Source organism: Synechocystis sp. FACHB-383, from assembly GCF_014698605.1.
In the GTDB taxonomy this organism is placed as follows: domain Bacteria; phylum Cyanobacteriota; class Cyanobacteriia; order Cyanobacteriales; family Microcystaceae; genus Synechocystis; species Synechocystis salina.
Genome location: NZ_JACJTJ010000047.1, coordinates 115,343 through 171,231, shown reverse-complemented (window position 1 = coordinate 171,231; position 55,889 = coordinate 115,343). Strand labels below are relative to the sequence as shown.

The 55,889-nt window shown below is 47.2% G+C and carries 58 protein-coding genes, 1 tRNA gene and 1 pseudogene (1 of these 60 cut by a window edge); 22 read left to right on the top strand and 38 right to left on the bottom strand.

Features of this window, described 5'->3' with window-relative positions; translation table 11 throughout:
* Window positions 1-72: 72 nt before the first annotated feature.
* The 8 genes from H6G45_RS15280 to H6G45_RS15245 all read right to left on the bottom strand — a co-directional run bounded on the left by H6G45_RS15280 (window position 73) and on the right by H6G45_RS15245 (window position 6,119).
* Window positions 73-249 (bottom strand): hypothetical protein, encoded by a 177-nt coding sequence (locus H6G45_RS15280; RefSeq protein WP_190599257.1) that lies wholly within the window; start codon window positions 247-249, stop codon window positions 73-75.
* A complete protein-coding gene (locus H6G45_RS15275) occupies window positions 227-514 on the bottom strand; it encodes a BrnT family toxin (RefSeq protein WP_190599256.1) in 288 nt (95 codons plus the stop codon). The genes H6G45_RS15280 and H6G45_RS15275 overlap by 23 nt, the downstream gene beginning before the upstream one ends.
* Window position 515: 1 nt before the next feature.
* Window positions 516-722, bottom strand: a complete 207-nt coding sequence (locus tag H6G45_RS15270) for an ATP-binding cassette domain-containing protein (protein WP_347338277.1) — start codon at window positions 720-722, stop codon at window positions 516-518.
* A gap of 214 nt (window positions 723-936) precedes the next feature.
* Window positions 937-1,665 carry a hypothetical protein gene (locus H6G45_RS15265; RefSeq protein WP_228016890.1) on the bottom strand — a complete coding sequence of 243 codons (729 nt, stop codon included), beginning with the start codon at window positions 1,663-1,665 and terminating at the stop codon, window positions 937-939.
* A gap of 167 nt (window positions 1,666-1,832) precedes the next feature.
* A complete protein-coding gene (locus H6G45_RS15260) occupies window positions 1,833-3,521 on the bottom strand; it encodes a DUF3352 domain-containing protein (protein ID WP_190599253.1) in 1,689 nt (562 codons plus the stop codon).
* Between the two features lie 266 nt (window positions 3,522-3,787).
* Window positions 3,788-4,279 carry an SMC-Scp complex subunit ScpB gene (scpB, locus tag H6G45_RS15255; protein ID WP_190599252.1) on the bottom strand — a complete coding sequence of 164 codons (492 nt, stop codon included), beginning with the start codon at window positions 4,277-4,279 and terminating at the stop codon, window positions 3,788-3,790.
* 33 nt (window positions 4,280-4,312) lie between these two features.
* Window positions 4,313-4,627 (bottom strand): hypothetical protein, encoded by a 315-nt coding sequence (locus H6G45_RS15250; protein WP_190599251.1) that lies wholly within the window; start codon window positions 4,625-4,627, stop codon window positions 4,313-4,315.
* Between the two features lie 52 nt (window positions 4,628-4,679).
* On the bottom strand, window positions 4,680-6,119 hold the full coding sequence (locus H6G45_RS15245) for a cyclic nucleotide-binding domain-containing protein (protein ID WP_190599250.1): 1,440 nt from the start codon (window positions 6,117-6,119) through the stop codon (window positions 4,680-4,682).
* A gap of 304 nt (window positions 6,120-6,423) precedes the next feature.
* On the opposite strand from H6G45_RS15245, the gene H6G45_RS15240 reads away from it, so the two are divergent.
* A complete protein-coding gene (locus tag H6G45_RS15240) occupies window positions 6,424-6,693 on the top strand; it encodes an extracellular matrix/biofilm biosynthesis regulator RemA family protein (RefSeq protein ID WP_010874197.1) in 270 nt (89 codons plus the stop codon).
* A gap of 185 nt (window positions 6,694-6,878) precedes the next feature.
* Here H6G45_RS15240 and pgeF read toward each other — a convergent pair whose 3' ends face one another.
* From pgeF to H6G45_RS15220, 4 genes are all read right to left on the bottom strand, one after another.
* Window positions 6,879-7,673 (bottom strand): peptidoglycan editing factor PgeF, encoded by a 795-nt coding sequence (gene pgeF / locus H6G45_RS15235; protein ID WP_190599249.1) that lies wholly within the window; start codon window positions 7,671-7,673, stop codon window positions 6,879-6,881.
* A 176-nt stretch (window positions 7,674-7,849) separates the two neighbouring features.
* Window positions 7,850-8,704, bottom strand: coding sequence for a TIGR00266 family protein (locus H6G45_RS15230; protein ID WP_190599248.1), 855 nt, complete (start codon window positions 8,702-8,704; stop codon window positions 7,850-7,852).
* A gap of 63 nt (window positions 8,705-8,767) precedes the next feature.
* The gene (locus tag H6G45_RS15225) at window positions 8,768-9,448 is read right to left on the bottom strand and encodes a TIGR00266 family protein (RefSeq protein ID WP_190599247.1); all 681 of its coding nucleotides are present in this window, start codon (window positions 9,446-9,448) and stop codon (window positions 8,768-8,770) included.
* Window positions 9,449-9,467: 19 nt separating this feature from the next.
* Window positions 9,468-10,127: a TIGR00266 family protein gene (locus H6G45_RS15220; protein WP_190599246.1), complete on the bottom strand. Its 660-nt coding sequence runs from the start codon at window positions 10,125-10,127 to the stop codon at window positions 9,468-9,470.
* A gap of 351 nt (window positions 10,128-10,478) precedes the next feature.
* Between H6G45_RS15220 and H6G45_RS15215 the strand changes: the two genes are divergently transcribed.
* On the top strand, window positions 10,479-11,144 hold the full coding sequence (locus H6G45_RS15215) for a M23 family metallopeptidase (protein WP_190599245.1): 666 nt from the start codon (window positions 10,479-10,481) through the stop codon (window positions 11,142-11,144).
* A gap of 51 nt (window positions 11,145-11,195) precedes the next feature.
* Window positions 11,196-11,993 carry a nickel pincer cofactor biosynthesis protein LarB gene (larB, locus tag H6G45_RS15210; protein WP_190599244.1) on the top strand — a complete coding sequence of 266 codons (798 nt, stop codon included), beginning with the start codon at window positions 11,196-11,198 and terminating at the stop codon, window positions 11,991-11,993.
* On the opposite strand, the gene H6G45_RS15205 is transcribed toward larB, so the two are convergent.
* Both H6G45_RS15205 and H6G45_RS15200 read right to left on the bottom strand, forming a co-directional pair.
* Window positions 11,961-12,371 (bottom strand): hypothetical protein, encoded by a 411-nt coding sequence (locus H6G45_RS15205; protein ID WP_190599243.1) that lies wholly within the window; start codon window positions 12,369-12,371, stop codon window positions 11,961-11,963. The two genes, larB and H6G45_RS15205, sit on opposite strands and share 33 nt — an antisense overlap.
* Before the next feature lie 162 nt (window positions 12,372-12,533).
* The gene (locus H6G45_RS15200) at window positions 12,534-14,831 is read right to left on the bottom strand and encodes a hypothetical protein (RefSeq protein ID WP_190599242.1); all 2,298 of its coding nucleotides are present in this window, start codon (window positions 14,829-14,831) and stop codon (window positions 12,534-12,536) included.
* A gap of 398 nt (window positions 14,832-15,229) precedes the next feature.
* Between H6G45_RS15200 and H6G45_RS15195 the strand changes: the two genes are divergently transcribed.
* On the top strand, window positions 15,230-16,276 hold the full coding sequence (locus tag H6G45_RS15195) for a WD40 repeat domain-containing protein (RefSeq protein ID WP_190599241.1): 1,047 nt from the start codon (window positions 15,230-15,232) through the stop codon (window positions 16,274-16,276).
* Window positions 16,277-16,385: 109 nt separating this feature from the next.
* Here H6G45_RS15195 and H6G45_RS15190 read toward each other — a convergent pair whose 3' ends face one another.
* The 9 genes from H6G45_RS15190 to H6G45_RS15150 all read right to left on the bottom strand — a co-directional run bounded on the left by H6G45_RS15190 (window position 16,386) and on the right by H6G45_RS15150 (window position 29,344).
* On the bottom strand, window positions 16,386-17,561 hold the full coding sequence (locus tag H6G45_RS15190) for a twitch domain-containing radical SAM protein (RefSeq protein ID WP_242018190.1): 1,176 nt from the start codon (window positions 17,559-17,561) through the stop codon (window positions 16,386-16,388).
* Window positions 17,562-18,081: 520 nt separating this feature from the next.
* Window positions 18,082-22,875, bottom strand: coding sequence for a twitch domain-containing radical SAM protein (locus H6G45_RS15185; protein WP_199309800.1), 4,794 nt, complete (start codon window positions 22,873-22,875; stop codon window positions 18,082-18,084).
* Window positions 22,876-23,080: 205 nt separating this feature from the next.
* Window positions 23,081-24,268, bottom strand: coding sequence for a glycosyltransferase (locus tag H6G45_RS15180; RefSeq protein ID WP_190599239.1), 1,188 nt, complete (start codon window positions 24,266-24,268; stop codon window positions 23,081-23,083).
* 8 nt (window positions 24,269-24,276) lie between these two features.
* On the bottom strand, window positions 24,277-24,618 hold the full coding sequence (locus H6G45_RS15175; protein WP_190599238.1) for an iron-sulfur cluster assembly accessory protein: 342 nt from the start codon (window positions 24,616-24,618) through the stop codon (window positions 24,277-24,279).
* Window positions 24,619-24,745: 127 nt separating this feature from the next.
* Window positions 24,746-25,522 carry an RNA polymerase sigma factor SigF gene (locus H6G45_RS15170; RefSeq protein WP_190599237.1) on the bottom strand — a complete coding sequence of 259 codons (777 nt, stop codon included), beginning with the start codon at window positions 25,520-25,522 and terminating at the stop codon, window positions 24,746-24,748.
* Between the two features lie 289 nt (window positions 25,523-25,811).
* Complete coding sequence (locus tag H6G45_RS15165) at window positions 25,812-26,699, bottom strand: fructosamine kinase family protein (protein WP_190599236.1); 888 nt, start codon at window positions 26,697-26,699, stop codon at window positions 25,812-25,814.
* Between the two features lie 30 nt (window positions 26,700-26,729).
* The gene (grxC, locus tag H6G45_RS15160) at window positions 26,730-27,056 is read right to left on the bottom strand and encodes a glutaredoxin 3 (protein WP_190599235.1); all 327 of its coding nucleotides are present in this window, start codon (window positions 27,054-27,056) and stop codon (window positions 26,730-26,732) included.
* A 77-nt stretch (window positions 27,057-27,133) separates the two neighbouring features.
* Window positions 27,134-28,354, bottom strand: coding sequence for an ATP phosphoribosyltransferase regulatory subunit (locus tag H6G45_RS15155; RefSeq protein ID WP_190599234.1), 1,221 nt, complete (start codon window positions 28,352-28,354; stop codon window positions 27,134-27,136).
* Window positions 28,355-28,471: 117 nt separating this feature from the next.
* On the bottom strand, window positions 28,472-29,344 hold the full coding sequence (locus H6G45_RS15150) for a shikimate dehydrogenase (protein WP_190599233.1): 873 nt from the start codon (window positions 29,342-29,344) through the stop codon (window positions 28,472-28,474).
* Between the two features lie 51 nt (window positions 29,345-29,395).
* On the opposite strand from H6G45_RS15150, the gene H6G45_RS15145 reads away from it, so the two are divergent.
* The 3 genes from H6G45_RS15145 to H6G45_RS15135 all read left to right on the top strand — a co-directional run bounded on the left by H6G45_RS15145 (window position 29,396) and on the right by H6G45_RS15135 (window position 33,508).
* Window positions 29,396-29,469: transfer RNA gene (locus H6G45_RS15145), tRNA-Val, on the top strand.
* A gap of 155 nt (window positions 29,470-29,624) precedes the next feature.
* Window positions 29,625-30,818 carry an L-2-hydroxyglutarate oxidase gene (gene lhgO, locus H6G45_RS15140; protein ID WP_190599232.1) on the top strand — a complete coding sequence of 398 codons (1,194 nt, stop codon included), beginning with the start codon at window positions 29,625-29,627 and terminating at the stop codon, window positions 30,816-30,818.
* Between the two features lie 158 nt (window positions 30,819-30,976).
* Window positions 30,977-33,508: a mannose-1-phosphate guanyltransferase gene (locus H6G45_RS15135; RefSeq protein WP_190599231.1), complete on the top strand. Its 2,532-nt coding sequence runs from the start codon at window positions 30,977-30,979 to the stop codon at window positions 33,506-33,508.
* Between the two features lie 68 nt (window positions 33,509-33,576).
* On the opposite strand, the gene H6G45_RS15130 is transcribed toward H6G45_RS15135, so the two are convergent.
* Window positions 33,577-34,692 carry a helix-turn-helix domain-containing protein gene (locus H6G45_RS15130; protein ID WP_190599230.1) on the bottom strand — a complete coding sequence of 372 codons (1,116 nt, stop codon included), beginning with the start codon at window positions 34,690-34,692 and terminating at the stop codon, window positions 33,577-33,579.
* Window positions 34,693-34,862: 170 nt separating this feature from the next.
* Here H6G45_RS15130 and carA point away from each other — a divergent pair, with 170 nt between their 5' ends.
* The gene (gene carA, locus H6G45_RS15125; RefSeq protein WP_190599229.1) at window positions 34,863-36,017 is read left to right on the top strand and encodes a glutamine-hydrolyzing carbamoyl-phosphate synthase small subunit; all 1,155 of its coding nucleotides are present in this window, start codon (window positions 34,863-34,865) and stop codon (window positions 36,015-36,017) included.
* On the opposite strand, the gene H6G45_RS15120 is transcribed toward carA, so the two are convergent.
* Window positions 36,014-36,346 (bottom strand): hypothetical protein, encoded by a 333-nt coding sequence (locus tag H6G45_RS15120; protein ID WP_190599228.1) that lies wholly within the window; start codon window positions 36,344-36,346, stop codon window positions 36,014-36,016. The genes carA and H6G45_RS15120 overlap by 4 nt on opposite strands.
* A gap of 209 nt (window positions 36,347-36,555) precedes the next feature.
* On the opposite strand from H6G45_RS15120, the gene H6G45_RS15115 reads away from it, so the two are divergent.
* From H6G45_RS15115 to H6G45_RS15105, 3 genes are read left to right on the top strand one after another with little or no spacing between them, the layout of a single operon-like run.
* A complete protein-coding gene (locus H6G45_RS15115; protein WP_190599227.1) occupies window positions 36,556-37,254 on the top strand; it encodes a hypothetical protein in 699 nt (232 codons plus the stop codon).
* A 9-nt stretch (window positions 37,255-37,263) separates the two neighbouring features.
* Window positions 37,264-37,479 (top strand): hypothetical protein, encoded by a 216-nt coding sequence (locus tag H6G45_RS15110; protein WP_190599226.1) that lies wholly within the window; start codon window positions 37,264-37,266, stop codon window positions 37,477-37,479.
* Window positions 37,476-37,853, top strand: a complete 378-nt coding sequence (locus H6G45_RS15105) for a hypothetical protein (protein ID WP_190599225.1) — start codon at window positions 37,476-37,478, stop codon at window positions 37,851-37,853. Before H6G45_RS15110 ends, H6G45_RS15105 begins: the two co-directional genes overlap by 4 nt.
* A gap of 76 nt (window positions 37,854-37,929) precedes the next feature.
* On the opposite strand, the gene H6G45_RS15100 is transcribed toward H6G45_RS15105, so the two are convergent.
* Both H6G45_RS15100 and H6G45_RS15095 read right to left on the bottom strand, forming a co-directional pair.
* On the bottom strand, window positions 37,930-38,271 hold the full coding sequence (locus H6G45_RS15100; protein ID WP_190599224.1) for a type II toxin-antitoxin system HicB family antitoxin: 342 nt from the start codon (window positions 38,269-38,271) through the stop codon (window positions 37,930-37,932).
* 356 nt (window positions 38,272-38,627) lie between these two features.
* Window positions 38,628-39,554, bottom strand: coding sequence for a shikimate dehydrogenase (locus H6G45_RS15095; RefSeq protein WP_242018189.1), 927 nt, complete (start codon window positions 39,552-39,554; stop codon window positions 38,628-38,630).
* 275 nt (window positions 39,555-39,829) lie between these two features.
* Here H6G45_RS15095 and H6G45_RS15090 point away from each other — a divergent pair, with 275 nt between their 5' ends.
* From H6G45_RS15090 to H6G45_RS15080, 3 genes are all read left to right on the top strand, one after another.
* A complete protein-coding gene (locus H6G45_RS15090; protein ID WP_190599223.1) occupies window positions 39,830-40,180 on the top strand; it encodes a hypothetical protein in 351 nt (116 codons plus the stop codon).
* A 61-nt stretch (window positions 40,181-40,241) separates the two neighbouring features.
* Window positions 40,242-40,916 (top strand): hypothetical protein, encoded by a 675-nt coding sequence (locus tag H6G45_RS15085; protein WP_190599222.1) that lies wholly within the window; start codon window positions 40,242-40,244, stop codon window positions 40,914-40,916.
* Window positions 40,917-40,966: 50 nt separating this feature from the next.
* Window positions 40,967-41,182 (top strand): hypothetical protein, encoded by a 216-nt coding sequence (locus H6G45_RS15080; protein WP_190599221.1) that lies wholly within the window; start codon window positions 40,967-40,969, stop codon window positions 41,180-41,182.
* Between the two features lie 30 nt (window positions 41,183-41,212).
* Here H6G45_RS15080 and H6G45_RS15075 read toward each other — a convergent pair whose 3' ends face one another.
* The 5 genes from H6G45_RS15075 to H6G45_RS15055 all read right to left on the bottom strand — a co-directional run bounded on the left by H6G45_RS15075 (window position 41,213) and on the right by H6G45_RS15055 (window position 46,690).
* A complete protein-coding gene (locus H6G45_RS15075) occupies window positions 41,213-41,791 on the bottom strand; it encodes a Uma2 family endonuclease (RefSeq protein WP_190599220.1) in 579 nt (192 codons plus the stop codon).
* A gap of 196 nt (window positions 41,792-41,987) precedes the next feature.
* Window positions 41,988-42,248 carry a type II toxin-antitoxin system RelE/ParE family toxin gene (locus tag H6G45_RS15070; RefSeq protein WP_190599219.1) on the bottom strand — a complete coding sequence of 87 codons (261 nt, stop codon included), beginning with the start codon at window positions 42,246-42,248 and terminating at the stop codon, window positions 41,988-41,990.
* 6 nt (window positions 42,249-42,254) lie between these two features.
* Window positions 42,255-42,476, bottom strand: coding sequence for a hypothetical protein (locus tag H6G45_RS15065; protein ID WP_190599218.1), 222 nt, complete (start codon window positions 42,474-42,476; stop codon window positions 42,255-42,257).
* Window positions 42,477-42,515: 39 nt separating this feature from the next.
* Window positions 42,516-45,842: a tetratricopeptide repeat protein gene (locus H6G45_RS15060; protein ID WP_190599217.1), complete on the bottom strand. Its 3,327-nt coding sequence runs from the start codon at window positions 45,840-45,842 to the stop codon at window positions 42,516-42,518.
* A gap of 62 nt (window positions 45,843-45,904) precedes the next feature.
* Complete coding sequence (locus tag H6G45_RS15055; RefSeq protein WP_190599216.1) at window positions 45,905-46,690, bottom strand: DUF928 domain-containing protein; 786 nt, start codon at window positions 46,688-46,690, stop codon at window positions 45,905-45,907.
* A 105-nt stretch (window positions 46,691-46,795) separates the two neighbouring features.
* Here H6G45_RS15055 and H6G45_RS15050 point away from each other — a divergent pair, with 105 nt between their 5' ends.
* From H6G45_RS15050 to H6G45_RS15025, 6 genes are read left to right on the top strand one after another with little or no spacing between them, the layout of a single operon-like run.
* Window positions 46,796-47,038 (top strand): type II toxin-antitoxin system Phd/YefM family antitoxin, encoded by a 243-nt coding sequence (locus H6G45_RS15050; RefSeq protein WP_190599215.1) that lies wholly within the window; start codon window positions 46,796-46,798, stop codon window positions 47,036-47,038.
* A complete protein-coding gene (locus H6G45_RS15045) occupies window positions 47,035-47,298 on the top strand; it encodes a Txe/YoeB family addiction module toxin (RefSeq protein ID WP_190599214.1) in 264 nt (87 codons plus the stop codon). Before H6G45_RS15050 ends, H6G45_RS15045 begins: the two co-directional genes overlap by 4 nt.
* Before the next feature lie 12 nt (window positions 47,299-47,310).
* The gene (locus H6G45_RS15040; RefSeq protein ID WP_190599213.1) at window positions 47,311-47,538 is read left to right on the top strand and encodes an AbrB/MazE/SpoVT family DNA-binding domain-containing protein; all 228 of its coding nucleotides are present in this window, start codon (window positions 47,311-47,313) and stop codon (window positions 47,536-47,538) included.
* A 39-nt stretch (window positions 47,539-47,577) separates the two neighbouring features.
* Window positions 47,578-47,814 carry a hypothetical protein gene (locus H6G45_RS15035; RefSeq protein WP_190599212.1) on the top strand — a complete coding sequence of 79 codons (237 nt, stop codon included), beginning with the start codon at window positions 47,578-47,580 and terminating at the stop codon, window positions 47,812-47,814.
* Between the two features lie 23 nt (window positions 47,815-47,837).
* Window positions 47,838-48,059: a hypothetical protein gene (locus tag H6G45_RS15030; RefSeq protein ID WP_190599211.1), complete on the top strand. Its 222-nt coding sequence runs from the start codon at window positions 47,838-47,840 to the stop codon at window positions 48,057-48,059.
* On the top strand, window positions 48,059-48,796 hold the full coding sequence (locus H6G45_RS15025) for a nucleotidyl transferase AbiEii/AbiGii toxin family protein (protein ID WP_190599210.1): 738 nt from the start codon (window positions 48,059-48,061) through the stop codon (window positions 48,794-48,796). The genes H6G45_RS15030 and H6G45_RS15025 overlap by 1 nt, the downstream gene beginning before the upstream one ends.
* Before the next feature lie 260 nt (window positions 48,797-49,056).
* On the opposite strand, the gene H6G45_RS15020 is transcribed toward H6G45_RS15025, so the two are convergent.
* Complete coding sequence (locus H6G45_RS15020; protein WP_190599209.1) at window positions 49,057-49,785, bottom strand: hypothetical protein; 729 nt, start codon at window positions 49,783-49,785, stop codon at window positions 49,057-49,059.
* On the opposite strand from H6G45_RS15020, the pseudogene H6G45_RS15015 reads away from it, so the two are divergent.
* Window positions 49,744-49,905, top strand: a pseudogene (locus tag H6G45_RS15015) (type II toxin-antitoxin system Phd/YefM family antitoxin); the annotation flags it as partial. The gene H6G45_RS15020 and the pseudogene H6G45_RS15015 sit on opposite strands and share 42 nt — an antisense overlap.
* A gap of 144 nt (window positions 49,906-50,049) precedes the next feature.
* Here H6G45_RS15015 and H6G45_RS15010 read toward each other — a convergent pair.
* The 5 genes from H6G45_RS15010 to H6G45_RS14990 all read right to left on the bottom strand — a co-directional run bounded on the left by H6G45_RS15010 (window position 50,050) and on the right by H6G45_RS14990 (window position 55,433).
* Window positions 50,050-50,277 (bottom strand): CopG family antitoxin, encoded by a 228-nt coding sequence (locus H6G45_RS15010; protein WP_199309797.1) that lies wholly within the window; start codon window positions 50,275-50,277, stop codon window positions 50,050-50,052.
* Window positions 50,267-50,578 (bottom strand): BrnT family toxin, encoded by a 312-nt coding sequence (locus H6G45_RS15005; RefSeq protein WP_190599207.1) that lies wholly within the window; start codon window positions 50,576-50,578, stop codon window positions 50,267-50,269. Before H6G45_RS15005 ends, H6G45_RS15010 begins: the two co-directional genes overlap by 11 nt.
* A gap of 74 nt (window positions 50,579-50,652) precedes the next feature.
* On the bottom strand, window positions 50,653-53,073 hold the full coding sequence (locus H6G45_RS15000; RefSeq protein ID WP_190599206.1) for a CHASE2 domain-containing protein: 2,421 nt from the start codon (window positions 53,071-53,073) through the stop codon (window positions 50,653-50,655).
* A 7-nt stretch (window positions 53,074-53,080) separates the two neighbouring features.
* Complete coding sequence (locus tag H6G45_RS14995) at window positions 53,081-54,256, bottom strand: DUF1822 family protein (protein WP_190599205.1); 1,176 nt, start codon at window positions 54,254-54,256, stop codon at window positions 53,081-53,083.
* A 73-nt stretch (window positions 54,257-54,329) separates the two neighbouring features.
* Complete coding sequence (locus tag H6G45_RS14990) at window positions 54,330-55,433, bottom strand: hypothetical protein (RefSeq protein ID WP_190599204.1); 1,104 nt, start codon at window positions 55,431-55,433, stop codon at window positions 54,330-54,332.
* Between the two features lie 332 nt (window positions 55,434-55,765).
* On the opposite strand from H6G45_RS14990, the gene gltB reads away from it, so the two are divergent.
* A protein-coding gene (gene gltB / locus H6G45_RS14985) for a glutamate synthase large subunit (RefSeq protein WP_190599265.1) crosses the window boundary here: on the top strand, window positions 55,766-55,889 show its beginning. Its footprint extends 4,547 nt past the window's final position; only the first 124 of its 4,671 coding nucleotides appear in the window; the start codon lies at window positions 55,766-55,768; its stop codon lies off the right edge, out of view.

Sequence of the window (55,889 nt, the reverse complement as noted above, 5' to 3'; positions counted from 1 at the left end):
CTGCTGAATTTCTTCTGGAGTCATAGATTTTTCCTGTTTTTCTTATTTTTACAGCAATTTTCTCTACTCACATCACCAAGCATTTATACTCAGGGCAAAAGTGGGATGCTCCCCTAAAACTACAGTTATTAACTCCTGTGATTTTTCAGTTGCGAAGCGATTAGGATGTGCTTTACTGTAGTTGAAATTATACTCAGAAAGTAGTTCATCTTGTTCTAGTACTGTTTTAAGATCTTTGATACTGCTCATAATCTTTTCTCTCCTTATTGGTAGCAAGACGGGCACTGACAATTCGGATTATCCGGTTACGTTCTGTAAAACTAACTACGAGAAGATAGCCCCGGCTATTGTGGCCAATAATAATCTCCCGCTGCTCGTCGGTAGAATGCCATTCGTCGTTAAAAATATAAGCTAGGAGATCATAAAATACCGTCTTTACGTCCTCAAAACTAACCTCATGTTTACGAGTGTTAAGTTCAGCCTTCTGAAAATCCCATTCAAATTGCAAATTCATTTTAACCCACCATCTGTCTCTTCGTCGGCTCCGTAATCCGGCTCAGGATTTTCAACAACGTCGATTTCCCCGCCCCACTGCGGCCAATAATGCCAACGCATTCCCCGCGCTTCAGCTCAAACGAGATATCCCGTAATGCCACATGACTAATCCCCCCTGACTGGTGAGTGACTATGTACTTTCTGTCCAAATTTGCCACCCAGAGCATCAAGTCCGACATAAAAATCTCAGTCGAAAACCGATACCCATTAGCTTACTCAACAAAACTCCAACGGCGATCGGCCTTAACAAACCGTTACTCCAACCCCGTCCAATAAAATTCTCAGATGCGACTCGCCTATTTGTATTTAAATAAAATAACAAAAACATCATCAACTAAGCTCGACTTTATCCATTCAGAGAGCATAGCAAAATAGATGAATCTAAGTATCAAACAATTGGGTGGAAATTTTTACTACATGGGTGTTTCGGGGGGATGTGGGAAAAGTCTGAAATCGCCACAACTGTCGCCGAACCAAGGCCAGAGCATCGACAAAAGTAGGGTACTGCTTGGAGTACCAGGCGGCTTGAGGAAAAATCCAGGGAGAGTCTGACTGAGAGTGGTGAGCAAAGACGGTCACAAGGTCAAACAACGCTAACAGAGCCGGAGTGGTGCAGAGTATGACTTTATCGGACCACTGCCTCTGAGTTTGAATGCCAAGATGTGCCCGAGCCTCCTCAAAAGTAACTTCCACCTGCCAGCGTTGTCGAAACCATTGGAGAATTTCTAAAGGGGTTATGTCTAAATCAGTGCAGAGTAGAGCTTGAGATTGATATTGTCCTTGAGGAGCCCGGACTAATACCCAGTGAATGGGAACAGGGGGCATGCCCGTTTTGTACCAGACAGCGGTGTTGGAGGTGAATTCGAGGGGGTAATCAGACTGACCATACCAATCAGCTAGTATTGCAGTCTCCCAGCAAGTATCTAGGTCGTCAAGAATAGACTTAAGACTGGCTTGGTGACTGGACCAGATGGCACGATTTAAGACCCGATGATAGCGTTGAAATTGTTTGTCTTGTGCCAAACCCATCACCCACAAAATTGATGTCACCGTCCGCTTTTCTGGGGCAAGGATAGCTTCTATCAGTAAGACTACGGCTGAGGACCACACTTGCCCAGAGAACAAGCATCGGAAAGCAAAAATCAGAGGTAAAAATGTCTGTGGTATCATTGCTTTCACGCCTCGATTCATTATTTAATCCGATCTTCCACCCATTTCTTTCCCCATGGATAAAGTCGAGCTTAGAGAAACCGAGGGACTTTAACCAGTGTTTCAGCCTAATCAACTCCCAAATTGAGATAAATAGTGCTGTTACTAATGGAGGTGGAGCCAGGCTCTTGATTAATGGTCAGGGATCGTAAATTTTTAAACAGGGGTTTGAGGGACAACTCTAATACCCTCAGCACCGGCAATTGTTGGCTAAAAAATGGTTCTCCCCTTTGCCAATCGAGGTAAACGTAACTGTCATCGGGCAGAGTGGACAATGCCTGTTGAAATTCCGGTTGATCGGCCAAGGAAGGACTGGTTTGGTCTAACACTTGGGACAAGGCTTCGAGGGAACTAGCCAAAATCACCCGATCGCCGACTCGGCAATGGACGCCCCTAACCTGAGTTTGTAGGCTGGTAATATTCCGCTTGGCTAGGGTTTGGAGACTAGTCCAAGCCAATATCCGTTGTCCCTGTAGATCCAAAGTTGATAATTGGTAACCAGCGGCGATCGCCAATTGATCTAAGTGTTCTAAAGCTAAGTCAGTGGCGGCGGCATCTCTGTCCCGGGCGGCAAAGACCCAATCACTTTGGCTGGGATTAGTTTTGGGCAAAAAGATTAATTGATAATCGCTCTGCACCCAAGGAAAAATATCAGTGGTTAAATCCAAACCTAGGGGCTGTTGCCAATCATTAACTAACTTGCTCAATGCCTGTTGGAGGGGACTATGGGGGGCTAAGCCAGTGGCCAACTGTTGCCATTGTTGAGCTAGGTTTTGCCCATTAATGACTAAGCTACTGCTGGGGGGAAGATTAACTAAATCAGTCGTGATGGAAGATTCCTTAGCTGTTTCCGGCTCCGCTCCCCCCCTTGGTACCCCCGTTAAAGCACTGTGGGCCACCAATCCCTGGGCTTGGAGAGACAAGGCCACCGTTAGGGTTTGCTCGATCGCCGTTTGGTCAGAATTTTTCTCTATGGCCGGTCGTTGGCCAAGCCAAGCAGAAAGAGCGGGAAAATTAGCATAAACTATGCCCAACTTTGGTTCGTTCAAACTAGCTAGGGCCTGTTGGTAAGTTTCGGTTTGGGCCAAGCTGAGGGAAGGGGCCTGCAAGCTATTCAATGCCTGGCGTAAAACCTGGGGATGATTGGCAAAGAGGACATAGTCTCCCACCACCGCACTGGCCAGTAAATTGCCGTTGGGCACCGGGCTAACGGGGTGTTTATAGGTAATCTTGACTCCCTGGTAACGGTCAAACACCAGATCCGTATCTCCGGCGATCGCCGCAGTGGCGTAGGACAGTTGCAAAAATTCCCGACTCAGTTCTGGATCTTGGCTGTGAACCACCAATAGATACCCTGGTTGAGCCCCATTGGCCCCATTGTGGTCGTAATCTAAATCCGTCACCGCCAGGGTAACTTCCTCCCCCAACCAGGGCTTCACTTCTTTGCGATAATCCAGTCCCGTTTTAGCCAGCAAACTCTGCTCCAAATCCGCCAACTCCCGATGGGATCGACGCCGCCGCCCAGGATTAACAGCCAATTGGGTAAAGGCCTCCAGGCGATCGGGATTGACCAGCAAAGACACCATAATTGGTGATTGGCCAGGAATTAACCCTGGGGCCATGGGGCCACGGTTCACCCCTCCCTGGGTCAAATTAAGGGGGCTATGGCCGAGCACCAGGGCAGTGCCCCAGCCGGCTAAAGTCAATAAGAAGATTGCAACGGCGGCCAGTAGAACGAAAAAAGAACGGGGTTTCACAACGGACTGATACCCTCTTGCGACAATTCCTTCCCATTATCGGGGCTGTCGGCGGCCTTGCCCGATCTTTTTAGCTGTTTGGGCGGGAAAAATCGCTAAATAAAACCGGTTGTAAAAACCTCTCCGAAGCCGGTTCAGCAAAGTTGGCTTCCTGTTTATGGCTTCCTGCCAGAGTTTCTGCCGCAGGGGTCTCCATTGGCAACTACGGGATCGTTCGATCAGGATCAGGCACAACACTGGTTTTTGGATATGGAATATTCACTTTTTTACTTATTTTGTTTTTTTTCGGCAAAATCCGCCGGTAAACGATCAATTTCAAAGTATTGGTGAAATTTGTCGGTGATCTCCAACCAATAGGATCGTCCTTCCGTTTGCTTTCTTTTACGGACAAAACCCGCTTCCACCAATTCCTGCACCTGTTGGTAGGCCCCACTGCCCCGTAGTTCAATCAATTCTGTTTGCAGTAGGGGGGATTTCATGGCGATCGCCGCCAGGGTACGGAGGCTAGCGGTGCTGAGGTCGGCGGGGACAAAATCTTGGATCAAATGTTGAAAGGCGGCCCGCAGTTGTAGGCTGTAACCCTGGTTTGTTTCGACAATTTCCAGGGCACTGTCCCGGTGGGCATAGTCCTCCATCAACTCCATCAGAGCATCCTCCACTAAAGGCCTTTCCTGGCCACTGATGCTGACCAAATCGGCGATCGCCACCGGTTTAGCCTGGAGATAAAGGATCGCTTCAATGGTGGTGGCAAGGCGCATTGGACAAGGAGAAGTATTTGGGGGAAGAGAACATCAGCGGCCAATGAGTTTCATGGCTTGGCCAGGACATTGCTTGATCACTTCGGGGCGCAACTTTTGGCGCACATTGTCGGCATTCAACAAATCTCTACTACCCACTTCCGTAATCAAATAGGCCCTAGCAGCATCCCTAGCCACATCGGGGGATTTCCCTTCACTGAGAGCTTGGCAGATTAGTCTGGCCGCCGTTTGTATCTGAGCTTGGGTTGGTTCCGCGGCCATGGCTGAAAAAGTGGGACTAAGGACAAGGGGAGCGACAACGGTTAAACCGAGGCACCTTAATATTCCAAAGTGAGATCGATTGCCCATAATAACCTCAGAAATAGTTGGGAAAACTCGTCCATCCGTGGCCATCAAGCCCCTAACCAAATAGCCGCTGGAGACGCTTACGCACCCAGTTCATAATATTACTATCTTCTTCCTCCAAAGCAAGGAGGCCCTTGGTGGCCAGTTCTTCTTTGCGGCGCATTAACTCCCCTTGGTGTTCCCCCAAAGCATTGATAATGGCTTCACGGAAATCAGGGTTAGTTTGTAGTAACTGTTCAAACTGGGGAAACCGCACCACAAACAAGAGGCATTTTTCCTTGGCTTTGACCGAGGCGGTGCGAGGAATACCCAACATCAAGGCTAACTCACCAAAGAAACTACCGGGGCCCAAGCTGGCCAGCACCCGGCCTAACTTGTCGGTGTACACTTCCACCAGCCCGGAAATGACAATGTAAAAACCGTCGGCGGGCTCCTGTTCCCGAAAGAGCACTTCCTCTGGTTTGAGGGATTGCAACTGCCCAATTTCCACCAACTGGCGAATTTCCAACTCGTTTAAACTACCAAAGTAATCGCTGGATTTTAAGACTTGACTGAGGGAAATTATTGGCTCTTGTTTCCCCTGGTCAGACGGAATTGGTAAATCTAAATCTGGCCGCAGATATTTGGCGATCGCCTCGGGATTTTTTAGCCACAGTTCCCGTTGGGGCCAGGGAATGCCAATGCCATTACGCTTAAAGTAAAAACAGATGGTGTAGCGCAGGGCACTGAGAATTTCCGGGTGCTGGCCCATGTATCTTTCCTCAATCCAAACCCAGAGCTCAAATTCCAAGGCATTATCGCCAAAATTCTGGAAAATAACCTGGGCTGGGGGAGTTTTGACCACGCAGGCTTGGCTATAGGCACACATCAACAGGGTTTCTGTCACCAATACCGGCTCCGTGCCGTAGGCTACCCCCACAGATACGGTCAAACGCACCGTTTCCGTTTCGTAGTGATAGTTAATCACCTGATTTTCGATCAGTAGGCTACTGGGCAAAATCACCTTGGAACCATCCTTGAGCCCCACCACCACCGCCCTGGTGGAGACTTCCCGCACATAACCCTGGATGTTTTGAAAGCGGATGTAATCACCAATTTTCACCTTCTGTTCTACTAGCAGGGTTACCCCACTGACAAAATTACGGGTGACATTTTGCAGGCCTAAACCAATCCCCAGCCCCAGGGTGCCCCCCACCACCGTGAGGGAAGATAGGTTAACGCCACTAGTTTGGAGCATGGCAATGAACAAAAAAGACCCCATGCCATAGCTCAACAGATTGGCCACAATGTAGCGGATGCCTTGCTCATAGATAAAACGCCGCAGAATAATGCCCCGCAGAACCCGGTTGAGGTAGTGGGTTAAAACGAATATGGCCAGGGCCGATAGGACTAACTGGAACAAGTCCAACAGGGAAAGTTGGGTGCGCCCAAAATTCAGAGTGGTGGCGTCGAGGGTATCAAAAATTTTGGAGAAAGCAATGGCAACAAAGGGCATGAAAATTCCATGAAAGTTGACAAAGGCAAGTTCCCGTGGGGACAGCCATAAATATTTGGCAAATTGACGACAAATCCGCTGGTTAGACCTAGTTTCCCCGATTAATCTATCTCTGGATAGACGCGGAAAAAGACCTGAAAGTCGAAAGTAAAGGAAGGCATGGGCTGAAATTCGCCATAATTTAACTTAGTTAGCTAAATTACGGAACTAACAGCTATTTCCTCTTGAAGGCTAACCATTGCTTCTAATAAATACCTAAGCGATCATCTCCCTTTCTCCTCTCCTTTCCCATCCACCCTACTCTATGGAAATTCAACTCATCAACATTGGCTTTGGCAATATCGTTTCTGGCAATCGGGTTGTTGCCATTGTCAGCCCGGAATCGGCCCCCATTAAAAGGATTATCAGCGATGCCAAAGAACGTAGTCAGTTAATTGATGCCACCTACGGCCGGCGCACTAGGGCTGTGATCATTATGGACTCTAATCAAGTAATTCTCTCGGCTATTCAACCAGAAACTGTGGCTAACCGTTTTGTGGTGGATAAGGATTTTAAAGAAAACGCGAAAAAGTAACCCGCTGATTTGCCGAACTCCTGCGGCAATTTTGACCAGCCCCCCAACTCCGTTTAAAAGGGGGTGATTCTATCGGAAAGGGGATCGAAATATTTATCGATCCTAGCTTGACGAATATCCCCTCCAAGCCCTGGCAAAAAAGGAAATTGAGATTGGGTGTTAGTCAACGCTATTTTGTCTCCACGTCAGCGGCTGACAATGCCCGACCATTGCACTTCTTTGGTGTGGGTACGGCGATAGGAGAAAAAAAGTTCTTCCATTTGGAAGGTGCAGTGGGGGGCCACCGCAATTTGTTCTGGGGACAAACCTAAATCCAACAGTTGCAACTCATTAATACGGCGCACATCGAGGCGACATTTTTCTGGTTGTCCATCGGGCAATACCGGCGGATTGGCCATGGTGGATAAATAATCCCATTGCTGTGCTTCTGTGGTTAATCTTTGCACCGCAGGCACACTCTGACCTACCTCCAAGGCCACCCAGGGGTCCACTTGGTAGACCTCTCCGGCGATCGCCGGGCCGAGGGCAATGCGTAAATCCCTTAAATCACTACCTAGGGCGAGAAATTTGTCGATGGTTTTGGGCACAATTCTGGCTTTGGTGCCCCGCCAGCCAGCATGAACCGCCGCCACCCGTTTGCTAGTCAAATCACCGATCAACACTGGAGTACAGTCCGCACTGGCCACCCAGACCCCCTGGTGGGGAGCGTCACTAATCACGCCATCGGCCGGAGGATGAACACTATCAGGGGCGGGGGGTGTTTGACTAATTTCCGTTGCCGTTAGGGCCACGTCCCCATGCACTTGTTTGACTCGCAACGCTTTTCCTTGGGAGTCAAGATAATTGATTAGTACTTCGGGTAGCTGGGGATAGAAGGCCCTAGTGAAAAAGCCATGGGACCAAGGAGCCAACAAAGCACAGGTGAGATAGGGTGAACCCTTGATGTTTTGCCATCCCCAGAGATTGTCCCCCATTGTCATCGGTCTAGCCAAAAAAGTTGTGATGTTTGAGTGGTTTTAATTTCGACGGCGGATCGGAAGTGGTGGAGGTTTCCGCCCTAATTTGTTGGCTCAAAAGCCTATTCTTAGTGCCCATAACCTAATTTCACCTGGTCATCCTAGCATGGCCTAAGTTTTCCGTAAATCCGTTGATCCCCCTAATTGAGTCGGGGGAAACGTAAATTGAGCAGAATTGATTGGATATAGTTCAAAAAGCTATTGGCCTGGCGGGCCTGGAGCCAAATTTTCCCCTGGCCGGTGAAGCGGCACAGTCGACCCTTACCGCCCCACACATCCCCTCGTAGGCGATCGGTAGCTAGCCCTTCCTGTTTGGTCATTTCGTAATCCAGGGTATCTTCAAATGCAACAATATAATCAGGGTTATAGGCCAGGTTGCCATCGATGGAAATCTCCACCAAACCACCGTAGAGGCTAAACCACAAATCCCCCTGTCCGACTAAACGCAACAAAAAACTCTCACTATCGTTATAAAAATGCTTCATACTGGCGAAATTAGTGTCAATTTTCACCGTGGGTTGGCAGGCAAGGAAGTTATCCGCCCGTAGATAAATACCCTTTTCTATGGTTAAAAAGTGATGACAAATATCCCCTGGTAAAGCCGGTGCTAATTGGAGGTGACCAACGTTTTGTTCCGCCGTAAATTGATTGAGAAATAGGGCGTCTGTACCGAGAGCTTTGCGTAGAATATCCAGTAGTCCCCCCCGTAATTTGTTAACGAAGAGAATATAACGGTCCATGGTGGTGACTACGTTGGCATCGACAAAGACAATTTGACCGGGCTTTATAGTCAGCTCCAGGGTAGCGTACAGGGCATGGCCATTAATACTGTAGGGAAGATTAAATTCATCATCCATGGGACGCCCTTGACTGTCCGCCCCTGCTTCCCGGGGATGGGCAAAGAGATGCTGGGTGTAATCCTCTTCCAAATCCTCTTCAGGATCAATCTGTTCCAGACTTTGTTCGAGCTTTTCTAGGGATTCTTCTTCCATCATGGCGGGACAGGTTTTAGTTACAGGGCAATGGCATTAGTGGTTCCGACTTGTGATTTTACTGATTTAGCGCAGTTTGAAGTTTTCTGGTTTGAGCTGGTGACCCACTTCCTGGGCAAAACTGCGGGGACCATGGGTTTGGCAAAAAATTGTACCTGTGCCACTAAATTCATAGAGAATTTCTTGCTTGGGCACTAGACGTTTGGGCCATGGACGCAACTCCTGATATTGCTTGATTTTGAGGCTATTATCAAAGGCCACCACATGGTCAGAGTTGACAATTTGTTTGCCATTCACTTCCAGGGAATACATGGCCCCAAAGGAACTGATTAACACATCTCCAACGCCCACCAAACTTAGCCAGGAATAGGGTTCTTTTTTGGCGGCGGATTTGTAGCCCATGAAAATGTCCACCTTACCATCGGATGCCAGGTAGGAGCTCTGGCGCACAATTAATTTCCTGCCCCCCAGTTGATAGTGCCCCAGGTTGCCCACCAGCGCAGGGGCTAAGTAAATTTCGCCGCCATTTTCGCCGGCTTGATAATTGTTTAAAAACATGGTTTTAATTTGATTGCCCCGGCTGGTCTGTTTCCCTCCCCCATCGCTGGTGCGCCGCACGGAACTTTGCACCGAGATATCTTGACTCATGGCAATTAAAGAGCCATTCTGGGCCGCTAATTCTTCGTTGGCCTCCAGGATTACCCTGGCGATCGCCGTTTGGGGGGAATTGAGAAGTTTAATTTTCATAGGGCAGGCTGGGGAAAAATCAGCGCAGTCGTAGCCGGATAAAACGACCTAAACTACTTAAACTGCGGGATTGCCAATAGATATTGCCGGTGCCCTGTAAACGGGAACTCAGCCCCCGACCGGACTGCAGATCACCGATAATTCCCCTGGGGAAATTAACTTTGAGCTTAAGCTTGGGTTGAAACGCCAGTAAATGGGAATGTTCCACCACAAAACTCTGGGGGCAGGATAACTGGTTGAGGGTGCCGTAACTACCAAGGAAGACGCGGCCCTTGCCCTGGAGTTTCAAACCGAATAAACCCTGCCCCGCCCACCAACTGGAGAAACCAAGCCAATGCATCCCCATATTGACACCGCTGGTATGGGCAACATGCACTCCAGGGTTGATGAATATGCCATTTTTGGGTAATTCTAAGCGAGTCAAATTTCCTGGTAGGGCTTTGCCTAAGGTAAAACTCAACGGTTGATCGGTGGGGTTATGGATGGCGTTGACCATTAAGTTTTCCTTGCCCAATAAAAACCTAGCCAGGGCCCTCAGCCAGCCTCCTCCACACAGCCGGCTAATTATCAGTCCCCCATCCATGCTAATTAGGGAACCGGGGTTAATGTAGAGCCGTTCCTTGGGTTTGAGGGTAACGGCCAACACCGAGTTGGGATAGTGGCGAATTTTGTAGAGCACGGCTCAGCAGGGGAAGAACAACAACGGAGCAACATTGATTCCATTTTGAACCAATTAGCCTCAATCTATACCAAACCAAGACTAATTTGACGGGGCTTAAAACTTAAAGTCAGTAGCCTAGGGGCGCGCTGTAAAAGTGCAATTCTCCACAGAAAAATCTCGTTGCAATCCTCCATTTACTGAAGAGACTTTTGCCAAATGCTTCCCCATCAGGGGCGGTGGAAGCATTAATGATCATTTTCGGGCTTTTTGAACATACCCGGCTATGTCTCCAGAGATAGGTTGACCGTCGCCAGGGGACAATTCTGGGCATACACTAGGGAGCAGTGTGAAACGTGTGAGGATTGTGCCATGAATTCTTTCTGGGGGACTTGTCGTCAAAAGCATTGGTTAAATGGAAATTTACCCAAATCCTTGGGCAAAAAACGTCGGCGACGGCCGTTCATAGTTCTCCTCGCTTTGATCCTAGCCAGTAGCGCCTTAACCATTGGTTTGGCTCCCAATAACCAGGCCACTGCCCAATATGCTCCGGTGGCGACCAGTTCCAGTAATCCCTGGCAGTACGCTTCTTTTCCAGTGGAAAATTTTCAGCAATATACTTCTGGGTTTGGTCCCCGCCGGGCCCCCACTGCTGGAGCTAGCACTTTCCACAATGGTTTGGACTTGGCCGCTCCCCTGGGAAGTTATATTCGCAATTGGTGGCATGGCACAGTGGTGGAAATGTCGGACCATACCGGTTGTGGAACTATGGTACGCATTCAATCCGGTGCTTGGCAGCATACTTACTGTCATTTAATGGGACGGGTGGAGGTCCACCAAGGCCAAAGGTATTTGGTCGATCGCCAGGGGGGCATTGTGCTTCAACAGGGGCAACAGGTGGTAGCAGGAATGCGCATTGGTCGGGTGGGGATGACGGGCCGCACGACGGGACCCCATCTGCACTGGGAACTGCGCCATAACGGAGTTTTAGTAGATCCGGCCCTAGTGCTACAGGCCATGTACGGCGGGGCAATCTAGCCCAAATAGGCCAGAATGGTCAATGGCCCTGTTTTTCAGTTTTCTGCACCGATGACCCCAGACTCCCTCCAACAATTACTCGCGGCGATCGCCAGCGGCCACACCAGTAGCCAAGAGGGTTTTGAGCAGCTTAAACATCTCAGCTTCCAGGCGATCGATGATTTTGCCAAAGTGGACCACCAACGGCAACTGCGGACGGGCTTTCCGGAGGTGGTGTGGGGCCCCGGTAAAACTCCAGAACAAGTTGAGCAAATTGTCCAAGCCTTAGCGGTGCACAATCCGGTGGTGATGGTGACTAGGGTGGAGCCGGCGGTGGCGGATATTTTAGGAGAGCGCATTCCCCTGTTGCACTACTACGCCCAGGCCAAAATCTGCGCATTACTGCAAACCCCTTTACAGGTTAAGCATCCCGGCACCATTGGGATACTCAGTGCGGGCACCGCAGACTTACCTGTGGCAGAGGAAGCGGCCACTACAGCGAGTCTGTGCGGTTTCAAAGTGGAAAAACTCTGGGATGTGGGGGTGGCAGGCCTGCACCGGTTATTAAGCCATCGGGCCTTAATTCAGTCCATGGATGTGTTGATTGTGGTGGCAGGTATGGAGGGGGCCTTGCCCAGTGTAGTGGCGGGGTTAGTGGACTGCCCTGTGATTGGAGTACCCACCAGCGTCGGCTATGGCACTAGTTTTGGCGGCGTGGCTCCCCTGTTAACCATGCTCAATTCCTGTGCGGTGGGGGTAGGGGTGGTCAACATTGATAACGGCTTTGGGGCGGCCATGTTGGCCGGACAAATCCTCCGCACCGGCGATCGCCTAAAATCAGCTTTGCCCCACGGTGGGCAGGGCCGCTAGGAGGGTTGTGACGCAATGGCGAGCTTTGTCGTCCAATTTAGTCCAATCCACCTCCCCTTGGTCATTGAACAATTGTTGGTCTATTTCCGCCGTGAAAACTTCATCCTCGTCCGGCAGCTGATCCCCAAAGGGCTGGGGCTGGTAATTGGCAAAACACACCTGAAAACATAAATCCCAAATGTTGACCCCATAGGTTTGCCCCTCATTTTCCAGAATTAACCGATGCCCCGGTATGGGTTCCTCCACCTCTTCGTAGCGACTACGCCAGGGACAGCTTTCCAAGCCTTGCCGCAGATGGTCAATGGTGCGGATCAGGGCTGGTTGCATGAGGCAATCCGCCTGTTCCCAGGCCTGGACTGTGGCAAATTCAGGTTTCATTAGTTCGATAGATTAAAATGCTTGGGACTAAACCCTTCCCTGCCATGGTACCAGTGGCCATATCCGGGGGGAATTACAACGGCGTTCAAGGGGATTTCGTCGGACAGAAAGCTCCGTTTTCGGGATAAACTTCCTGGGAAAAATCAACGGACTCCACAACGTCTAAAGCCGCAAGGTCAAACCCACATAGGGCCCATTTAAATTCAGGGAAAAGTCAAAACCATTGTTGCCATTACCCTGCCCGTATTTCAAACTATAAAATTGGTAGCCCAACTGGATAGCCACGTTTTCCCTTAAATAGTAATCTAGTCCTAAAATAGCTTTCCAGTTCCAATCCGCCTCCCCCGATAGGTCAAAGCCGGACACATCCCCCCGGAGCCAAAGGGCCAAGGTATCCGTTAACTGCACCCCCAATTTTCCCCCCACCAAGGGATTAATCCAGGTACGGCTAGCGGTTTCATTAATTTGGAATTGTCCCCCCAGGGAAATTAGAGAACTGTTGTAGTTGTAGTTAGTGGTCTGGTCCAAGGCGAGGCTGAGATTGATTAACCTGGCTCCGATGTAGGGTTCAAACCACCACTGGGGATAACTTCGGTTTTGGGACCCTGAACCGTAGACGGGACGGGCGTTGCCAAAATGGTAGCTAATGGCTAGATCAACAGTGGTTTCGCTAACGGATAAATCAGTGTTGGTATCAATGCTTAAATCCCGTTGCCCTGCCCCGTAAAGTTCAGCCTGAATGGCGGCAATTACCTCCTCTTCGTTGGCTAAAATTTGGTCTAATTCGGCTAAATCTTGTAATATATCAGCAAAATTTGCATTATTTTTGAGCGATTGCAGGGTAGTCAATGCGGTTTGTAGTTGCACTAGGTTTTCCTTGGCATTACTGTCTTGGAGGGTTTGGATAATTTCCCCTAGGTGGGAATCCTTAATTTCCTCGAGATTGGCGATCGCCTCCCGCACTTGACCCACCCTCTCCCTGGTTTCCGCCAATTTTTTCTGCAATGCTCCGAGATCTTCCCTGGAACGCAGATTAGCAATGCGGCTTTGAATTTCCGTCTGTAGGGTACGCACCGCCTCCAACTTATCCTGGGCTGTTTCGACCCGGTCAATAATATTTTCCAAAGTGGAACGGTCCCGATCGCCCTCAATTTGTTTTATTTTATCCAGTCCCCCCAGGGCAATTTTGGCCAAATCCCGGCGGTCAATTTCTTCTAGGGGTAATGTGGCCAGCAATTGTCTAGTCTCTTCCCGCAGGTTTTGCAACTGGGAAGCAAAGGTTTGGATTTCCGTCACCCGTTGTTGCACCCGGTCCTCTAGGCGATCAATGGAACCGATGGCACTGTCCCGAAAACCCTGGATGGTGCCCAAGGCGGTCTGGAGTTGGGTTAACTTTTGTTCGATTTCCCGCTCACCAAGATTCCCCTCCTCCACCATTTTTTTCAGTTCATTAATTTTTTCCGCCCAGGCTCCGATGGCCTGTCGGTCAACAGCATTACCTAGGGCTTGCAGCGTTTCAATTTTGGCCGAAGCTGAGGCGATCGCCGCCATCAACTCTTGGCGATCGGGAGCCGCATTACGCACCTGTTCAAACTCAGATTGAATTTGGGTGAGACTTTGGTTAATATCACTTTTCTTTTGCTGCAAAATGACCGACTGATCGGCAAGAATACCACTAATTCCATTCAAACGATTATTTATATCTGTGTTGAGTAAATAATTGATTGGGCTAAAAGATGCTAAACCGGGAAAATTGTCCCGCTGACCGGTGGATGCTCCTTTTAAATTGTAATAAAACCCATCTAAAATGATGCCCCAATTACCGTGCCAAGCTTCGACTCTGCCCCCAGCATAAACTGTTAATCTCTCCAATATGTCCGCAGTGGTAAGGTGATAATCACCCTGAACTCCCCTAATTCTGGCTGATCCATAGGCGTTAATAGGCAGGACTGCACCGGGGGTAATAAAAATTTGCCAACCGCTATTTTGGTCAGTGCTGGCTGTTGGGCTAGGGCTGGGCTGTTCACTATTCTCTCTGTCAGTCAACTGTTGGGTAATGCCCTCCGGATAGAAGCTATTTTCTGGATTTATTGCTGGTAAAAGAGTTTGTTCTTCCTTCTTTGTAGACTCGATTAACGCTTGGGCTGTAGGCTGTTTTAATTGTGACGGCTGGCTTTTTAAATCTTCGGCAATTGAGGCACTGGCATTCAGGTTATCTTTGGAATCGAGAGAGGTTTGCCCTGGTTCCTGGTTTAATTCAACAGTGCTCAAATCAGCAAGATTTTCTACTATAAAGGGCTCTAATTGAATTGAATTTTCTAATAGTAAGGCATCATTTAATTCCGCCGTAGCAGGGGTAAAGTTGGCAAAATCGAGAATTTCATTAGCTAAAACAGAGCAGGGAATTATTCCCGGCAAACTAAGCGTAGCGAAATAAAGTAGCCAGCGAAACACCTTCATATATTTTAATGATCCAAGATAAATCGAAAGGAATTAAAAATAGTCTAAATAAATTAACTAAATGTAAGATAATTTGTCAACTAATGACAAACTGTTTATCGGTTTTGTGGTCAAATATGGCTAGTGCGAATGTGACCAGTTTTATGTCTTTTAGTAGCATTTTTCAGCATGATAATTTTAATATAAATTGTCTGAAAGTCTATTCTAAAATGCAAAAAATGAGAATTAATTGTCCCTAGGCATCTTATTAAGAGAGAAGATTAACAAAAATTCCTCGCTGTTACTGGAGCTCCAGTGGGTCGGTTGAAAAGGCGGACTAAATGCTTATAAAAGATCTCGAAGTAACGCCTACTATAATTAAGTAAACACAGATTTTAGTAATTTAACTATTTTTTAAGATGGATAACTATTTCCCCCGATTGAAAAAACTTTTTGGCCCCGTTACATTTTTTTTGACTGTTGCCTGTTTAGTTTATCCAGGCGAGAGTGCCCGCGCCAACGGTAGCGTCCCTAACCCCTATGTGGTGGCTCAAACTGGGGCCAGTCCATCGGTAACAGTGGAGAATCTCAGCGGTTTTCAAGGAATCATTACCGCTCTCAATGTTACCCCCGACGGTGAATACTTAGCCGTGGCTACGGCCGACAACCAAATCACCCTGATCAATTTAGCTAACCAAGAGGTAGTTTATAGCCAAAGGAGTCCGGTCAATAATTTTGCTGATTTGGCTGTCAGTGCCGACGGCCAATGGTTGGCGATCGCCGCTGACAATAATGTTGATATACGCCGGGTGCGGGACGGCATGAGGGTGAAATCCCTGGCCGGGCATACAGAGAAGGTCAGTGGTGTGGCCTTTAGCCCCGATGGGGAAACCGTTGTGAGCGTTAGCGGTGGCGATCGTACCATTCGCATTTGGGAGCGGGAATCGGGCAATCTGGTACAAACCCTAGCGGATAACCTCGGCCCCACCACTAGTGTTGTTTTCACCCCCGACGGCGGTCAATTCATCACCGGGGCGATCGGCCAGGACCGCACCATTAAGTTTTGGGATGCCAACACTTTCCAATTATTGGGCACCTCTCCCAAGCAGCCTGGCTTCATTAACGGTTTAGCTGTGACCCCCGATGGGAGAAAACTGGTGGGGGCAGTGCGGAATTTTGTCAAAGCCTGGAACTTAGCCGATGCCAAAGAGTTATTCACCGTCAAAGGCCCCAGCTTAGAAATCAATACCATCGCCGTTTCCCCCAATAATCGCTGGGTAGCCACTGCCAATAAGGAAGGAACTATCATGATCTTCGATTTAGTCAACGGCAAACAGGTTACGACCCTGAGGGGACACCAAGGCTGGGTTCTTTCCCTGGCTTTTAGTCCCGACGGCAATACTCTCTACAGTGGTGCGGAGGATAAAACCGTGAAAATCTGGGACCTGAGCACCCTTGCCCGCTAACTTAGAGGTTGAAATTGAAAAATAATTAAGACCCCTGGGGATAAACCCGGCCTTTCCAGCCGCCCCCCGACCCCGCCAATGTTGCCAAGCGGAATCGAGGGTCATGAGGCTATATAACAGGGCAATTAACGGTAGGGTGGGGGGAGTTGGCAAAATAGGGCAGTTGGTCGTATAGACGAGGGCAAGCCACGGCCAACTGCTGGGAGCGAGAACTATCCAACGCCTTAGTAAAATCTATGAATTGACTCTGGAGTTCTGTTAATTGCTCAAGGGGTGATCGGGGACGTTTGAGAACTAAAATTACGGCCTCAATTTGTTGAATTAAAGCTCTATTCATGCCATTGTTCTGCTTGTAGTTTAATAAATTTTTTAAAGCTTCATTAACTACCACCTGTGGCAACATGTCTAGGGATAAAAACTGTGGTGACCAAAGTATATTTTCACAATAAAAAGGAAATTGATTTCTTTGGCACCAATCAGCTAAATCTAGTAATCCAAAAATATTGTAAGCTTGAGGGGTAACACGGATGGAGACCCTTATACCTGCTCGATAATAGGCGATTATGTTCTTCTCAACCAACTTCCACTGGGAAGGATAACGAATATATTCTTGCAATGCTCCGTAACCATCAAGACTAAAAGCTAATTCCACAACCCTAAATTCTTTTAACATTGTCGGAAGCTTCTTAGCATAAACCATGCCATTGGTCGAAATATATAGTTCAATTTGAGAAGCATGACCTCCTTCAATTAATCTTTCTAAAACTTCATAAAAACGATGCTGTAATAATGGTTCTCCGCCGGAAAATTGCAAAAGTCTTAACTCTTGAGGAGAGCGAAAGAGCTCTTCTAAAACTTCTTCGTTGCTGCTCCAGGAATTCGGGTAAGGGAGCAGACTGCAAAATGGCTCATATTCTCCGTTTTGACCATAGCTTTGCCGAGTGATTGTCAGATTATCAACCTCCACCCAACAACCCTCTTCCCTTAGGGATAGAACTAATTCAACATTGTCCTTGTTGAGCTTTGGCTCCAAATTCCAGTGGACTTGCCAGGGCCCAGAAGGCAAGGCTCTTTCAGACAAATCACCAGACTTATTTTGCAACGATAAAGTGAGAGTTTCCTGCCCATAATTCCAGCCCTGAAGATTTAAACCAATCGTAGCCCCTCCTTGATCTGGAAAACTTATTCCAGCGGTGCCACTCGCAAGTTTTCTCGTCCATTGACTTCCCTTTAGTTGACAGTCTCCCCAACCCCAGTAGTAAACACCTCTGCGATAATGAGGCAACAACTGCTCAGACTGGGCCAGTCCACCAGACCATTGGTGATGAACAGGATCAAGGGCAATTTGGGAACTAAAGTGGGGAGAACACATCCGACATTTTAGATTGCATCGATTCCCTAGCCAGAGGTGTAAAGCCCTTGGAGGCAATATTCGATTATCGGAACTAGCCATAGTTTTGACCATTGCTAACAGGTCATCCTGATTAGCTAACCCTAAAGATTGCAGATGTAAAGAATCATTCATTAACTGACGCAGACTAGTACCGCCCTCCTCCTCAACGGTGTCGCATAGTCGGCAAGCAGGCACAATTTGTCCCGCCAGCATCTGGTCTCGAATCTCTCGATAGATAGGAGAGTTCCAAATTTCCTCCAGAGTGTGATGATGGATCGACAAGGAGTTTCCCTGAACTTGAAGATCCTGGTAGCTACGACAACACAAGCGAGCCCGGCCATCGTTGAGCAACATGGCTTGAGTAAATGGCAATACGCAAAATGTAGATGAAAGCATTGAAAATAAAGTAGCGTCAGGTAATCGGGAGCCCTAGTTTTCGTTTTAGCCGAAACCATTGGGTTCGAAGACGCCAAAATTTGCTGGTTTGCATAGCTTCAATTTCCGCTCTGGCCTCAGTCAAATTTTGAAGAGCTTGTTGAAATTGACTGTCTAACTCTCGGGCCAATTCCTGTTTCTCTGTTAGGGTTTTGTGCAAAGTATATTGGGAATTTTTCCACTGCTCATTGAGAGCTTTAATAGTTTGCTCGGATTGTTTTAATTGGTCTTGGAGCGTCTCAACCTTCTGCCCCAAAATTTCTGTTCGCTTTCGATCCCAATTTTGGGGTGCCTGCCATAAGGAAGCAAGAATTTCCAAACCCTTCTGTAGGCCAATGACTACTTGATCTAAGTCCTTTTGAGTGTGGGCATAGCAAAGATTAAAAATTCCGTAGGTGCATACTCCTTGAGTACTTAGTTCGCGGATCAAAAGATTTTTGCAAAAGTCTGGACTTAGGGAACAGGTGGGTGAGAACCAAAGCTCAGGGCGGCAATCATGGCCCACTAATGCCGACTCTATGCCATAGTTTTGACAAAGTTGATCATAGGAGTGTTTCAAAAATCGCCCCTTCTCAGCCAGCTCAGAGCAAATTTCTCGTTCTACAATTTCACTAATAGTGGCCACTGCCGCCACAATGGATACTGCCTCTAGACCAAAAGTCAGACCGTAATTAATTTCAGATGCCTTTGCCATCAGGGATTTACCACCTGCTAGAATTGCTAAAGGCAGACCGTTAGCAAGGCACTTGCCGTAACAGACTAAATCCGCTTGGATTTGCCAAAATTCCTGAGCTCCCCCGGGGGCAATTCGAAATCCAGAAACGACCTCATCAAAAATTAGCAGTGTTCCTGCTTCTTGCAATAGGGTGTGGATTACTGTCAGGGTTTCTCGGTCAGGAATGGGCCAGACCATAGGATCAATGATCAAACAGGCCACTTGCTGGGGATGGGCTTTTAAAATTGCTGCCACAGTCTGGACGTCGAGGGTGTCTAGTGTAACAATCTGAGCTCTTTGGCTTTCTGGTACCCCAGGACAACAAAGAGATGCCATATACCAATCCTGGACGCCATGGTAACCTCGATGGAGAACAATGTCCCTTTTGGTAATGTGACGGGCTAAGCGTACCGCTGCGGCCGTGGCATCAGAACCATTTTTAACCAGATGAATAGCCTCAACACCTGGAACTAGACGCAATAACAAGGATTCTAACTGATACCATTCTGGCCCTACCCATCCTGTATTCGCATATTTGGCAGACTGTTCCGATATGGCCTGCGCCACCCTCGGATGGCCGTAACCTAAAATATTGGAACCCCAGGCCGACATCATATCAACGTAGTCCACATGATTGGCTCCCACAATATGACCCTCATAGGCGTGGACAATGGTATGGGGGAAATCCCGATAGACCTCTTCCGGTGATAGAACAGGGGGAGATGGCGGCGAAAATTGATAACCTTCTCCTGGAGAATAAGCCAAAAGTTTTTCAAAGCGAAAATCCTTCGGTTTCCCGATCGCCAGGGATTGCTTTAACCAAAGGGAAAGACCATCGGATGTCAACTGGGGAGCAAGTTCTCTACTTTGATGAAAAATAAAATCACGAATTTCTGGTTGACAGAGCTTCTCCACTGCCTGTTTGAGTTCTTCCCCGTCGTAGTTACAGACCAAACCTAGTTGAAATTTTTTTATGAAGTGGGCACAGCTAGAATCGGGGTTGCCCAGAACAATCACTGGGCGATGAACAGCTGCCACCGCCAATAGAACTCGCCAAAGGCGGGGATTTTGATCTGAAGATCCGACAGTCCTAATCCCCACCGGAATAACCAAATAGGGGTAGCTCCTCAGATTTTCCACCAGTTCTGATTCGGCCAAAATCCCCCGAGGATGCAAACCCCATTGCTGAACCCATTCAGGATGTGTTTGCAGATCAGTGAAGGGATCTTCTTCCGGAATCCCAGAAGCTCCATTGTACCAATCCAGACTAATGCCAGCGGTAGTCAGGGTTATTTTTAGCGATTCTATTAATTCTGTAGGTTCTAGAGCACCGATTAAAGCGCCAACGGAGTTGGGATAAAGAATGGCATCTTTGGGGAGAACTGGGGGATCAGCCATCAATGCTGGACTGACAACCGAAGGTAGTAGCCAAAATTTCAAGCCATACTTATTTTCATAGGCTTCTCGGATTTCTGGATGGGTTACTAGACGGAGACTTGCTTGAGACAGAAATTCGGTCATTAAGTCGTCCCCAATATCATTAAAATTGATGTTGCGATCCTCCATCAAATGAATCGCCATTGGAGCTCCACAAATTTTCTGAAGACTGAGGGCCAAAATAATATCTTCAGAAAAATAAGGAACACAGTAAATTTGCTTTACCCAATGTCCAGAAATTTTTTGAGCAACCATATTTAAGGCTTCCTCTCGGGATAAGTCCCTGACATTAACGCAAAAATCTAAATCTCCAAATTCCTGAATACCGCCATACAAGTTCAGGGAGCGCAAAGATATAATTTGTTGTGCATCAGTCAATAAGCGTGCGATTAGAGAACCGCTTCCATGTTGATTATTAACTTCACAGGAAGTAACAGTGGCCAAGGCTTGAGTAAGGGGTTGAGCCATAGTTTTAGATTGGTCTAGAGCGGGTAAAAAAGTGAAATTGACTCCGTAAGCAACCAGAGATTGATATAGTCTTGGACAAGCCACAGCTAGGGATTGCTGACGAGATTGATCTATTTCTTTCGTGAAACGGCTAAAACTATTTTGTAAAATCTGTAATTGTTCTTGGCTTGGACGAGGGCGATTAAGGGCGGCAATGAGAGTTTCTACGTGCCAGAGATTGGCCGGAGCGCATTGCTTATTTAAATAGCCTTCCCATTCCTCTAAAGCTTCATTGATAACTCCCTGGGGAAGCATATCTAGGGAAAGAAAACGAGGTTCCGTTAGAATATGATCCAAATAAAATGAGAGTTTTTTATCATCGCACCAGCGGACTAAATCAAGCAGACTAAAAATATTATAAGCTTGAATTGTTGGTCGAATAGAAACCCGTAAATTATCCTGTTTAAAAGCTAAAATATTAAAGCAAATTTTTTCCCAACGACAAGGGTAACGAATATAATTTTGTACAGATTCAAACCCATCAACGCTAACGGCTAATTCCACATCTTGAAACTGTTGTAATAACCGGGATATTTTCTGACTATATTTAGTTCCGTTGGTGTTGATATAAAGGGAAATATGGGAAGCAGCATCTTGTTTAATCAGCCATTCCAAAATAGGGATAAAGGAGGGATTAATTAATGGCTCTCCTCCTGAAAAGTTAATAAAGCGTAGGTTTTCGGGATGGGCAAGAACTTGTTCAAAAACGGTTGCTTCTTGTCCAGACCAAGCCACTGAGTTTTCTCCTTGGGAGTTGCCTCCATACCAGCGGGAATGAACCGGATCCTGGGCAATGCTGGAGCTATATTGTTGGGAACACATACGACACTTGAGATTACAGGTATTACCCAACCAGAGATGCAAAGCGGAAGGAAATGGCGCTTGTCCTTGTTCATTTGTGATAATATTCCCTATTTCAGCTTCCAATTCTTCCCTAGTTTGGGGAATCGTTCTAGTCGGGAAGTGAGCATTGCAAACCTGGCGTAAACTCGTCCCGCCGTCCTGTTCTTTTTGGTAACATTTTTGACAAGAAGCAGCCTTTTCTCCAGTCACTAGTGTATGGCGTAGTTTCCGGAAGTAGGCAGAATTCCACGCTTTATCCAGATTCATATTTTCGAGGGAAAGAATTTCTCCTTCCGATTCTAAATCTAGAGCCAAAGTTTGACTGCATAACTTTATTTTGCCTTTGTTATCAATCACAGTTTGATAAAAGGGCAAAATACAAAAAGTTTTCGAAAAATCTAACGCGACAGGGTTAGCTTGATTTCTAGTTAAGGAGCGGGGGGAGTCTGGTGTTAAATTCTGGCTCGAATTAAAATCCTGAATTTGGAAAGCACTTTGAAAGTGGGAAGCTAAGATAGGATGATCTTGGTAATGTTTAAGTATTTGTTCGTGATTTTCCACTAGGGTTGTTAGATTGCCTTGGGTTCTTTTTTCAAACATTTTGGGAATGACAATAGGATCCACTCCGAGATGGGCTTGAATTTTAGTTAGTGTCGCATCCCAATTAGTTACTAAATCGGTGTAATCAACCCAGAGTTGTGCTTCTTGGGCAAAAAGTCCCGTAAAGTAATTCTGACCAGAGCAGTAGTATTGATAAAACCAATCAAAATACCAAGTTTCGTAGGTCAAACTGGGAGAAGGGGGAGGATTATAGGAACCGGGAACATACCAAATTGGGGAGTGGACATTGGGAGAAAACCAAATATTAGTTGTCATTGCTACCCGAAAACTGATAGCTGCTTCAACAATATTTCTAGTCAAGACAATGACCCGTAGATCTTGTTTTGAGCGGAGATAATCCCAAACTGAAGAATTGTGCCCCAAATGGTCATACATTAATTTGGTGCCATCGAAATCTTTAAAGAAAGTCTGGGCCAAAAGGCTGAGGTCGAGGCAATCGCCATCTAATTTTTTTTGATCATTTAAATAGCTATCTTGATGGCCGTAAAGATTCTCTAGGGTTTGCCGACGCCAATGCACCCAGGGATCGTCCCCTTCCTGTTCGGGATTAAAAATATCCATACCCTGACAGATATTAGGGTGAGTGCCAAGGGCCGTGATGAGTAGAGTAGAGCCGGTACGAGGATAGCAGAGAATAATGAATTTCATTGCCGAGTAAATATGGGGAATGACTTTGACAAAATAAGCCCCCCATCCAACGGCGAATCAGACTGCCACTTTACCGACCATGAGCAGATCTTTGACCATCAAATATTCTGGGGTTTTTCGAGAATATTAATTACCACAAAACTAACCCCAGCCATCAATTAACTCAATAATATTCCCAAATTTCTTAATAGGTTTTAAAAGATAATTAAGACCCCTGGGGATAAACCCGGCCTTTCCAGCCGCCCCCCCGACCTCGCCAATGTTGCCAAGCGGAATCGAGGGTCATGAGGCTATATAACAGGGCAATTAACGGTAGGGTCAAACCCCAAAGCCGAGAGCGCCCATAGAATTTTAAGGTCGGGCCATAGGCGATCGCCATTAAGACCCAAGTAAAAGATCCTAATAAAGCCAGAGGTAAATCGCCCCAGATGATTGCCAGCATTAGAGCAATGGGGGCGGTTAAATAAACCAAAGCCATGCCTAGAAGAGTGCCTAGTAGCAGCAGGGGATTGTAATCCAATTGGGTATAGGCAGTGCGGCTAACCATCTGCCAAATGGTTGCTAGGCGATCGTAGGGCCGTAAGCTCCAATTTTCCTTAGTTAGCCCCAACCAAATAGGTAATTTTTGGGTTTTTACCTTCTGGGCGAGGGTGCAATCATCGATTAGTGCTTCCTTCAGAGCTTGAATGCCACCAATGGTTTGTAAAGATGACCGTTGAATGAGAATACAGCCCCCCGCCGCTGCCGCAGTTTTATGGTGGGGATTATTCACCAACGGGAAGGGATAGAGCTTTTGGAAGAAGAAAATAAAGGCTGGAATCAGCAATTTTTCCCAAATACTCTCACAGCGCAACAGTACCATCAGGGATACTAGGGCTAAATTTTCCCGCTGGGCTTTTTCCACCAAAGTTTTAATGGTTTGGGGGCCATGGGCAATATCCGCATCGGTGAGGAAAATATACTCGGGCCGGGGTTCTGGACTTTGCTTGTCCGACTGCACTGTTTGCCAGCCCTGCTCCACCGCCCATAATTTTCCCGACCACCCAGGGGGTAGCGGTTGCCCCGATACCACTTCCAGGCGATCGCCATGGCCTAAATCGGTGGCGATACGTTGGGCCACAGTGCCGGTGTTATCACTACTTTGGTCATCCACCAAAATGATTCTTAATGGGCCAGGATAATGCTGTTGCAACAAACTGGGCAAACTTTGACCTAAGACGCTGGCCTCATCCCGAGCTGGAATAATGGCCGCTACAGGGGGATAGTCCTTTAACGGCGATGGCTGATCAAAGTTTAAAACCTGATCACAGCGCCAAAAATTTCCCCAGCCCCCCAGCAAAAAGCACCAAATCAGGCAGGAGATTACGGTAATTACGAAAACAAAGGTGACCATTTGTCCACCTACAAATTCTTTTCTAAATTAGGCGCAAAGGACAAGCTACAACTGCACACCTGGGCGGCATTGGGGTTGGTGAAGCGGAATCCTCCCCCCATTAAATCTTCGGCATAATCTAATTTGAGATTGTGGAGGTAACCTGCACTCTGGCTATCGACCAACACCGTCACCCCGTCACTTTCATACTCCAAATCGTCAGCGGTAATTTCCGGGACAAAATCCAAATGGTATAACCAACCGGCGCACCCTCCGGGCCTAACTGCGAGGCGAAAATGGTGGCGGGTTAGTTGGCGACTGTGTTGCAATCGTTTAATTTCCTGGGCGGCACTGGCAGTCAATTGCAGCATAGGCTAACGCAATGGCTCAAAAAGAAATCGAGAAATTAGACATAAAGTTCCATCTGCCATACTACCAGGGCGATCGCCGACCTTGGATGAAATTTTCCGTTAACTGCTGGAGAGCCATTCTAAAGAGTTAGAAAATTTCCGTATTCAAGGCTTTTTTCAATGCCCCAATGCCCTGTTTGATGCGACGGGAAACGGTGATCACGCTTACCCCCATCATTTCAGCGGCCTCCTTGTGGGTGAAGTCATGGAGAAAAACAAATTCCACAATGCGGCGGGTACGTTCTTCCAAACCGGCCAGGGCCTGTTGCAGGCGGATTTGATCCTCTGGGCTGAGTTGAAAACTACGGAATTCGTGGTGGGCTAAACAGTCCCCCAGGTTAACCTGCCCGTCATCGTCGCCGTTTACTTTGGTGTCCAAACTCACCAGCTCACGATTTTGCAATGCTAGTTTGGTTTCCTGCCAGTCCGTCAGGGGCACCGCTAAAATTTGGGCAATTTCCTCATCGGTGGCAGCTCGGTCATATTTGAGGCGAAATTCTTGCTGGACGGCGATCGCCTGGCGACCCAGATCTAACCAACGACGGGGAATGCGAACGCAGTTACTTTTGTCCCGCAAAAAATGCTGGATTTCTCCCCGGACATAGGGGATGGCAAAGGAGCTAAAAGCATTGCCCTTACTCACATCAAATCTTTCAATAGCCCGGATTAGTCCCAAACAACCCACCTGGGATAAATCTTCAAAACTTTCATTGCATTGGGCTGTCCAATGGTGCGCTTCTTTCCTCACCAGGCCCAGATTGACTTCCATAATCTGATTACGCACGTCAACGTTGTGGGACTCTGCGTAGATTTTGAACAGTCTCAGAGTCTCAAGTTTGAGGTTTTCACTGGTGGCATTGGTCATGGTTTTGGGTTTAGACGACTCTAGTCAATTCTACCGATGGTCAGGCTCTGCCTACATCAGCAAATATATGGAGAAAACAAAAACTTTTTGCCAACCGATGCCCCAGCAAATGCCACGGAAAATACGCTTTGTTTGGGTTTGGGCATCATTCTCCCCCTTGCTCTGTCCGGGAAACTAGTTTGCGTCTGAATCGTTAGCAACGGAGAGATATGGCTAAGAACCCAGAGTAATTATAAGACTAATTCAAAATCTGGACAATAATATGGGGAAAAAGTCAACAATTCTTCAACTAAATCCTTAAGCATTGTTTAAGCATTTGCTGAGCTTGCTGTTGATAACCGCCCCCAAACAAATTGAAGTGGTTGAGGATGTGATAGAGATTGTAGAGGGTTTTCCGTTGTTGATAACCAGGCTCTGGGGGATGAATGGCATGGTAACCCTGGTAAAATCCCGCCGGAAAGCCGCCAAATAATTCTGTCATGGCAATATCCACTTCCCCATCGCCGTAGTAGGTGGCCGGGTCGAGAATTACCGGTTCCCCTGTGGTTAAAATTGCGCCATTGCCAGACCACAAATCGCCGTGGACTAAAGCCGGTGTCGGTTGGCGATCGCCTAGTAAATCCTTCACTTTGGGCACCACCGCCGTTGGATCGGGAAAGTTGCCTCCCCGTCGTCGAGCTAGGGCCAGTTGATAGCCGAGGCGATGCTCCGCAAAAAAGTCGGCCCAACTATCGGTCCAAGGATTGGGCTGGGGAGTGGCCCCGATGGTGTTATCAGTCTGCCAACCAAATTGGGCGCTGCCCCCCGCTTGATGCAATGCCGCCAAATTTTGCCCCATGCGATACCAACTATCATGGTTGCCCTGGCCAAACTCTAGCCATTCCAACACCAGGTAACTATGGCCGGCAGAACTACCGTGGCAAATGGGCCGGGGAACCCTAATGGTATGGGTGGCCGCCATGGCTTCTAACCCGAGGGCCTCCGCTTGAAACATGGGCCACTGCTGGGCTTGGTTAAGTTTGACAAAATATTTCTGCTCCCCGTCCATTAGGCAATAGCCCTGGTTGATGCAACCACCACTCACCGATCGCCGTTCCTGCCCATGGAAGGGTTGGCCGGTGGTCTGACTGATTTGTTGGGCAATGGTTTGCCAGAGGGCAGGGGAATTCACAGGCAAATGGAAAGTAGGGATAGAGAGTACAAATTCCTAAGCTGGGGGGGGAGTTGCTAACAGGGGGTCTAACTGGCCGCGGCTGTCCAGGCTATACAGTTGGTCACAGCCACCAATGCCCTGGTCATTGATAAAAATTTGGGGTACGGTGCGTCGTCCCTCTGCCCTTGCGGCCATAGCTTGCCTGGCTTGGTCATCGCCGTCAATTTTATACTCGATGAACTTAACTCCCTTCCACCACAGTAAAAGCTTGGCCCGGATGCAAAAAGGACAAGTTTGCCAAGTATATACTTCCACTTTGGCTTTGATCCCATCCGCTTGGCGGCCACTGAGGAGGGGGAGCCAGTTGAACAAATTAGCCATGACATTACCTGGAGATTGGAACTGGGAATTTCACATGGGGACTGCAACGGGGTTGTCTTGGTCCTTCTCCTCAAGCATTACAGATCGGCCGGTGTAGCCTCAACCTGGCCATCGGCCCCAACCCAGACGATTTGCCCCACTGCCGTGGTCTCAGCATAGGTGTGCAGTTCCTCCGGCGATCGCCCCCCTAGATCTAATTCCACCCGGCGATCGGGATGCTGGCGGCGCAACTGTTGAGCCTGGCGAAAGGCGGCTCCCTCGGCGGCATCATCCACCGGGCAAACTAGATAATCGATGGTGGCGGTGCTGGTGGGTAAAGTGCCCAATTCGAGCAAACATTGGTGCAGTTCCTCAATGTTCAAAGAAAAGCCCGTACCGGGAAAGGATTGCCGTTGGGGATGGTATTGACTGAGGAGTTGGTCATAACGCCCCCCCTGGCCCAATACGTAACAGTTATCAGTTTGGCGGCTCACTGCTTGGAAAACCATCCCAGTGTAATAATCAAACGGCTGGAGCCAACTCAAATCTAGTACCAAATTGGAGGGCCCATCTCCACTGGCCGCCACCAAGGATAACAATGCCTGCAGGCGATCGACCCGAGCTAAACATTCTCCTTCCAAGTTTAATTGGGCTAATCTTCCCAACACTTCCTCCACGGTGCCCCGCAGGTCAAACAGTTGTAAGGCCAGGTTTTTAGCTGCGTCATCGGGATAGGGGAGTTGGGAGAGCTCCACATAGTCCAAACGGGTGATGCAATCGCGGACAGCGGCTTGGAGAGTGGTAGGTAATTTGGCCAATAGACTTCTGGTCAAGCCAGCGTCACCCAAAATTAGTTGCCAATCGGTTAGGCCCAATTGGGTCAGGCAATCGGTCAACAGCAGAAGAATTTCCGCATCGGCCCGGACGCCTCCAGCAAAGAGCAATTCTATGCCCGCTTGGAAAAACTCCATTTGCTTTCCGTGGTAGCCTTCTGGAGGATTGCGAAAGACGTTGGCCCGGTAACACAATCTTTGGGGCTGATTGTCAGTCATGCGGGTCACCACCGCCCGGGCAATGGAAGCAGTCAATTCTGGCCGTAAACCCAACCGTCCTTCCCCCCGGTCCTGGAGTTGGATAACTTTATGGGCGGAAATTGCTCCCCCGGCCACAAGGGTATCCAGCCATTCCAAAGTGGAAGTAACAATGCGCTGATAGCCCCAACGGTGAAAAGTTTGTTGCAGTTGGTCATTGATGCAGGCTTTTTGGGCAACTTCTAGGGGAAGTAAGTCCCTGGCTCCAGCGGGGGGATGGTGAATCATGGCAGCTTAGTTTCGGCGGGGGCAAATTTAAATATAATGTTTTCCCGCAACCCCAAGGAATATTTCCCCGGTTTTCCTTGGTTGGCAAAATTCTCAAAAACCCTTACTTCCAGATGATCAGGCGGATTTTTCTAGGTGATGGAGTAGGGCTTGGCGCATCACATCAACTGGTACGTCCCGTTGTAACCAAATTTTCAATGCCGCAGCCCCCTGTTGCACGAGCATTTCTGCTCCGTCGATGGTCACTAAGCCTCGCTCCTGGGCCTGTTGTAAAAACTTGGTGGGGCGGGGAGTATAAATTAGGTCATAGGCGATCGCCGTTGGCGGTAATTTTTCCACCAGGCATTGATCTAGGGGGGATTGCTCGGGATGGGGAACCATGCCCACGGGGGTACTGTTAATCAATAAAGTTGCTTGGGGGATAACCTTGGATAACTCTTCCCAGGGCAGGACTTGCAAAGCTTGTTTGATTTCCCGATCTGTCCAACTGTCGGCAAACTGGGCCAGCTTTTCTGGACTGCGACCCACCACAATAATTTCTGGACAACCCAATTGGATTAAACCCACCACCACTGCTCTGGCGGCCCCACCGTGACCGAGGACCATCGCCTTCCCCCCTGACCAATCTCGCTTTAACTCCAATAAAGGAGCCAAAAAACCCTCAACATCGGTATTGGTTCCCTGCCAACCATGGCCATCCCGCCAGAGAGTATTCACGGCCCCCACTTGCTGAGCGGTTTCAGTTATCTGGGTCAATAAAGGCATCACCGCCTGTTTATGGGGAATCGTCACGCTTAACCCCTGGACTCCACTAGCCCCCAAACCTTCAATGGCTACTGGCAAATCCGCCGGGGCAATGGGAAAAGCGGCATACACATAGTCACTGGAGATCGCCTGGAGAGCTGCATTGTGCATCACCGGGGACAGGGAATGGGCCACCGGATGACCAATCACACCGAGAAGCTTAGTTTTACCGGTAATGGGGAGCATGGGGGACAATTGTTAATTTAAATGGAGCCATGCTATATTACTAAATTGCTAGGACGTATAGCTCAGTTGGTTAGAGTACATCGTTGACATCGATGGGGTCACTGGTTCGAATCCAGTTACGTCCATAAACCTGCTCCCTGACAGGCTATTCCTGGTCAAAGGGAAACTTTCGTCTGCAATGGTTTACGGCCAACGAGAGCAATTGATCATTATGTTTCCTCGGGCAGCATTGTCCGGCTAGGATAATTAGCTGGTAATTTTTCTAAGGAGTGGGGAAAAAATGGCTTCCTATGACATCACAATTATCGGCGGTGGCATTGTTGGTTTGGCCACGGGGTTATTTATTAGTCGTCGTTTTCCTCAATACAAATTATTGATTTTGGAGAAGGAAGCGGAGCCAGCCCACCACCAAACGGGGCACAATAGCGGCGTCATTCACTCTGGCATTTACTATAAACCTGGCAGCTTTAAGGCCCAATTCACCAAAGCTGGCAACCAAAGCATGGTGGAATTTTGCCAGGAACACGCCCTGCCCTACGAGGTTTGTGGCAAAGTGATTGTGGCGACCAAACCGGCGGAATTGCCCCTATTGGAAAACCTATTTAATCGGGGTCAAGCCAATGGCTTAAAGGTGAAAAAACTTAGCCCTGAACAGGTTGGGGAGTATGAGCCCCATGTGCGATGCTTAGGGGGGATTCATGTGTCCACTTCTGGCATTGTTAATTACAAACTGGTTTGTCAAAAATATGCGGAATTAATTCAGGCCCAGGGCGGAGAAATCAAGTTTAACCATCGGGTAAGTGGTATTGCAACCCAGGCTAATGGCCATAGTTTGGTCACTAACCAGGGGGATTTTTTTAGTCGTTTTCTGATCAATTGTGGCGGTCTCCAGAGCGATCGCCTGGCCAAGATGGCGGGGATCAAGCCTGATGCTAAAATCGTGCCTTTTCGGGGAGAATATTATGAGTTGAAGCCAGAGAAAAGATATTTAGTCAAAGGTTTAATTTACCCGGTCCCCAACCCGGCCTTTCCCTTTTTGGGGGTACATTTCACTCGCATGATTGATGGCAGTATCCACGCTGGGCCCAATGCGGTGCTGAGTTTGAAGCGGGAAGGTTATCGCAAAACAGATTTTGATTGGGGAGATTTTACTGAGGTGATGGCCTATGCTGGCTTTTGGAAGTTGGTGGGTAAACATTGGCAAGAAGGCCTACAGGAAATTATTCGTTCCTTCAGTAAGGCGGCCTTTGTGCGGAGTTTACAAGAATTAATTCCGGAAGTGACGGCGGACGACATTGTGCCCAATCCAGCGGGGGTGAGGGCCCAAGCGCTGAAAAATGATGGGGCTTTGGTGGAGGATTTTCTCATTGTCCCCGGCCCCAATTCCCTCCAGGTACTTAACGCTCCTTCTCCGGCGGCCACAGCTTCTTTGGAAATTGGCAAGGCGATCGCCGCCCAGGTACCGACGCTGTAAAAGACTGGGGCCAATTATTTAAAGTAATGGGTCGAAAATGACAAGGCAACGGGGAATTCGTTGGCATGGCTCTAGCTGCGAGGCGATTGTCCCACCACCGGTCAGAGTCAGTGGTTTACCTTAAGATGGGAACAGAAATTCGTCACTGAGGTAAAGGAATGCGAGCTGTGTTGATGGCAGGGGGGGCAGGCACCCGTTTGAGACCCCTGACTTGCGATCTACCCAAGCCCATGGTGCCCATTGTTAATCAACCGATCGCCGCCCATATTATCCATTTGCTCCGTCGCCATAACATCACCGAAGTGGTGGCCACCCTCCATTACCTCCCCGATGCCATGCGGGACTATTTCCTCGACGGCAGTGAATTCGGGGTTCAGATGACCTATGCAGTGGAGGATGAACATCCCCTCGGTACGGCGGGTTGTGTCAAAAACATTGAAGAGTTACTGGATGATACTTTTTTGGTCATTAGTGGGGATAGCATCACAGATTTTAATCTCACCCAGGCGATCGCCTTCCACAGACAAAAACAGGCCAAGGCGACCCTGATTTTGACCAAGGTTCCCAACCCCCTGGAATTTGGCGTGGTCATCACCGACGAAAACCAACGGGTGCAAAGATTTTTAGAAAAACCCTCCACCAGTGAAGTTTTTTCCGACACCGTCAACACCGGCACCTATATCCTCGAACCGGAGGTGCTGGCCTATCTGCCCCCCAGGGAGGAAATGGATTTTTCCAAGGATTTATTTCCCCTCCTACTGGAAAATGACGAGCCCATGTATGGTTTTGTCGCCGATGGTTACTGGTGTGATGTTGGTAATCTAGATGCCTACCGGGAAGCTCAATACGATGCCCTAGAAAAAAAAGTCACGTTGGAATTGGGTAACCTGCCCCGGCACTCCGACATTTGGATCGGGGAAAACACCACCATTGATCCCACCGCTGTTCTGATTCCCCCCCTGGCGATCGGCGATAACTGCAACATCGGCCCGGGCACTAGATTGGAAGCCGGTACCATCATTGGCGATAACGTCACCATTGGCGCTGGAGCAGAATTAAAACGGGCTATTATTTGGAATGGAGTCCTCATTGGCGATGAAGCTTACCTGGCTGCCTGTGTGGTGGGACGGGGCTGTCGCATAGAAAGACGGGTACAGGTGCTGGAAGGGGCGGTAATTGGTCCCCTATCCATCATTGGCGAAGAAGCCCAGATCAACTCCAACGTTAAAGTTTGGCCCAGTAAACGGGTGGAACCGGGGGCTATTCTCAACATTAATTTGATCTGGGGAAGCACCGGCCACCGCAACCTATTCGGCCAGAGGGGGGTTTCCGGCATTGTCAACATTGATATGACGCCGGAGTTTGCCGTTAAATTGGGGGCAGCCTACGGTTCTTCCCTCAAGCCAGGGGCGGAAATTGTTGTTTCCCGGGATCAACGCAACGTCTCCCGCATGGTTACCCGTTCCCTCATTGCTGGCCTGATGTCGGTGGGGGTAAACATCCAAAACCTGGAAGCGACAGCGATTCCCATTGCCCGCACCATGACCCCGAAGTTGAAAGTGGCCGGTGGCATCCATGTGCGTATTCACCCTGATCGCCCGGATTATTTGCTGATTGAATTTCTTGATAGCCAGGGTATCAACATTTCCAAAAAGACCGAGAAAAAAATTGAAGGGGCCTATTTCAAGGAAGATTTACGTCGGGTCAGCATTCCTCAAATCGGCGATATGTCCTATCCGGCCCAGGTGTTGGAAACCTACTGCCACACCTTTGAAAAGCTTCTGGAGATGGACATCATCAATAATGATGGGGCCAAAATTGTCATCGACTATGCCTATGGGGTGTCCGGTGCCATTCTGCCCTTACTGTTAACCAAATTCGGCTGTGACGCAGTGGTCCTCAATGCCAGCCTGCGGCAAACGGCTGTTTCCAACGAAGAAAAGGAAGTCCTACTCAGTCAGTTGGGGCAAGTGGTATCGGCGCTCCAGGCCAATTTGGGAGTGCAGGTTTCCGCCAATGGAGAACAACTTACCCTGGTGGACGAAGGGGGCTTGCCCATCCGGGGGGAACTGCTGACGGCCTTGATGGTGCACATGATGTTAACTGCCTCTCCCAGGGGAACCATTGTGGTGCCAGTGCAGGCCTCCAGTGCAGTGGAGAAGTTGGCCCGCCGCCATGGAGGGAAAGTTTTGAGGACCAAGGCCAATCCCACCGCTTTGATGGCCGCCGCCCAATCGAGCCATAACGTGGTTTTGGGGGGCAGTGGGGAAACCGGTTTTATTTTCCCCCGCTTACACCCCGGCTTTGATGCCATGTTCTGCATTGCCAAAGTGATGGAAATGCTGACTGTGCAAAAACGTACCCTGGGGGAAATTCGGGCAGAATTGCCGACGGTTTACCACAACAGTTGCAGTGTCCGTTGTTCTTGGAAAATTAAAGGGGCCCTGATGCGCCATTTAGTGGAAATCCATCGGGATCAGCATATTGAACTGGTGGACGGGGTAAAAATAACTTTTCCCAACGGAGACAACTGGGTCTTGATTTTGCCCGATGCGGGAGAGCCCCTAGTCCACATTTATGCCAACAGTGAAGACCGCCACTGGGTAGATGACAAATTACGTTACTACCAGGCTCAGGTATTGAATTTTATTAGCGATGCCCAGGAGGAATCCTACCAACATTTTTCCTGATGCTAGGGATGGGTGAAACCCCTTTGGGAACCACTATTACTAAGGCGATCGCCAGTGGATCGATAAAGTTAAAGAGAGTAGACCTGGCCGCCGAGAAACACCCTGGTAATGCCCTTGGACTTGAGTGCTTGGGCAGTTTTTTGGACGATGCTAGCGTCAGGCAAGCGAATTACCTTTTGGGTTTTGAGGGAAAAGCGCCTGGCCACTCGATGATTATCAAATACAGGTAGGGTTTTGGCCTGGACTTCTTCGGGGGGTAGGGCTCCATCTAGGCTGAACTCCTTCAGGGGACGGACAATCAATTCGCCTCTCCTGTCCACCACCAGGTAGCAGTTTTTGGGCATAGACGCTTCCATCAGGGGCAAAATTGAAATTAGTTCTGCGGTGTTTGTTTGAGTTTGTTTGGTGGCCACTGGGGTGGGGACATAATCTTCTTCCCCCTGGTCTTCGTCAAAATCCTCTAATTCGTCTTCAAACTCGTCATCTTCATCGTCCTCGTCGTCTAAATCATCAATATCTTCATCTTCCTCATCCAGCAAATCTAAGTCCTCGTCTATGTCCTTGACAATTTCATCTAGGGCAGAGGATTTAATCGAAACAATCTGGGGGCGTCGAACCATGGGGGCATCCGATGGTACTTCAGTTTTAGCCACTGGCATGGCGGTTGGGCTGTCACCAAATTCCGTTGGGCCAGGCTGGGCTGGGGCGGGTAAGGCGATCGCCGGCGGATCGACGGTTTCTACCGCATCGGCAAACCCATCACGCCCTGGGTCAACAGAACTGCTGGTGACTCGACGGCGGGAACGCACACGGCGGCCCTGGCTAGTGGTGGTCTCACCATTGTCACCATCTGGATCGTTCAGTTCAGCCACAGGGGAAATCTCGGCCACGGAATCCGAAGGACTGTTAGTTTCCGTCCCCTCTGACTTTTTCCTGGATGGCTTGGGCAAAGGTAGCGTCAACTGGGCATCATTTCTGGGTCCCTTACTGCCCCTTTTCTCCTGCACCAAGGTTTCATACTCCCCACTGGCGATCGCCGTTTTTAGGAGACGACTGACGGTGGAAACGCTCACCCCAAAACGTTCCGCCAAGGTAGTGGTGGTGGCGGGGGTTTGCCGGTAAAGGTCAACCAACTCTTGTTTATCGGTGTCGGTCAGCTTAGCGGGACTCATGGCAGTAACCATCAGGACAATTTGACATTAGTGGAACAGACGACAGGGGTGAATCTGCTAATATGTGGTTGATTCGGCGGCGGCCGGGCGAAAGCAAATTACCCTGGGCAGGATTCCAAGGATATAACTTTTTCCCACTACGGCCGAATGGTCCTATTCCAGCTACCTTGCAATATATCATTATGCCAATTGCTGCGGCGAAACCGGCCCTTCTTGTCCTTGCGGATGGCACCGCCTATCCCGGTTGGTCCTTTGGGGCCAATGGCACCACAGTGGGAGAGGTGGTATTCAACACCGGCATGACTGGTTACCAAGAAGTGATGACCGACCCCAGTTATTGCGGCCAGATTGTCACGTTTACCTATCCCGAGTTGGGCAATACCGGAGTCAATGGGGAGGATGAAGAATCCATCCATCCCCACGTTAAGGGGGTAGTGGCCCGCAACATTACCCGCCGCCCCAGCAACTGGCGATCGACCCAATCCCTACCGGACTATCTAGTAGAACATAAAATTATCGGCATTTATGGCATCGACACCAGGGCCCTGACCCGCAAGTTGCGTTCCGTTGGTGCCATGAACGGCGGCATCTCCACGGAAATTTTGGAGCCGGAAGCCCTGTTACAGCATATTCAGGCGGCCCCGAGCATGGCGGGGTTGAACCTGGTCAAGGAAGTGACTACCCGTGAAGTTTACGAATGGACCGATCCCACCAATGACCATTGGCAATTCGGGCCAGTAGCGGAACAAAAGGGACAACCGCCCCTCACCGTGGTGGCCCTGGACTTTGGGGTGAAGCGGAATATTCTACGTCGCCTTGCCAGTTATGGTTGTCGGGTGATTGTGGTGCCCGCCAGCACGTCCCCAGCGGAGATTCTCCAGTACAACCCCGACGGCATTTTCCTTTCCAATGGCCCTGGTGATCCCGCAGCGGTGGAGGAAGGCATTGTCACCACTAAGGAATTGTTGGCGGCGAAAAAGCCCATTTTTGGCATTTGCATGGGGCATCAAGTGTTGGGGTTATCTTTGGGGGCGGAAACCTTTAAGCTCAAATTTGGCCATCGGGGGCTCAATCAACCCTGTGGTCTCAAGCAACAGGTGGAAATTACCAGCCAGAACCATGGTTTTGCTGTGACGGAAGATTCCCTAGTCGAAGAAGTGGAAATTACCCATTTCAATCTCAACGATAAAACGGTGGCGGGGCTACGCCATAAGGAACTACCATTTTTCTCGGTGCAGTATCACCCTGAGGCCAGTCCAGGGCCCCATGATGCTGATTATTTGTTTGCGGATTTTGTCCAGTTGATGCGCCAACAAAAGGCCGAGGCCGCTGCTTAGTAACAGTTGCGATTGACTATATTGCCGATAGTCATAGTAGTACAATTTATACTGCGTCCGTTGTTAAACCGGTAGTTATCAAAGGTTGTGTTGCCGACCCGTTGGCGACTGTGATCAAGCTGGTTACCACGGTTGTCCCGCACAGTGCCATAACCGTTATTGCCGTACTGATTGTAATTGACATTACTGCGGTAACCATTACGACCCTGGTAGGTGCCATAGTTTTGGCGGTAGTTATCGTTGCCGTAGCTATAGCCGTTGTAATACTGAGCTTGGGCGGCGGTTCCAGTAACAAGAACCAGCACCGCAGTTAAAAGGATAGTTTTCATACAATTTCCTCAAAATTAGGATTGGTGATGAAGGCGATCGCCACTAGAGGGGTTGGATTCACCTTCGAGTTAGTTATCGGTACTGGCTAGGAAAGTTATGCAAATGGAGCAAATTTATTTTTGTGGTGATGTTTTGGGGGAGATTTGCATAAAGTTTGGCGGCGGGGGCGATAGATAAACAGTTCCCTTTACAACCCCGATGAAAAGCCATGAGTGACCTCCAGCCCGTAACCACCGTTCTTGCCCAGCGGACTATTTACGAAACCCCGGGGGTGTTTAGCCCCAACCAAGGTATTGTCAGCGCCCTCATCAACTTTCCTACCCTCAATGAAGATTTAGTAATTCAACGGATTATTCAGGATCATCAAGCCAAAAAAGCCCAGGAAAATTCCCTCTGGCGTATTGGTGGTGGTTTATTAGGTCTGTGCCTAGGACTAGGGGACGGTTTCCAAGTTGGGGATTTAATTGGGGCTGCTGTCGGTTCTGGTCTCGGCGGCGGTATCAGCAATGAACTGCAAAGGGCAGATGAAGCTACCCTGCGGGCACTCAATTTGGAATGGGTAAACAGTCCTGATTCCTATATCTATCACCGTAAACGTCACCGGGGAGAAGCTGTCCGTCGCCTGTTGTTGATCATGCCCCATCCCCAAACCTCTGCTCCTAGCACTACTTTTGCTGTGCAATTTCCCGATGGCTATGTGGCTTGTTTGGCGATCGCCGACATTGCCAATCAGTTGATGTTTACCATGGCGGGTTATGGCTTTGACCTTGATTGGGTTGGCCAAAAGCAGAATTTGGGCTTTATTCCTACGGATTTAGGCAACAGTTTACCGGTGGAGATTTGGAGTGGTCAGAATCAACATTTGGTAGCCATTCCCTACAATACCCCCCACCAATTTATTTACTAAGGAGCAACCATGGATAACCTGTATAAACAGCAACGGTTAAACACCATTGAAGACGACCGTTGGCAACGATTCCAAGCGGATGCGCGTAAGCGTCGTTTAGTGGCGATCGGAGTCACTACAGGAGGGGTAGCCCTCGGTTACCTTCTACAAACGGTGTGGATTTTTCTGGCAGTGGAAACTGCTCTTTGGTTAGCTCTAAAGTACGGTAGGAATCTAAAAAAATGAGCTTCAATTATGGTGATTTACCCCAAGAACAACAACAATATTTGGCTTCCCGCTTCGACAACTATGGGCTGGATCCAGAATTAGCCTATAACCATCTGATTCCCATCGATGTGAAACTCCAAGGGGCGGATTTTGTCGAAGAATTTATGCGGGATAAGCATATTTCCCATATTTACCCCCAGAGCAGTTATCCCGATTTAGGCGATCGCCTCGATAACGTTTTTCTGGAAGACCCCTCCGCTAACCTGGCCCGGGGAGCCGATATTGCTAGTCCCGATGAAATTTTTAATGCTCAGCTAGACAACAGCCAAGATGCTTGGGACATGGACTTCAATGACAATGGCATTTTGGATCAATGGGAGGCTTTTTACTAGCTCTAACAAAATTTTAACTAAAGCTAGGCGGTGGAAGGGTAGGTGTCTCATGCTTGCTCTTTCATTGCTTTTTTAATTAATTACTCATCTTTTCTAGCTGGATTGATAGCACCTCATCCATCCAAGCATTAATACTCTTACCAGCTTTGGTGGCGGCAATGTAAATTTTACGATGTATTTCAGGGGTTGTACGATAGGGGAGTTTGCCGGAGAAGGGTTTTTCTGGTTCTTCCCCTCGCTCTTGACAAAAGTCTAAATAATCATCAACGGATTCATGAAAACAATTAATGGCTTCTTCAATTGTCTGGCCATGGAAGGTAATAACATCTTTAATGTCAATAACTAAACCAGAGATAAGATTTTCTTCAAGGTCTAACTCAAATTTTCCGGTATAGCCTTTATAAGTAGCAGTTTGCATAAATCTCCGATCGGTTATTTTTGAAAAAAGGGAAAACATACAAAAATACGATCCCTTATTTTATTGATTTTTTTAGTAAACCTTACTCATATGAAACTAAAAAACGTTAGCTGGCCCTAGAAGTTGGGGTATCTCTCTTACACAACTGCGCCCGACTTCATTATTCGGATGAGGTTTGTGAAAGACAGCTTTTAGCCCGTTTAGAGAGACTCGAACTTTTGAACCATTGCCTTGGGACACCCCCTTGCCCCCAACGACCATGGCCGGCGCCCGCCCTCGCCCTGCTCTCCGGAGCGGTTGCTCACATCGTTGAGCGGTGAACTGCTGCCGCGCATCTGCTGACAGTGGTGCTGGCGTTATTCGCCCAGTGCTTCCGCCACAGCCCTCTGGAACACCGCCTCATCAGGGGTGATGCCCGTCCACTGCTCGAAGATCTGGATCGCTAGCTGCACAAGCATCTCCACCCCATCCACGATCGGGCAACCCCGTTCACGGGCCGTCGCCAAGAAGGGCGTGATCCGCGGATTGGTGATCACATCCACCACCACAGTGCCTGGAGCAAGGCTGTTCCAGTCCAGAGGCACCGGCTCGAGTTCAGGGGCGCAACCGAGATGGGTGGCATTCATCAGCAGGGTAGTGCCTTCCGGCAGCACTACCTTCCCCTGCCAGGGTTGCCAAGTCGCTGGAACACCGGACACACGAGTCACCATCGCAGCCACTTCCTCACCTTGCTCCTGCCGCCGGGTAATTAGGGTGAGCTGCTCAGCACCGGCCCAGGCCAGTTCCGCTGCCATCGCCCTCCCGGCGCCACCGGCGCCAAGCATCACCACGCGCTGTCCTCTGAGGGAGGCCACCTTCTCGATCGCCTTCACCACCCCCTTGCCGTCGTTGTTGTGGCCGATCAGGCGACCCTGCTCCACTGTGACGTAGTTGGCCGCACCGATCGCCTTCACGTCATCGTCGATCGCATCCAGCATGGGGATGACCGCTACCTTGTAGGGTACGGTGATGCCGACGCCCCGGTAGCCGAGGGGCACCAGAGCCCTGACCGCATGAGCGAGATCCGCTTCAGAAGCGATATCGCTCTTCCAGAACTGCCAGGGCAGGTCGTAATGGGCATAGACCGCATCGAACATGAGGTCGATCGGGTTCTCGGCCACGGGATGACCGAGCATGCCAGTCATTTGTTTTTGAGGCGGGATCATAATGGACTGCCCTGATGCCTCAGGTTGATCATCCCCGGGGTGGATGGCAAGCGGAATCCGTTCCTGTTTTTTATTCATTTATTTAGGTGCTGGCTTTACCTCTCTAACGATATCATGGCTTGATATCACTTGCGTTGGCAGTAGATGGAATATTCAAAAACGAGCCTCGGCTGACCGGGAACAAAAAAGTTTAGTGTCATGGGCTGGAGCCTTTACCCTGTCAGGGATTGAGACACTAACATCTTTCCAATTCAATAACTAGCAGCCCAGCTAAAAAGAATATTTTGTGATTTTGCATAACTTCCTGGGGAGAAGCCGATAGGTAAATAACAGTTCAATTTTTGGTAAGCCCCATGACTCCCCTTAATTACGACAACATCACCATTGCCCGCACTAGCAATACCGCTGGTAAAACGACGGGAGATCCTTACCGCTGTCGCTATGACATCTTCACTGAAACGGGAGAAAAGTATGTGGCTTTCAATGGCAAGGGGGCTACGTTACTGAACTTAGCACCAGGCACCAAGCTCCGTATTGGCTGGAAATTTTTGGATAATCGCTGTGGAAGTCCCCATAAATCAATCCTTTGGTTTGAAATTGTTTCTACTCCTGCAGTTACGTCTTCATCCCAATCATCAAATAAGTTTTCCATGGCCAACATTAACGCAGAATATGCCCACATTTTAGCCATGATGGCAGGTTAAGAAAATGATTTACCCTACTGCTTCTGTTTCCAACCCTAAAACTTCTTCACTCTACAATCCTATGGTTAATAGTTTTACCCCCAACGCCACTGTTGATGATGCATTAATCCGTAATTATCAAGAAATGGCCGACACCATTAATTTCACCCTAGAGGATATGGCGAAAACGAAAAATATTCCCCTCGATGAAAATACCCGTCGCACCTACACTGAGCGCATTATTGCTTTCCTCCGTTATCTATTAAAGTTCCGTCATCAGTTATGTAATTCTCCCAGCTTCCGTAAACGCTTGATGGACAATTATTTAATGCCCATGTTTAAACGCCATGGCATGGATATTTTGGGTATGGGGCTAATGTTTGGTTTAGCTGTAACCTGTGTACCTGAATTAAGCAGCCTACTCTTGGCTAAAGGTCTGGTGGGACTAACTCAATTTGCCTTACCCTACATACACAAATTTGTGGTCTACCTAGCCAACCGTCATCAACGCCTAGCAAAACTGTTCCACTGGCTTGTGGGAGGTATCCGTCAATGCCTAGACAGGATTCAGAAAATTCTAGTTCAACTCTGGAAGTTTGTGGAAACCATGGCTCATCAGGGTTGGCAGGGGACAGTAAACGTGGTGGGTAAAACAATAACTGCAGTAAAGGACTGCCTGGTTAGTTTGTTCAACTGGGGTTGGGACAAAGTTAAAAGCTTATTCGGTAGTCCCCAAGCTCAATTAAATCCAACCTAATTTTTTAGCTTTTCCTTGTTAATTTGTTAACTTACATTAGGAGATTTACCATGATTAATCCTAAGCCTTTTTACAGTGACAATGATGACTTTTATGATGATGATGAAAATTACGAAAGCTCTGCAAATTCAAATAGCTATGGAGTAGATCGCTATGATGACCGGTCAATGGATTGGGGCTATTTAGCTGATATGCAAGAAGAGGGTTGGTGGACTAATCATAATAGTGAAATCACTATCGGAGACTACTTGGTCGGGTATGATTAATTTTGGGTTTCCATTTGCCAAAATGGGTCATTAAACTTCGTCAAAACGTGCTATTTGGAGACTGAATTCCGGTAGCACATTTTCCCCATTTAAAATAGTTGGTAAAGTTTTTATCTCCACTGGATTTTTGGGGCGATAAATTTCTACAGTCTGATCTTGGGGGTTAATTAACCAGCCTAGTCGTAATCCGCTGGCTAAATATTCTTCCATTTTTGCCTGTAATTCGTCTAGGCGATCAGTGCGGGAGCGTAATTCTAGGACAAAATCAGGGCAAAGGGGTGGAAATTTTTCTTGGTCTTCCCGGCTTAGACTTTGCCATTTCTCCAAGCTAACCCAAGCGGCATCAGGAGATCGATCGCCGCCTTGAGGTAAACGGAAGATGGTGGAAGAACTAAAAATTTTGCCCAGCCCAGTTTGTCGATTCCAAATGCCCAGATCAATGAGGAAGTCTGCTTCTCGGTTACCGCTCACTCCACCAACGGGGGACATAACAATTAAATCTCCTGTGCTATTGCGTTCTAATTGGCGATCGGGGTTTGCAAGACAAAGATTATAAAATTGTTCATCGGTCAAGTTAACCCGATCTAGCTTGAGTGTTAATGTTTTCATGATTTACTTGGTAGCTTCTTCGACTGAAATTAACTAATCGAAATCAAAGTTGTTTTCACTGAGAGCCTTCTAAATTTGTCTTGTATTTAACTGACCGTCTTCCAAAGGGAAGATAAAAGAGAACTTTCTTAAAATCAGATGGCTAAGTCAAAATTCACTCCATCTTTCTCTTTATTATTTCATTTATAAAGAGCAATTATGGAGAGCGATAAACTTCTCGACGATGGGCAATTCTGCGTAATGTTATAGTTTCTTCTGTATCATTAATATTATATAAAATTCGATAGTTACCGACCCGAAGTCGATATCCCTCACTACCTTTCATTTTAATAGCGTTGCCAAAACGAGGATCATTTTTTAATTGTTGCAAGTTTTCTATAATTTGACCGTGGAAGGGTTCGGAAATTTTTTGCAATTGTTTTTGCACTGTTTTAGGAATTTGGAGAGTGTAAGTCATTGCGCTCTATCCCTTGTTTGAGGAAAGATATTGCTCCAGCGTTACATAATCTCCTGCTTCCATTTCGGGATCTGTCTCGCCTAGGGCCTGTTGATAGCCCTGTTGACAGCGAAGTTCATCTAGTTCTTCTAACAAAGATTGGTAAATTTGCAGATCAAGCACTACAGCGATCTTGTTGCCTTCCGTATCTGTCAAATATTGGGGAGAAACTTCAATGGGGAATTCCATAATTTTTTAAAGGGTAAAGATTGTTTGCAAAACTAAGTTTTAATCTGCCTCACCGATGAGGGTAAAGCCACTCCAATAGTAGGGGTCAGGATATGCGGCTTTGGTTTCTAGCATGGCATTCCTTAACGCGGTGGCTTTATCCACCCCCTGTTGTTGCCATTGGCGATAGAACTCGGTCATCAGGGTTTTGGTGGAAGCATCGTCCACACTCCAGAGGGAAACCAATACGCTGGGTACGCCGCCAGCAATGAGGGAACGGGATAGACCAATGACCCCATCCCCGGTAATCTCTCCTTGGCCGGTATCGCAGGCACTGAGCACCACTAGGCGGGCGTTGAGGGGATTATCCTCAAATTGGTTAAAGATGTCTTCGGCGGTAATCCTGCCGGGAGTTTGGAACAGGCCATCATCGGGGGCCCCTGGTTCGGCGGTGAGGTAAATGGCACTGCTCAGACCCCGTTGGTCGTTGAAACTAGCATGGGTGGCAAAGTGAATAATGTCCGCCTGGGGCATTTGGGCGAGCACTTCCGCTTCGGTGGCTTTTTTGCCCAAAAGGGGTTGCACTCCCAAGAGGCTAGCGATTTGTTCGGCTTCTGCCCCCGCATTCTCCAGGGACTTGAGATTATCGGGGTAGGGATAGGGATTGCCCACCACCAGGGCTTTACTCTTACTTTGTCCTTGTTTAGCCAATCGTTGATTTTGGGCGGCGGTTTGGGCCAACACTTGGATAGATGGAGAAGTAAGAATAGTATGTTTTTCAATCAAGTATCGACCTTGGGCATCCTGGAGGGCCGCAAAGGGAACGCCAAATAAAGCTCCCTGGGGCATAAAAATCACCCTCTCTGCTGGATCTTGGGGCAACAGGTCGGCGATCGGCTCTATGAGAATTTGATGCAGTTGTCGCAGAGAAGTGTCAGTCTTACTAGCAATGCGGCTAATGCTGACATTTTCGAGGGGTTCTTCCCGGCGGGTTTGGTCGAGGTTAACGGTCTGTTTATCCTGGTCTATGGCAACAACCTGCCAGGGCTCATCGCTGGGAAATTCCCCTTGGAGTTTGACGTAATCCCCAACGGCGATATTTTCCAGGCTGTTGATGGCACCACTATTGTTACCCCGACTTTGCTGGGGACGATCTGGGGGAGCTTGGGCAATGGTTTGGCGAGCAGTTTCAACGAGTTTGGAAAGGTTTATATCTTTGTTGCTGAGGTTAAAAGAACGAAATTCCAGCTTGCCATCGGGAGAAATGACATAAATGTAAAGTTCATTTTCCTTCTCTCCGCTAGTACCTGGAAGATTTTCAATCAACGAGTAGGTCACTAAAGAGCTATTGCTGTTCTTGGCTACAGCTTGCAATTCACTGAGGATAGGCTGACGCAAAGAAGAAGCATTTTCAATATTAGAGAAACGTTGATTGAGCAGTTCAACTAATATTCTGGCCCGTCCTCTTTCAGCGACAGCTATAGCTTCTGTTGGTTGATTTTGGGCAACTAACGCTTTTTGCAGGAGTTTATAGCCAGTTGAGTAGGTATCAAAATAAGAAACCTGAAGTTCATCATTAAATTTGTTGATGTCTACTGATTCAAGCAAGCTAAGGGACTGATTTATGTATTTAATAGCACCTTCATATTGCTTGTTTTTGAATTCTAAATATCCCAAGTTACCAAGGGTTATAGTTTCACCAAATAGGTCTCCTACTTGTTTGCGGATAACAAGAGCTTGGCTGAAATAATCAAAAGCTTTTTGATTATTTCCCAGGTCATCATATGTCCCAGCAATATTGTTAAGAGTTGTACCCTCGCTAGATAAGTCTCCTACCTGTTTACTAATAACTAATGCTTGGTTATAATAATCAATTGCTTTTCTTCTATCTCCTAAATCATGATATATGTTACCGATATTGTTGAGAGTTGTACCCTCGCCAGATAAATCTCCTACCTGTTTACGGATAACAAGAGCTTGGTTATAGTAATCAATTGCTTTTCTTCTATCTCCTAAATCATGATATATGTTACCGATATTGTTGAGAGTTGTACCCTCGCCAGATAAATCTCCTACCTGTTTACGGATAACAAGAGCTTGGTTATAGTAATCAATTGCTTTTCTTCTATCTCCTAGATCAGAATATATCAAGCCAATATTGCTAAGAGTTGTGCCTTCGCTAGATAAATCTCCAACTTGTTTACTAATAACCAATGCTTGGTTATAGTAATCAAGGGCTTTCTGTTTATCTCCTAGACCAGAATATAAACTACCAATGTTGTTAAGAATTTTACCTTCGCCAAATAAATCTCCTATCTGTTTACTAATAACTAATGCTTGGTTAAAATAATCAAGAGCTTTCTGTTTATCTCCTAGATCAGAATATATTCCGCCAATATTGTTAAGAGTTATACTTTCGCCAGATAAATCTCCTACCTGCTTACTAATAACTAATGCTTGGTTATAGTAATCAATTGCTTTTCTTCTATCTCCTAAATCATGATATATGTTACCGATATTGTTGAGAGTTGTACCCTCGCCAGATAAATCTCCTACCTGCTTACGGATAACAAGAGCTTGGTTATAGTAATCAAGGGCTTTCTGTTTATCTCCTAGATCAGAATGTATCAAGCCAATGTTGTTAAGATTTGTACCTTCGCTAGATAAATCTCCAACTTGTTTACTAATAACCAATGCTTGGTTATAGTAATCAAGGGCTTTCTGTTTATCTCCTAGATCAGAATATATCAAGCCAATATTGTTAAGGTTTGTGCCTTCGCTAGATAAATCTCCAACTTGTTTACTAATAACTAATGCTTGGTTATAGTAATCAAGGGCTTTCTGCTTATCTCCTAAATCAGAATATAAACTGCCAATGTTGTTAAGGACAATGCTTACATTTTGACCATCGTCTAATTGACGATATAAAATAAGGGAATTTTCATAAAGTTCTATTGCTTTATATAAAGATTCAGACGAATTTTTGATTTCAAGAGATTGTGCTTGATTAAACCAAATATCAGCTTTTAAAACAATTAATTCAGATGAAGTGGGTATCTTAACTAGTAGTTGATACTGCCCGGCTTTCTCCGGTTTGTAATTTATTACTCCAATCTGATATTTACCGACTTTAACTTCTTCCATAAAAATACCGATACGAGTATCATCAAAAATATTATTTTCTCCAAGTTTATTACCTTCCGAATCTAACATCATTAAAAAAGCATCAAAATCATCAGATTCTGCTGAAATAAAAATGGGAGAATTGCTCGTTATCTCTATCTCATGAACATCAAGAAGAACGCCATCATCTAACTTTATATCTCCCTCTTCTAAAGTGCCCTGTACGTCCAGTAAAATCTGTGGTTTCGGCTCAGCTAAAGTCATTCCTGGTGCCCATAGCCCCCCTAACAGGAACAAGCCTAAACAATATCGAAATAATATAGTTTTCATTGACCAGAGCTAGATATGTCGGTAATGGGGCTAAGGGAGCTTAAGCCTTCATGGGCCAACAACTGTGCCCATAACTCCGTCAGAGTAAAAGTTTTATCTTCCTCTAAGGTCAACAAACTATGAATAGCGTCGTACCACCAGCCCTGCTGAAAATATAACTCAACTTTTTCCATTGGAGTCATTGTTGTTAACTGAGCTAACAGCACTGGGGAGAGGGCTTCAGGATCGAGACTAATATTACCTTCTACATAATCGATCGCCGTATTATGGGGCCCACCACAATCCACCGTAAAATTCCAGCGATAGACCAAACCCCGCTCCAACTCCAGATCCTCCGGCAAGGGAATAGGTAACAAACCTGCCTGGGCCGGCACTTGCCACTGCCGATCCAGCAACACAGCTTCAGCCCCATTCTGCCAAGTCTTGAGAGTAAAACTAACGGGATAGGTAGTGCCCTGGTCATAGGGAAAATACACATAAATCACCGGGGATTCCACCCCCACCCTGCCCTCATAACTCTTGGGGATCAAAGCCGTTAAAGGCAAGTCCCCAGAAGCACCACAACCGTTGCGGGAACCGCCTAATACCGTGCGCGGAGGATTGCCAGTGCGTCGTCCCGATTGCCCCACATCCGTCGGTGGTTGCCAACGTACCGGCTTAGGCTTAACTCTTGTGTCCTTCTCCCCTGCTAGTAGTGCATTCTGGGGCAGTAACAACGCTCCTAACAAACCTAGAAAGAGGAAAAAACGAATCACGCTGATATTTATGAGTTTCTGTGCCATCTTTCCACTCCTGTCGGCGTAGGGCAAAAAGTCTTAGTAATAAGCCTAACCTAATATAGTGAGTGTGATACCATCAACGTACATAATCCGGTACGGTGACAGACAATGGATAACTTTAGTGCCACCCAAGCTCGTAGTCAGCTTTTTCGATTGATGGATGAGGTTGCCGAAAATCATCAACCTGTTTTGATTACTGGCAAACGGAATAATGCTGTCCTTCTGAGCCAAGAAGACTGGGAATCCATCCAAGAAACCCTTTATTTGCTCTCTATTCCCGCCATGGGAGAATCCATTAGAACCGGTATGGTCACCCCCATCAGTGAATGTGAAACGGAGTTAGATTGGTGACGTGGAAATTGGTTTACACCAAACAAGCCCAAAAAGATGCCAAAAAGCTTGCCTCTGCCGGATTAAAGCCAAAAGCGGAAGCCCTTCTAGATATTATTCGGGAAGATCCCTACGCCAATCCGCCTCGCTATGAAAAACTGGTTGGAGATTTAGCCGGAGCTTACTCCAGAAGAATCAATATTCAACATCGCTTGGTCTATGAGGTTATTGAAGAAGAAAAAACAATAAAAATTCTTCGCCTTTGGACTCACTATGAATAGTAAAATATCACTATGAAATTAACAGTCAGAAAACGGGGTAATTCCCTTAGCCTAATCATCCCCAAGGAAATTGCTACCCAGCTCAACATTGAAGACGGAGACTCTGCGTATCTGACTAAAACCCCTAATGGCTATGAAATATCCGCTACAGATCCTGATTTTGCCCAAAAAATGGAGTTGGCGAGGGAGGGTATCAAAAAATATCGTAATGCCCTGATTGACTTAGCCCAATGTAAATAATCACTAATCTAAGTTCTTTATCAGAACATTCAACCACCTATGAATCAGTTAAAAGTCTCCCCCCAAACATGGCAAAAACTTAAATCTTTTGCAAATCATTTGAATCTTTCCGTTACACAATTACCGGAAAAAATCATCCAAGGTGAATTGGCCATTATCGACGCTGAAGAACTTGGGGATCTGATTGATGTTCAAGACACCATTAACGCTGAGAATGATCCAGAAAATCAACAACCAATTGAGTGGGAAGTTATTAAGCAAGGATTGAATTTATAGAAGATGGCAAAATATCAAATACCATGATTGAAAATGATCCCATCAGAATTCCCCAACAATTGCCATTCCTAGAATTTTTATGTTGGCAAATGAAAACCCCTAAAGCATTAAGCTTAGAAGAGATGTTGAGCCGTTATGAGAGAGGATGGAAATATCGCTCCCTGTTCGAGCCATCGCCAGAAGAGTTAGTTTTTTTAGAAACCATCGCCAGAAAATATCACTCGTGGTTAATCACTGAAATATAATGTTTAATCGTCCCCATCATAATGAAATTCTCAACGTTCTAAATCAGCTAGATCATCAGATTTTTCAAGAGACTTATACTTGCTTTGGTGGCGGGACACTAATTACATTGCTTAATCAAGAATTTCGAGAAAGTAATGACATTGATTTCGTTTGCTCCATACAATCTACAGGCTATAAACAACTGAGAAAACTAATTTTTGACAAAGGTTACGAAGCTTTATTTTTACAATCAAAAAGTTTGAGAATTGGGCGGAATAACATGGATCAATACGGTATCCGCTTGTTAGTAGAAAGTAATAACGTTCCCATCAAACTTGAGATTATTGCCGAAGCCAGATTTGTCATCGAACAACCCAGAAAACTGCCTTGGTTATCACTACCCTGTTTGAGTGAAGAAGACCTATGGACATCGAAGCTTTTAGCCAATGCTGACCGCTTTATGGACAAAAGTATTGTATCAAGGGATCTGATTGATTTAGCTGTTCTTCGTTTATCTTCCCCCATTTCATCGATCAGTAGGGAAAAAGCAGAGTCTGCCTATGAAGTTATGCGACCGTTGCAATCTGCAATTGATAAGTTTCAAAATCAACCAGAATATCGTCAAAAATGCTGGGAAAATTTGATAATTAATAATGATTTTATTCCAAGAATCGTAGACGGAATAGATCTACTGGCTATCGACTGTAACTTATCTCAAACGACAAGACAATTTAATGAGTGTCACCAATATTTTTAAGATCATATCCTGTGGTAATGCCATCAATTTACATAATCAGGTATGGGAAAATTTATTCAAACTAAGCAAGAATTGAATTTATTAATTATTAATCTTTATCCTTGTAACGGACTTTTGCGTATTCGTGTTGGGGATTATCGTATAATTTACAGAATTGAAAACGAATAATTAATAGTGATTGTTATTAAAATTGCCCATCGCAGAGAAGTTTACCAATAACAGTATCCTGTTAGCACGAGATTGAATTTTAGTTATAATATTTAGGAGACATTATTAGAAACAGGATCTTGTTGAAGTTTGATCGAATCTTTCTCAAATGAGTCAATACAATTACTCAATACGTTAAGCATAAATTCAACACTGAAGCCCATTTTTGGAGGTGTTGTATGAACATAACTTAAATATGTGGGTCTTGTTTTAAACTCGTGAAGTTGAAATCCATGTGATCCTTTACCACCACGACCCTCATGTACGTAGGAGTTCCTCATTTCTTTATAAGCAATGGCACCATAACTAGATAGCATTAACCATTCTCTAATCACATGCATTTGTTTACATTCATAGTTATCAAACTTAGTTAAAATATCTTTCAGATTTAGATCGTCAGAGATAGTTCTAAGTTTTCTACTATCTGGCTCTAGATCAATAGGTGGAGAGCTTCTTTTAAGATTCTGTAGAAGTTCGATCACTTTATCAGGCAGCTTGTAATCACAATTATAATTAGGCTTTTTGGAGGCTAGATAGAAATTTTCTTTATCTATACGATGCCAAACATCAGACAATGAAACTTTCTGAAATATATCGCCGTAATAATCACATAAGAATTCAGCAAAAATTAGACGCGAGCCTAATAGTTTACACTTGCTTTTACCAATTCTTTTTGACCACAAGTTTGATAAAATATCAAGACAAGACCATATTAAAATATTAGCTTCGTAATTATTAGTTTGATTACTGGCAAGCGCAGTAATGCTGTCCTTATCAGTCAAGAAGACTGGGAATCCATCCAAGAAACCCTTTATTTGCTCTCTATTCCCGCCATGGGAGAATCCATTAGAACCGGTATGGCTACCCCCATTAGTGAATGTGAAACGGAGTTAGATTGGTGAACAGGAAGCCATCTTCACTCAAGCAGATGATCTAATTGCCCTCAGACAAGAAATTGGAGATGCTGTTCATTGCCATTTTATAAATACAGAAGAACGTCCAAAAATTATTCGCTTACATATTTTGCAACAAAAATAACTAGTTTTTTAGCGGGACAAAGACTCTTCTAGCACCTGACGAATATAACGTTGATAACTCATTCCCTGGGCTTTAGAAGCCTCCTTAACTGCGGCTAACAATGCCGAAGAAATACGTAGAGTAATACTCTTATCTTTCGTGGCAAACTCAAACGTGGCAGGGGTAAAGTTTTCGGGCACTAGATACTCTGTCAGATCTTGATCCAGAAAATCTTCTAACTCCTGATCAGTATTCATCTTGGGCAAAGGCTTGTTCATACTTTTTTGCTTCCTTTTGATGCATGTAACGGGCGCTAATGGGCCGTATTAACAATTTTCCTTCTCGGTTACGAAAAGTAAAAGCCACTAGCATTGGCCGACCAGCAACGGAACAGCCAATGGCCAAAAACCGCTCCTCCCGGGTTGAATGTTGAACATCCGGTGCCGTCCAAACAGAACCCTGGAAAAGTTGCTCAATGTCATCTTTGGTCAAGCCGTGTTTTTCACATTTATGGCTATTGCCTTCGTCCCAATCAAAGCCAGCAATTTTTTTGTCCACAGACTAATCCTAGCAACTGTATTGACAATTGACAATACAAAACTTATTAGCTCATCGCCGAACTGTAATCTTCCCTAGTTTGGCTCCCCGCTCCTAATAAAACTTTCCCCCAACATCAACAGCAAAAACAATAATGGGGATGCCAGGGGTAGCCATAGGCCCAAAGACCAGAGAATGAGCCAACTAGAGCCAGTTACCCCAACTAAACTCGCAATTACCACCAATTGTTGTTGACGGCGGGAACCATCGAAAATAATTACGGTGACAATGCCGCCAGTGGTGACGCCGACCCAAAAGAGAATCCAGAGTAATTCTGCTCCCTGCGAGGTAGTGGTCAAGAGAGGTTTTCCATCTAAAACAGCATCCAAAATCTGCTTAACCATTTGCCCATGGATAACCACCCCAGGAATATCGGATTCTAGGACAGTGCTGTGTTGGTCCTTGTGCCCATAACCCAGAAGCACAATCTTATCTTTGAGTTCCAACCGTTGTTCAGTATCAGCAAAGAGGGTGGAAAGACTAATTTCCCTCACTACTCCTCTCGGCTGGGGACGAAAGAGAATTTGATAGTCTGTCACCTCATTAGGACGATAAACCCCAGATTTAGCTGTAAGGGACTGAAAATCAACGTTATTCAGGGTTAAAACGACATTGTCAGCAGGGAATATATTTTCTTCCCCCAGGTAATTCAACGCTAGGGAAAGGGCCAGGGATTGGTTAGTGGGGCAGGATTCGGTGTTAGTAAATTCTCCGTGCAACAATTGACGACGAATAACCTGATCCCGGTCAATGGGGAAATTAATGAAAGCTAGGTGATCGCTATCCATACCAGGCGGGGGTAATAACTCTTCCCCCTTTTGATCAGCAAAACCACAGGAGACCAACAGGCGATCGCCGTTACGAAACACTTCCCCCAAGCGAGTATTACCCTCAGCAATAGGTAAATCCCGACCGATGTCCAGACCAAGCCAACGGGGTTGATAACGCCTTATTCTCTCCAACGCTTCCGCCAATGCCCCATCGGAAATCACATCGGCCCCTGCCGCAGATTGCAAGCCATTTTGACGCAAAATATCAAGGTCATTTTGGTCAATGGTCACCACGACAATGCGTTCATCAACGGCGGTGGAAACTGGTTGGGAACGGAGCATCAGGTCAAACAATTTCAGATCTAGCCCCTGGGTTAGCCCCAGCCACCGTAATAACAAAACCAGAATGGTAGCCCCCACTGCCCAAAGACCCGTCCGGCGGATGGATTGGGGTTGCTGACGTAATTCTGCCCAGAGAGGTGGGGCTACACTGGGATTGTGGTGAATGACCGGTAACCAACCTACCCCCGGATAACGGCGATCGTATTCCTCCAAATTCGTTAGGCTACTCCGTACCGCCCGAAAAATAGATTGTTTTCCCTGGACGTAATGACGGAAAAAACTATCTAAAAAGCCATGGGCCACTATATCCGCCACTTCTTCCTTCATGGACAGCACCGTACTTAATCCCAGATCCAGCAAAGCTTCCGCTAATTGGGCACTGGCGCAGGAGTTAAACACCGCTACCCTCAACCCATTGCCGATCGCCCGTTGGAAAGCAAGACGCAAATCGGCGATCGTTACCCCCTCCACGGTGCCTGTTTGCCCCAGCAACATGGCGGCCAAGTCTTGATCAAAGGAGGCTTCACTGTGGCCGGAGTAAACAAAGAGATCAAAACCAGCCCCATCCCGCAGATTACGGCTTAAAGTTTGATAATCCGGTTGGTGTATGGTGACAACTTCTACTTTCTTGCCCTGATGGGTTAAACCCGCCAATACTCTTTGGTCTGGTCCAAGGTCAATACCCTCGTTATTGCCCAAAACATGGAGGATGCGAATAGCAGGGAAAAAGTGCCGTTGTAGGCGGACAGTGGGGTGAATCGCTTCTAGGTTGGCGATCGGGGCAGGGGGTAGACCATACTGGCAAGTATTGATAGCAAAATGAACTAAATTTAGGTTTTGCTCCTTTAAAAGGGGCCATTCCCCCCAGGGTAATTTGGCTAAAGTGAAAGCATTGGGGGAGGCCGATTGATAAAGGGATTGTCCAAGCTGAATCACTAATTGGGTTTCCCCTGTTCCCCTTTCGCTCCAGCGAATAATTTCTTTTTCCACCGCCTGCCAGCCCGGTTCTGGACTGGTTAACCATTGCACCATCGCCTGTTGTAAAGCCCGTTTTTGTTCCGTTTGCGGCTGGTTGTAATGGCTGGCGATCGCCTGCTTACTGGTGACCTTAATACCCCGTCGTCGTTGGGGTTGCCCCGTGCGGGCAGTAGTAATTTCGCTGACCCATTGTCGATGCAGTTGGTAAAGATCTAGGTTGGGAGCAAGGGATGGTAAACGACCATAAAAATCCCTCTGCTGGCTTCTGGTTTGCCCTTGGGTAATGGTTTCCACATCCAGGGCCACCGTAAAACCAGAGGTAAAATCCCCCTCAATAATCTTCAGCACCAACAGTTGTAGATCCATGAAATGTCTAGAGTTGAATATCCTCGGTAATACTTTCCCCACCCACCGTTACTCGAATGCGGAAGTTGGTGCCGGGGTCGATGGTCAAGCCAATTTTCAACAGATTTTTACCGGGGGTCTGGTCTCCGGTTACGGCAATCTCGTCAATAAATTCATTTCCCGCCGATAAAAGGGTTAAACGGGTGCCAGGGGGCAAGCTCTGGTGTTGGTTGGCGGTTTTCAACTCAATGGAGCCGTTGATAGTTTGATCTGGGGCCGGCATCAGGGCAATGAGTAAATTAAGGGCTGTATCCGCCAGATTCAACTCTGCCCCAATGGTTTTCTGCAACCGATGGGCCGCCTGGGGATGACGGGGTTCAATGCGAGCCAAGGTACCGGCCGCTAGCCAACGGGTATCTTCATCTCCGGTCTGGTCAATAATTTGCGTTAGTTCCCGCACTACCGATGCCGTATCTTCCGGTTTCACTACTTCCCCTAGGGTAATGATTAACCGTTGCCGAGCCACTTCACTACCGGCACTATGGAGCTTATCAATGATTCTTTCAACAGTATTAGCACTACGGACAGGGGAAAAACTTGGTTCCAGCAGGTAAAATTCTGCCATTTGCCAAGCCTGCTCTTGGGCAGTAGTTAACCACTGGTGAATTACACTCGCAGCGGTTCTTAGTCCGTTTTCTATGGTGTTCGCCACCGAAGACTGGGCCTTTTGCAATTCTGCTTGGGCAATGAGACTAAAAAGAAAATCTGGCGGTTGTAACATTTCCTTCGTTAGGGGAGCGGCACTAACTTGTTCGACACAACCCAACAATCTACCGGTGGTTAAATCGGCATTAATTTCCACCACCACATAACCCAAGCGGTCTGACCAAGTTTCAGGGCTAAACTGTACTGTTTGTTGTTGAGGAGAGATACCACGGCATTCTAATCGTCCTAACCCCGACAAAGACAGATCTGCCACTTCTTCCCCTAAATGCAATAACGGTTGGGTGCTGTAACTACTCGACCAGTCATAGGCAATATCGTAGATATCTAACCAATGGGCCACTGCTCTCACCGCTAAGAGATTAGGAATAAGCCGACTTAACTTTTCCCCCTGACAGCCGGACTGAACTACTAACCGTTGCACCCACTGTCGGTCTTGGAGCGTGAGGGGAATGGATGGGGATTGTACTAAGTTGTTCATGGTTTTAACAATTTATTCTCGGCGTATTATTTGGCGATCGCCGCTGAAGCAACGGAGCCTTCGACCTAATTAGTTATCGCTGTTCCCGCTGGATTTTATGCATAAATGCCAAAACTTGATGAATGACCCTAAATTCGTAGAATCTTTCCAGCGCCCCCGCTTCTACCCCTAACCTATTTGCCACCTGGATTAATCCCTGTCGTGGTTGTTGAAGCACTGCTAGGGTTTCCCGTAAGAAAATCTGGGCAGTAATCTCCGGTTTTTCCCTGAGCCTAATTTCCTGTAAACAAGGTTCCGACTCCAGCCATTGTTGCAGGCGATCGCCAAGATTAAGTTTGTGCCATTGCTTTTGGGTCAACAAGCTTCGTAAATGTTCACAGGGGTTAACAGGAGTATCGGGGGTGATGAAGTCGTAGTTGCTCTGGATAAAGTTAACCAGCTTGGGACGGCATTTGCGCTCGTAAAAACTACTTAGGGTCGCCACTGAAACGTTATATTCTTTAGCCAGATCCCCCCAGGGCACTTCCCGCAGAAAACGTTGCTCTAAGAGGACTTTAACCGTTAACTGGGGCTGATTTTTGATGCTCTCTTCTGCTAACTGTGGACTTTCCTCCAGCCACTGCGCTATGCCTTCGCTCATCACCTTGGCCTGGTCACCATAGGACGGAGAAGCCATCATGGCCAGTAGTCCCTCCCCTTCTTCCTCCGTTGAGGCTTGGATTTGACGCTGCTGTTGTTGCTGGATTTTAATTTGCTGGCTTTTAAATTCATTTTTGAGCCGGAAGTTCAACCATGTGGCTACCTGGGCTTTACTGGGGTCATACTCCCGATAATGACGGTAAAAGTATTCCAGGGTCTTCAACCAGGCTTCCGCGTAGGCATCTGCATATTGTTCTTGGTAGTTGCGCCATAATTTTCCCGACGCCTGCAATAGTGCCATGGCCTGGGAAAGTATTTCCCTTTCACCCAGGGTTTGGGCTGTGGGATGTAACCCGTCCTCAGACAATTTTTTTGCTTGTTCGATCAGTATTTGTAGTTGACAATTCACGTCATTCCCAGCTACAAGGGCCACTGTCGCAAACATTCGCTTCTTCCATGGACCCCGTTCAGCACTAGCAAGGGGCAATTTTCCTGATTTTTGGCGATCGCCATCAAGCTCTAAATACTCCTTTTCCATAGCGGGAATCTTAAAATTAACCGGTAAAAAAGTTTTAGCACGGCAAGGGATGTTGACCTTATGCAGTTAGGATTTCAAGCCCCATCTAGGGCTGTGGTCCGATTTTTCTGGCTGTGGTGCAGAAAAATAGTTAATCTGGGTTTTCGGTGCGCGATAATGTGAAGAATAGTTACAAGCAAAATCAATCAGGTTAATTTCGTCTCCCTCCCAAAATTTGGCGATCGCCACCATGAAGCGGTTAAGGGCGAACGAACCACTGCCTAGGCTAGCTGGTAAAATTAACCACCGCCCCCAAGCTGAGGGGCCCTTTAGGGTCTCCAATTGCCGTCCATATTTCCTTCCAATATCCGTTGCTAGCTCCTATGACAAACTCCTCTGTTGCCACCAATTCTACCCAACCTTTCCTTGGTCAACCTTGGTTAGTGGAAGAACGAGATGCCTGTGGTGTGGGTTTTA

Excerpts from the sequence above, each read along its gene's own strand:
- H6G45_RS15280 (WP_190599257.1), bottom strand. The coding sequence starts at position 249 with ATGAGCAGTATCAAAGATCTTAAAACAGTACTAGAACAAGATGAACTA.
- H6G45_RS15275 (WP_190599256.1), bottom strand. The coding sequence starts at position 514 with ATGAATTTGCAATTTGAATGGGATTTTCAGAAGGCTGAACTTAACACT.
- H6G45_RS15270 (WP_347338277.1), bottom strand. The coding sequence starts at position 722 with ATGCTCTGGGTGGCAAATTTGGACAGAAAGTACATAGTCACTCACCAG.
- scpB (WP_190599252.1), bottom strand. The coding sequence starts at position 4,279 with ATGCGCCTTGCCACCACCATTGAAGCGATCCTTTATCTCCAGGCTAAA.
- H6G45_RS15250 (WP_190599251.1), bottom strand. The coding sequence starts at position 4,627 with ATGGGCAATCGATCTCACTTTGGAATATTAAGGTGCCTCGGTTTAACC.
- H6G45_RS15245 (WP_190599250.1), bottom strand. The coding sequence starts at position 6,119 with ATGCCCTTTGTTGCCATTGCTTTCTCCAAAATTTTTGATACCCTCGAC.
- H6G45_RS15240 (WP_010874197.1), top strand. The coding sequence starts at position 6,424 with ATGGAAATTCAACTCATCAACATTGGCTTTGGCAATATCGTTTCTGGC.
- pgeF (WP_190599249.1), bottom strand. The coding sequence starts at position 7,673 with ATGACAATGGGGGACAATCTCTGGGGATGGCAAAACATCAAGGGTTCA.
- H6G45_RS15230 (WP_190599248.1), bottom strand. The coding sequence starts at position 8,704 with ATGATGGAAGAAGAATCCCTAGAAAAGCTCGAACAAAGTCTGGAACAG.
- H6G45_RS15225 (WP_190599247.1), bottom strand. The coding sequence starts at position 9,448 with ATGAAAATTAAACTTCTCAATTCCCCCCAAACGGCGATCGCCAGGGTA.
- H6G45_RS15215 (WP_190599245.1), top strand. The coding sequence starts at position 10,479 with ATGAATTCTTTCTGGGGGACTTGTCGTCAAAAGCATTGGTTAAATGGA.
- larB (WP_190599244.1), top strand. The coding sequence starts at position 11,196 with ATGACCCCAGACTCCCTCCAACAATTACTCGCGGCGATCGCCAGCGGC.
- H6G45_RS15205 (WP_190599243.1), bottom strand. The coding sequence starts at position 12,371 with ATGAAACCTGAATTTGCCACAGTCCAGGCCTGGGAACAGGCGGATTGC.
- H6G45_RS15200 (WP_190599242.1), bottom strand. The coding sequence starts at position 14,831 with ATGAAGGTGTTTCGCTGGCTACTTTATTTCGCTACGCTTAGTTTGCCG.
- H6G45_RS15195 (WP_190599241.1), top strand. The coding sequence starts at position 15,230 with ATGGATAACTATTTCCCCCGATTGAAAAAACTTTTTGGCCCCGTTACA.
- H6G45_RS15185 (WP_199309800.1), bottom strand. The coding sequence starts at position 22,875 with ATGAAATTCATTATTCTCTGCTATCCTCGTACCGGCTCTACTCTACTC.
- H6G45_RS15180 (WP_190599239.1), bottom strand. The coding sequence starts at position 24,268 with ATGGTCACCTTTGTTTTCGTAATTACCGTAATCTCCTGCCTGATTTGG.
- H6G45_RS15175 (WP_190599238.1), bottom strand. The coding sequence starts at position 24,618 with ATGCTGCAATTGACTGCCAGTGCCGCCCAGGAAATTAAACGATTGCAA.
- H6G45_RS15170 (WP_190599237.1), bottom strand. The coding sequence starts at position 25,522 with ATGACCAATGCCACCAGTGAAAACCTCAAACTTGAGACTCTGAGACTG.
- grxC (WP_190599235.1), bottom strand. The coding sequence starts at position 27,056 with ATGGCTAATTTGTTCAACTGGCTCCCCCTCCTCAGTGGCCGCCAAGCG.
- H6G45_RS15155 (WP_190599234.1), bottom strand. The coding sequence starts at position 28,354 with ATGATTCACCATCCCCCCGCTGGAGCCAGGGACTTACTTCCCCTAGAA.
- H6G45_RS15150 (WP_190599233.1), bottom strand. The coding sequence starts at position 29,344 with ATGCTCCCCATTACCGGTAAAACTAAGCTTCTCGGTGTGATTGGTCAT.
- lhgO (WP_190599232.1), top strand. The coding sequence starts at position 29,625 with ATGGCTTCCTATGACATCACAATTATCGGCGGTGGCATTGTTGGTTTG.
- H6G45_RS15135 (WP_190599231.1), top strand. The coding sequence starts at position 30,977 with ATGCGAGCTGTGTTGATGGCAGGGGGGGCAGGCACCCGTTTGAGACCC.
- H6G45_RS15130 (WP_190599230.1), bottom strand. The coding sequence starts at position 34,692 with ATGGTTACTGCCATGAGTCCCGCTAAGCTGACCGACACCGATAAACAA.
- carA (WP_190599229.1), top strand. The coding sequence starts at position 34,863 with ATGCCAATTGCTGCGGCGAAACCGGCCCTTCTTGTCCTTGCGGATGGC.
- H6G45_RS15120 (WP_190599228.1), bottom strand. The coding sequence starts at position 36,346 with ATGAAAACTATCCTTTTAACTGCGGTGCTGGTTCTTGTTACTGGAACC.
- H6G45_RS15115 (WP_190599227.1), top strand. The coding sequence starts at position 36,556 with ATGAGTGACCTCCAGCCCGTAACCACCGTTCTTGCCCAGCGGACTATT.
- H6G45_RS15110 (WP_190599226.1), top strand. The coding sequence starts at position 37,264 with ATGGATAACCTGTATAAACAGCAACGGTTAAACACCATTGAAGACGAC.
- H6G45_RS15105 (WP_190599225.1), top strand. The coding sequence starts at position 37,476 with ATGAGCTTCAATTATGGTGATTTACCCCAAGAACAACAACAATATTTG.
- H6G45_RS15100 (WP_190599224.1), bottom strand. The coding sequence starts at position 38,271 with ATGCAAACTGCTACTTATAAAGGCTATACCGGAAAATTTGAGTTAGAC.
- H6G45_RS15095 (WP_242018189.1), bottom strand. The coding sequence starts at position 39,554 with ATGAATAAAAAACAGGAACGGATTCCGCTTGCCATCCACCCCGGGGAT.
- H6G45_RS15090 (WP_190599223.1), top strand. The coding sequence starts at position 39,830 with ATGACTCCCCTTAATTACGACAACATCACCATTGCCCGCACTAGCAAT.
- H6G45_RS15085 (WP_190599222.1), top strand. The coding sequence starts at position 40,242 with ATGGTTAATAGTTTTACCCCCAACGCCACTGTTGATGATGCATTAATC.
- H6G45_RS15080 (WP_190599221.1), top strand. The coding sequence starts at position 40,967 with ATGATTAATCCTAAGCCTTTTTACAGTGACAATGATGACTTTTATGAT.
- H6G45_RS15075 (WP_190599220.1), bottom strand. The coding sequence starts at position 41,791 with ATGAAAACATTAACACTCAAGCTAGATCGGGTTAACTTGACCGATGAA.
- H6G45_RS15070 (WP_190599219.1), bottom strand. The coding sequence starts at position 42,248 with ATGACTTACACTCTCCAAATTCCTAAAACAGTGCAAAAACAATTGCAA.
- H6G45_RS15065 (WP_190599218.1), bottom strand. The coding sequence starts at position 42,476 with ATGGAATTCCCCATTGAAGTTTCTCCCCAATATTTGACAGATACGGAA.
- H6G45_RS15060 (WP_190599217.1), bottom strand. The coding sequence starts at position 45,842 with ATGACTTTAGCTGAGCCGAAACCACAGATTTTACTGGACGTACAGGGC.
- H6G45_RS15055 (WP_190599216.1), bottom strand. The coding sequence starts at position 46,690 with ATGGCACAGAAACTCATAAATATCAGCGTGATTCGTTTTTTCCTCTTT.
- H6G45_RS15050 (WP_190599215.1), top strand. The coding sequence starts at position 46,796 with ATGGATAACTTTAGTGCCACCCAAGCTCGTAGTCAGCTTTTTCGATTG.
- H6G45_RS15040 (WP_190599213.1), top strand. The coding sequence starts at position 47,311 with ATGAAATTAACAGTCAGAAAACGGGGTAATTCCCTTAGCCTAATCATC.
- H6G45_RS15035 (WP_190599212.1), top strand. The coding sequence starts at position 47,578 with ATGAATCAGTTAAAAGTCTCCCCCCAAACATGGCAAAAACTTAAATCT.
- H6G45_RS15030 (WP_190599211.1), top strand. The coding sequence starts at position 47,838 with ATGATTGAAAATGATCCCATCAGAATTCCCCAACAATTGCCATTCCTA.
- H6G45_RS15025 (WP_190599210.1), top strand. The coding sequence starts at position 48,059 with ATGTTTAATCGTCCCCATCATAATGAAATTCTCAACGTTCTAAATCAG.
- H6G45_RS15010 (WP_199309797.1), bottom strand. The coding sequence starts at position 50,277 with ATGAATACTGATCAGGAGTTAGAAGATTTTCTGGATCAAGATCTGACA.
- H6G45_RS15000 (WP_190599206.1), bottom strand. The coding sequence starts at position 53,073 with ATGGATCTACAACTGTTGGTGCTGAAGATTATTGAGGGGGATTTTACC.
- H6G45_RS14995 (WP_190599205.1), bottom strand. The coding sequence starts at position 54,256 with ATGAACAACTTAGTACAATCCCCATCCATTCCCCTCACGCTCCAAGAC.
- H6G45_RS14990 (WP_190599204.1), bottom strand. The coding sequence starts at position 55,433 with ATGGAAAAGGAGTATTTAGAGCTTGATGGCGATCGCCAAAAATCAGGA.